Here is a 57,671-nt window from a genome sequence, read left to right as displayed (position 1 = left end):
GTTTATTCCCCCAAGTTGTTGGAGTCACCGTGACCTCGCCGCATCAGCGCGCTTCCGCTCACACGAGGCCAACCGGCAGGCCGACCGGGCGGTTCGTCTTGGGCTGCATGGAGGAACTCGTGGCAGGTCGCCTCAACCTCGATGACAGGGTCACCCCGGCAGTACACGGTGGAGCAGATCAATGGCGGCTACCAGGACAATGCTGCAGGGCAGCAACATCCGCGGCGTCATCCGTTACACCGGTAGATAGGTAGTCATCTATGACCGACCTCGTCAGCGATACTGACCCACCCCCTGTGGTCGTCGCGTCGCGGAATTCATGGCGCTGCGTGCAAACCGGCGACCGCGACGGGTGGCTGGCCCTGATGGCCGACGATGTGGTCGTCGAGGATCCCATCGGTGAGGCCTTCACGAACCCGGACGGCACCGGGGTGCGCGGGAAGGATGCAGTTGCAGCGGTCTACGACAACAACATCGGCCCGAACCAGCTCCGTGTCGTGTGTGAAGAATCGTTCCCGTCGAGCAGCCCCACCGAGATCGCCTACATCCTCGTGCTGGAAACAACGTTTCCCAACGGTTCAGCGGCAACGGTCCGCGGCGTATTCTGCTACCGCGTCGACGATGCCGGGCTGATCACCAACCTGCGGGGATACTGGAACATGGAAACCATGACGTTTTCAGCATCGATCAGGGCCGACTAAATGCGCCATCGGCTTGTACATCTTGGGGTTTTCACGTCGTGGTGAGCACGATCGAGGAGGGCGGCGCCGTGGGTCGCCGACCTGGTTGCCTATGACGCAACGATTCGCCCCGACCGTTGCGAGTCTGCGGCTGGAATCCTTCGACACGCGGCACGCCCGGATGGTCGGCGCCGCCCGTCGCCACGGCGTCGATCCCGCAGGCATGGTCCTGCCCGCCGAGGGACTGCTCACCGCGGCCGACGGCGCACGAATTCACTACCTGGAATGGCCAGGCCCCTGCGACGATGTCGCGGTGCTCTTTCTGCACGGCGGTGGACTGCACGCACACACCTTCGACGTCGTGGGCAATCTGCTGCGCAAGCACGCCCGGTGCATCGCACTAGACCAACGGGGGCACGGTGAAAGCGACTGGACTCCAGGACGATACGGCGCCGAATACTGTGCTGACGACATCGCCGCGGCTGTAGTGCAACTCAGCCTGCAACGCGTGGTGCCCGTCGGCCACTCCATGGGCGGCATCGGCGCCGTAGCGTGGGCGGCCCGCCACCCCGCCGCACTGGCGGGACTGGTGATCGTCGACGTCGGACCCGAGTTGATGGACGAAACGACCACCTCGATCAACGACTTCATCACCTCGCGGCCGTCATACCGCGGAGTTGAAGACGTGCCCAGCGACAGCCTCGCAGCCAACCTGCGCTGGGCCGACGACGGACGACTCGCCGTCAAGTACGACGACTCCCAATTCCGCCCCGGCACAACCGAACTGCCGATGGGAGATGACATGCGTGCGCTTGCCGCGCACATCCGATGTCCCACCACGCTCCTGCGCGGCGAACGCAGCAAAGTACTCTCCGACGCCGCGGCGGCAGCGTTTGCCTCCGACATACCCAACGCAACGTGGCGCCGCATACCCGATGCCGGCCACACCATCCAGTCCAGCAATCCGCGCGGCCTCGCCGACGCCGTGCTCGAATTGCTGGACAGAGTACGGTGACCGCCGTGACATATCGGGTGCCCCCCGACAATCACGTGCCGGCTCGGTCCGCCGTCCCGACTCGGCACGCGTGCCGAACTGATGGGAAGCCCCACAACAAAAAGCTTTGCGGCGCACTGGGCTGAGGTCGCCGTCACTGCCGCACTCCAGCCGCAGTGGCCAGTATGGGATGCTATCCGACCATTCTGGTGCCAATTTGGTGCTGACGCAGCGCGATTCGCTGTCGCCAGTCGTGATCGGAAATCGTGTTGTGCTCGTAGTAGGGCAGCTTGTCCGCCACGGTAGCGAGGTCGACAACCTCCAGGGTCGGGCCGTCGGCCCCGGTCAGCTCGCGCGAGACCCGCTGCCAGCGGAACTGCAGGTAGCCCTTGCGATGCCCGAGCGTCTCGGCCCAGTTGGTGACGCCGGGATTCTGATCGGCGACGACGATACGGACCTTGCCGTCCGGATCCGGTTGTGCCTGCGTGCCATTCAGCGAGGTCTGGTGGTTGATGTAGTCCAGCGAGATGTACCAGAGGCTGCCGAGCTGGAATCCGACGTAAGGCGCGTCGGTGAGCGGCATCGTGAGGATGAGCGCCTGGTCGGGCGTGATGTCGTAGTGCCCGACCGAGGAGTATTGGGTCGCCAGCCCGCCCGGGGTGAGCCGCGGCGCGGTCAGGGTGTTGACCGGCAGGGTGTCATAGAACCACTTGGGGAACTGCAGCCAGGTCTTGACGCGCTGCACGAGCTGCTTACCCGCTACTGCCCAACGCCTTTCGATCAGCTCGTTGGTCAGCGGCGGCGGCGCGGTGCCCGCGGTGTCGGTGCGGGCGATCACAAAGGTGCCCCGCTGTGCCGACCAGTCGTTGTAGACCTCGCGGATCACCAACTGCGCGTTGGTGTCCGGGGTGAACCGCCACTCGAAGGTGCCGTCGGGGGCAATGTCGAGTGCGCGGTCGTCGAACGCTGTCTCGCTGACCGGGACCACTTCGTCGGTGTATTGGCCGCCGAGCAACTGGAAGGTGACGTCGGTGGTGGTGCCGCGGGTACCGGTGACGACGTACTCGTGGCCCGCCACCACCTTGGCGCCGACGTAGACGGTGTCCGGGTTATCCAGGCCTATTTTGGTGAACGGGCCGGTGCCCGAGTGCAGGAATCGGTGGTCGCGGTCGTAGTCGAAGGACAGATGCGTGCACGCCCCAACGCAGCCCGCCAGATACTGCAGCCCCTCCAGCAGGTCGGCCTCGGTCTCGATGAAGGGAGCTTGTCGGACCAGACGTTCGGCCTCGGCAATGGCGTCCGTCAATGGCTGTGTGTACATGACCGCCTTGCATTTACGATTTTCCACGGAGCTGGCACGTGGTTGAGACTGAGATTAGAACGCGTTCTAGTTTCCGTCAACCAACACGCTGTCAGCGTCATCTCCGCGCACCCGTCTGCGATCGCCACCGGCAGGTGCTGGTGGTGTCGCTTCAGATCGGTCGGGCACTCACCGACTCCGAAACCACCTAGCACACAGGTGGTTTGGGTGCCCCCGTCGGTGCGCTGTCGGTGAACCGCGGCCGGCCTCCAACGTAGCGTCGGGTAGCGGTTCATGCTACGGGGATCTCAACGGTGAGCAGGGTGAGGATCGAGACGGGCAGCACACGAGGCTGCTCGACTTCAACGAAGGTCGCCCAGAGCGACGTCGGGGTGGTACCCGGCGAACTCGTGCAAGGTGCCGTCGCGCAGACGATTCACCCACGTCGGGTCCGCCAGTAGTGCACGGCCGATCGCGATGAGGTCGAACTCGCCATCTCGGAATTGGCGTGCCATAGTTTCGATCGAGCCCGGCAAGACCATGGAACCTGCTGTGTCGGAACCATTCTCGGTCTGTAGACCTACCGAACCGACGGCGATCACCGGTACGCCCTTGAGCTTCTTTGCCCAGCCGGCAAGACTCAACATGGACCCCGATTGAGCAAATCCCGGGACGTAGTGGCGGCGCGTCGAGGCGTGCAACACGTCGACGCCCGCCTCGACGAGAGGACTCAGCACTGCAGATAGCTGGTCCGGTGTTTCAGCGATCCGCGCGTCGTAGTGACCGGTCTTCCACTGCGAGAACCGGAAAATGATCGGGTAGTCAGGACCGACCGCGGCGCGCACGGCGGCAACCACCTCGGCAGGGAACCGGGCGCGAGCTGTCGGCGAGCCACCGTAACCGTCCACGCGGTGATTGGTTTTCTCCCAAAGGAACTCATCGAGCAAGTAGCCGTGGGCTCCATGTATCTCCACCGCATCGAAACCGACGCTGCGTGCGTTGCGTGCCGCGTCGGCGTACCACTGTGCGGCCACGACCAACTCGTCGGTGCCCAGCGCGCGGCCCTTGGGTTGGCCGTTGGTGTCGAGACCCGACGGGCTGAGGGCGCCGCTATCGTCGCCGCCCAGTCGTTCAGACCCCTGATGCCAAAGTTGCGCGGCGATGGCGCCCCCCTGGGTATGGACGGCGTCGGTGACCCTCTGCCACCCTGCCAGGGCGTCGGCCCCCGCGATGCTTGAAATCGTTGTCGGCCACCCGGCCGAGGGGTGGGGCAGGCGGATACCCTCGGTGATGATCAGACCGACACCGCCCTCGGCTCGGCGCCGATAGTAGGCGGCGACGTCGGGGCCGGGAACTCCGTTCGGCGAAGCCATCCGCGTCATCGGCGCCATCACAAAGCGGTTGGCAACGGTCAATGATCGCACTGTCAGCGGCGTGAACAACTGCTGCACAGCCTCGTTGCAAGCGTTCACGGTCGCTATCTCCTGTTGTTCGGTGCCCCAACTTACACGCCTAACCGCCGATAAGGGTTGCGTGAGGCTGTCCTGCGGAAAGTGGTTGTGCGGCGGCTATGTTCGCGTCCCGCTCCGCGCGGCTCGGGCAGCGTGTCTGCGTGCGCGATCGTCGAGCAGCGCTTCCAGCGCCTGTCGTGGGGGCCGGAAGGCGATGGCGAGGTCTTGTTCGGCGGGGGTGTTGTCGGCGGGCGGGGCGACAAGGTAGCGGATGCCGGCGGCGCTGAGCTTGGCCATGGAAGGCGGTAGCCGTCGACGGTAACGGTCGGCGAGTTTGCCGGCGCCGAGCAGCACCGCATCAGGGATGGCGATGTGTCGCACGCGGCGGCCGGTGATGCGGGTGAGTTCGGCGGCAAGCGTTTTGCCATCGACGTGGTGGCCTCCCAGGACGTAGCGACGGGGTCCGTGGCCGGGTGTGAGGAGGCGGGCGTGTGCTTCGGCGACGTCGCGGACGTCAATGATGGTCAGGCCGGTACCGCGGCCAGGGATTCCTGTGCGTGCGAAAGAGGCCATGACATCGCCGGATTCGCCGTACTGGCCGTCAGCGCCGGGACCGATGACCGTGCACGGATAGGTGATCGCGATCGGTGCACCGCGGTCCTGCAGCTCCCGAACGTAATGTTCGACGCGAGTCTTTGAGGTGGCGTACCCGTCACTACCGCCACGAAGCGGCAACTCGGCGTGCACGAGGGTGATTCCTGGATGCCAGAGTGCTGTCCAGCTGGACACGTAGACGACGGGGTCGATGCCGGCAGCGACCGCCTGCCCGATGACGTTCGTTGCGCCGGCGAGGTTGGCGTTCATCATGGGTTCGGTGTCATCAGGGTTGAAGGAGACAACGGCGGCGGCGTGGATGACCGCGTCGCATCCGGTCAGTGCCTGGCCGACGCGGTCGGCGTCAGTCATGTCGCCGATGACGACGTCGGAAGCGTCGAAGCCCAGGGCGGCTGCGATCGGAGTCAGCTTGGCGCAATCACGCACCAGAAGGCGGAGCTGATGACCGTGCTCGTGAACGGCTTTCGCCGTCCAGGCTCCGACGAACCCCGTTGCACCGGTTACTAGTACGCGCACGACCCACCTCCTACCCTCTCTAGTACTTCAGGAGGCCCCGGTCGACGGCGAGTTGAACGCCTGACATCGACCGCGAGCCGTCGGCGGCGAGAAAAGCCACCGCATCGGCGATGTCGTCGGGCGTCATGAAGTCCATCCGACTGGCGTCGCCGTCTTTGCGAAGATCCTTGAGCGGCATGGGAGCAAAGCTGTGCAGAAATGAGGGGAATTGGCCGAACATCTTCGCCATGGCGGCCGGCTCGACCATGGGGGTGTCGACCGAGTACGGATGGATGGAGTTGACGCGAATGCCGAACTCCCCCACTTCTATTGCTAGGGCGTTGGTGAGCGCGACGAGGCCGGCCTTGGATGCGGAGTAGTGGCCGTTGCCGGGAGTTGCCTTGAGCCCGGCCGTGGAACTGACGATGATGATCGACCCGCCATTGCCCGCGTCGATCATGGCCGGTACCACGGCGCGAACGGTGCGCCAGGTGCCGCTGAGGTTGACGTCGATGACGGTGTCCCAGTCGTTTTCGGACAGTTCCCACAGTCGGCCCCAGCTGAGCACACCGGCGTTGGCCACCAGAATGTCCAGCCGTCCGAAGACGGCGATGGCCTCGGCGACGATGGCCTCGAGGACGGCCAGATCTCGGATGTCGGCTTCGTGGGCGAGCACGCGTTGGCCGGTCGTTTCCACGAGGCGAGCGGTTTCGGCGAGGTCAGCCGGTATTGAGGCCGGGTAGCTGATGGTGTCGGACACCGGTGCGCAGGCGTCGACGGCGATGATGTCGGCGCCGTCGGAGGCGAGGCGGGCTGCGTGCGCGCGGCCTTGTCCGCGGGCGGCGCCGGTGATCAGGGCCACCCTGCCGGCCAGCGGCGTGTTATCAGTGGGCATGGTCGACCTCGATGTCGAATTGCTTGCAGTAGCGGACCATTCCGTCGATCTTCTGTGCGAGTGTGGTGTCAGGGCCGTGGTAGAACATCCACGGTTGAGTGATGACAGCGGTGACACCGCCGCGTTCGGTTCGGTCCATGTCGTCGGGGTTGACGGCGTCGACCAGCGCAGTATGGAATTGGAACCCGTCCAGCGACCGGCCCATGTCCTCCCGAATGCGTGCCAGCTTGGCGGCGATCTGTGTGGCCTGGTCGATGGTGAAGATGTCACCGATCCATCCGTCGTGGGCGGCGGCGCGGCGATAGGCGATGTCGGACTGACCACCGAACAGAATGGGAATCGGCGGCGGTGTGGGGGTCATCTCCAGTTTCGGTGTGTGGTAGAACTCCCCGTCGAACTGGGTCCAGCCCGGGCTCCACAACTCCCGCATGAGCGCGATCATCTCTTCGGTTCGCTTGCCCCGCTTGTCGAAGGGCGCGCCCATGAGGTCGAATTCCTCGCGACACCAACCCACTCCGAGCCCGAGTTCGAGTCGTCCACCCGACAACACGGCAGCGGTGCCGATGGTCTTGGCGGCGTTGTACGGGTCACGCAGCGGGGCGACGTAGACGGTGGTGACGAACCGCAGGTGTGTTGTGCACTGCGCCAGGGCACCGATGAGCACCCATGGATCGGGCCAGTCGGTGAAGGCTGGCCAGCGTCGCCTCCCGTCCGGCGTGTACGGATAGGGAGTGTCGAGTTCGGCGAGGTTGATCACGTGGTCGGGGATCCCGAGACCGTCGTAGCCGAGTTCATCTGCAGCCTGCGCGATGTCGATGATCTCGGTGGTATCGATGAACGCGGTGTTGATGTAGGTGTGCACGTCTGCCTAGATCCGATCCGGGGCCACGCCGCGCGGTTTCACGGTGACCGGTTCGTTGCGCATCATGGCGACCAGTTTGCGCATCGTGCCGTTGAGGCCGGCTTGGGGCAGCGTCTGCCCCCCGTCGACGATCAGACACTGTCCGGTGACATAGCTGGACAGGTCGGAGGCGAAAAACAGTGCGGCGTTAGCGATTTCCCAGCTTTGCCCGCTACGGCCGCTGGGGCTTTCGTTGAAGACGGGGTCGATCAGCTCGGGATCACTTTGAATGAACGCCGAGTTGGGGCTGTCGGCCACCCACCCGACGGCCAGCGAATTGGCGCGGATGGTCGGGCCGTAGTCGATGGCGACTTCTTTGTTGAGCACGATCTGGGCGGCCTTGGTAGCGCAGTACGTGCTTTCAGCCCAGCCGGGGTTGGTGGCCGCTACCGAGGAGATGTCGACAATGGCGCCCTTGCCGGCCGCCAGCATGTGCGGGATGACCGCACGGGTGCAGTAGAAGTGCCCTTTGAGGTTGACATCGACGGTGCGCTCGAATTCCTCATCGGTCTGGTGGTGCACGATGTTGAGGAAGCAGGCCGAGGCTTGGTTGACCAGCACGGTGATGCCGCCGAGGTGCTGGGCCGCGTCTGCGATGGCGGCCTCGACGGCGGCCTTGTCGGCGATGTCGACCACGTAGCCTTTGGCGCCGGTGGCGTCCTCAACCGCTTGGGCGCGCTTAGGTTTGATTTCCAGGAAGGCGACTTGGGCGCCGTGCTGCTGAAAGACCTCGACGCAGGCGCGTCCGACGCTGGCGCCGCCCCCGGTGATGAGCGCTTTGGCGCCTTCGAGCAGTTTCATGCGGTGTCCTCTCGGGGTCCGGCCAACTCGATCCAGTTGCCGTCGGGGTCGGTCACGAACAACCACCACCAACCGGGGATAGCAGTGAATTCGGTGAGCTCCTCGACGACCTGGTAGGGCGACTCCTTGAGCCGCTTTGCGACGTTGGCGATGTCTTTGACGAACAGGGAGATGTAGCGAAACCCTTCTTGGGTGTATCCGCCGCCGGGCACGACTCCGCTGGGCGGTGGTTGGTCGTAGGTGACCAGCTTGAGAACGTTCTTCCCGATGGCGTAGCGACGCTGGACTCCGGTGGGGAATCGCAGTTCGGTCTGCAACGCCAACCCGAGGTAATTTTCGTAGAACTCGACCATGGGTTCGAGATTGGTGGTGACGACACCGACCTCCATAGTGGGGACTAGCAGTTCTATGCTCACTGCTTCTCCTGCTCGATGAGGGTGATGGCGGCGGTCGGACACAAATCGGCGATGTCCTGGTAGTGGCTGTGTGCCGAGTCGGGTAGTGGTTGGCCGGTGCTGCGGGCTTGGGTGGTGTCGTCGTCGAAAACGAACTGGGCCGGTGCTTCGTCGAGGCACACACCGTGGCCCTGGCAGCGGTTGGGGTCGACATGCAGACGGAACATGTTGACTACCTCGACATCTCGCCGCAGTTGACCATCAAGTGTTGACCGGTAATAGCCCGCGACATCTCCGAGCAGAAAAAGGCGATGGCGTCGGCGACCTCGCCGTCTTCGGCCATGCGGCGTAACGCGAACGTTGCGGTGATCTCATCGACGATGTCCTGGCGGGTCTTTCCTTCGGACTTGGCGCGGTAATCGACAAACATCTGCACGTTCGGTCCCCACATCCAGCTGGGAACCACAGCGTTGACGCGGATGTTGTCGGGGCCCAATTCGTCAGCGAGGTAGTACATCGTGGTCAATAACGCCCCCTTGCTCGCGGCGTAGCCGGCTTGGGGCAAAGAGGGTTTGGACGCCGCCTGTGCGCCAATGAGCACCACCGACCCGCCGCCTGCGGTCTTCATCGCCGGAACCGCCGCGCGGAGCAGCCGCAACGCACCCACAACGTTGGTGTCAAACGACTTGTGCCACATGGACAATTCGCTGTCGAACAGGCCGCCGAAGGCTTCCTGGTACGCGCCGACGATCACAACGGCGTCGATCGAGCCGAAATGATCCAGGGCGGCGCCCACGAGCGCCTGACACGACTCGTCATCAGCGATGTCGGCGGGCATTGCCAAGACCCGGGTCCCGGTGGCATCCAGGGCCTGCGCGGACGCGGCGAGCCGTCCTGCCGAGTGGTCGGCGATGACGACGCGGGCGCCGGCATCGAGCAGTGCGGCAGAGACTTCGCGGCCCAGCCCGGGGCCCACGCCCACGACAACTGCGGTCTTGTCCTCAAGTAGCGCGGATTTCACTGTCGTCCTTGGTGTCCGGAAAGATTGAGCGGCGATCCCCTAAGGTGTTGCGCTTCGTCACGAGTCATGGGCTGCTCTGCGGGCGTTGCAGCCCGCTCAGCGGTGGTAGGCGACGTCGAAACGCTTGACCCCGTTGATCCAGGAGGACCGGACGGGCTGCGGCTCGCCGAGTTTCGTGACGTCGGGCATGTGGTCGGCGATCGCGTCGAACATCAGCCGCAGTTCCATGCGGGCGAGGTTGGCTCCGATGCAGAAGTGCGCGCCCGTGCCACCAAAAGCCAGATGCGGGTTAGGACTGCGCAGGATGTCGAAACCGAACGGCTCGTCGAAAACCTCGTCGTCGAAATTGGCTGAGCTGTAGAACAACCCCACCCGTTGACCTTCGGCGATGGCGGTTCCGGCGATCTCGGTGTCGCGCAGGGCGGTGCGCTGGAAGCACCGCACCGGGGTGGCCCAGCGGATGATCTCGTCCACGGCGGTGGCGGGACGTTGCTTCTTGAACAGCTCCCACTGATCGGGGTTGTCGAGGAAAGCGTTCATGCCGTGGGTGATGGCGTTGCGGGTGGTTTCGTTGCCCGCGACGGCCAGCAAAATGACAAAGAACGCGAATTCGGCATCGGTGAGCGCCTCACCGTCGGCGTTGACCTGCACCAGTCGCGTCACAATGTCCTCGCGGGGATGGGCGCGGCGGTCCTCGGCCATGGCATAGGCGTAGCCGACCAGATTGATATTGGCCGACGCGGGATCGTCGGTGGAGTCGGGATCTTCGGCGTTGAGAATGGAATTGGCCCAGTCGAAGACCTGGGCACGGTCGGCCTCGGGGACACCGATCAGGTCGGCGATCGCCTGCAGTGGGAGGTTGATCGCGACATCCTGGACAAAGTCCCCCGAGGGCTTGGCCGCCGCGGCGGTGACGATCCGTTGCGCGGCATCGCGCAGCGTGGCTTCCAGCGCGGCGATGGCACGCGGCGTGAACAGCCGCGACACCAGGGAACGCAGGCGCGTGTGCGCGGGCGGGTCGTGGTTGATCAGCAGTGCCTTGGTCAACTCGAGTTCGTCGGGCGTCATCAACGGTCCGTAGCGGATGACCGCGCCTTTGGCGTTGGTCGACCACACCTCGTGGTCGCGGGAGACCTGTTTGACGTCGCGGTGCCGCGAGATCACCCAGAACCCGTCGTCGCCGAACACCGCACTCGTCGCGGGCTGGGCGTTCCACCACACAGGGGCGGTTTTGCGCAGCACCGCGAACTCGGCAGCCGGGGTGCCGGCCAACAGCAGATCCGGATCGGTGAAGTCGGTATCAGAACTGGGCAGCGTCACGGACGGCAGATCGCTCACCGTGCTCCTCTCCTCGACCGGGGCAGCAGACATCCCCAGGGCGGCCACTGCAGTCTTTCCCTTTGTAGCATCGCGATGGTAAAAAGAGAAACATCAGTTTTCAGGTGGAGGGAGCAGCGTGACATCGCCGCGACGCAGCCGATCGCAGGAAGCCAAACGACAGGCCTACCGGCAGGTGGTGCTCGACTGCGCCGAAGAGCTGCTCGCCGCGGGCGGGATCGACGCCGCCCGTGTCGAAGACATCGCCGCAGCGGCCGGGATCGCGCCGCGTACCTTGTACTCGGTCTTCGCGAGCAAGACCCAGATCGTCGCCGAGACGGTCGAGCGGCGCCGCGTCGCGCTCATCGAGTATGCAGCGCAGCGCGCCGCCGCGGGCACGACTGCATTTGAGATGTTGCGGCTCAGCGTGCGCGGCGCATCAGAATTCTTCCTACAGCACCCGAACTACCTGAAAATGGAGCTTTTCGACAGCCGCGCCTGGGCTGACGAAAACGCGTCGACATCCATTACGTGGTATCACACGTTCGAAGCCCACACCCGGCTGTTCACCCGCGCGATCGCCGAGGGTGAGGTGCGACCGGGTGAACCGAAAGCCTTCGCCCGGGCTCTGCTGGCCATTCAGCAAAGTCAGCTGGCGCACTGGGTCAGTGAGGGAATGGCGCGTGACCGCGAAGCCGTCATCGCCGACATCGAGTCACTGCTCGTGCACGCGTTCGCGGCCCAGGTTCCCGCCGTGCACCACGAGATCGGTCATGGCTCAGCGCGCCACGCGCCTCCACCGGCGCGGTGAGCGGCGATCCACGGCAGCGGCGGTGCGGCCTATCAGCAGCACAGCGTCGTCGACCGACACCGGGCGGGTCTTTCGCCCGCTCGCCGAGATTGACGACCCTGCCGCGGTCGGAACACCATCCGCGCCGCCAATCCCTTACCAGCCATTAAGGACATGATGCTCGAACACAAGAAAGCCTTGATCATCGGCGGCGCCAACGGCATCGGGCGCGCGCTGGTCGACCTCGCCCAGAACCAGGGTGCAGCGCATATCACGGTGTTCGATGTCGATGATCAGGCCGGCGCCGCACTGCACGGCGATTCAGTGCGGTATCACCATGTCGACGTCACCGACGCCGAGGCGCTGGCCAACCAACTCCACCAATCCTGGGATGAGGCAGCCGGTTTCGATGCGGTGGCCAACTGCGCTGGCTTCACGATCCCGCGCCGAATCCGCGACACCTCGGTCGTCGAGTTTCAGGCCCATCTCGACCTGAACCTGATTCCCTCGCTGGTGTTGTTCCGCGAGCTCGGGCCACGCCTGCAAGCCCAGGGCCACGGCTCGGTGGTCACGGTGGCCTCGGTGACCGCCATCCGCCCTTTATACGGCAACGTCTCCTACGCCGCGGCCAAAGCTGGCCTGATCGCCCTGACCAAAGTTGCTGCACTCGAATACGGGCCCGAGGTCCGCTGCAACGTGGTGGCGCCGGGCATCACCTTGACCCGGCTCACCTCGTTCATCGACCAAACCCCGCAATACCGGGATCCGATCGTTACGGCACTGCCGGCGGGTCGAATCGGCCGGGCCGACGAACTCGCCGCCGCCATGGCCTTCCTGCTGTCCGACCACGCCAGCTACATCACCGGACAGCTGCAGATCGTTGACGGCGGCCTCACCGTCAGCCAGCCCGGCATGGGGCCGATGGCCCAAGCCACCCCCGACCTTCTGGCCGAGGCATACCTCGGCCCCCAACCCACCTAGGAGAGCTTGTGCATTCCACCCTGATGCAGGGCCGTACCGTCTTGGTCACCGGAGTCGGCGTCGGACTGGGCAAAGAAGTCGCCGCCGCGCACCTCGACGCAGGCGCCAACGTGGTCATCGGTGCCCGCTCGGCGGATCGGCTGGCCGTTTTCGCCAAGGAGCTCGACCCTACCGGTGAGCGCATCCTTGCCCACCGCGCCGACATCACCGACGACACCTCGTGTGAGGAATTGGTCCGCGCAGCGGTTCAGCGCTTCGGCGCCCTGCACGCCGTGGTCCAGGTCGCCGCCTATGAAGACGCCTGGGGCGGGCTGTTCGACAGCCAGCTGCCGAACTGGACTAAAGCCTTCGACACCAACGTCGTCGGTGCGCTACGGCTGCTGCGCGCTGCGGTGCCCGCCCTTAAAGACGCCGGAGGCGGCTCGATCGTGTTCATCGGCACCCAATCGTCGTTCAAACCCGCCCTGCCGCAAGCCGGGTACTCGGCGAGCAAGGGCGCGTTGTTGACCACCATGCACTACCTCGCCGACGAACTGGGCCCAGACAACATCCGCGTCAACACCGTCATCCCCGGCTGGATGTGGGGCCCCAACGTGGAGATGTTCGTCGATTACCGCGCGAAATCGGAGAAGAAAACCCGCGACGACGTCCTCGGCGAGATCACCGGCACATTCCCGCTGCGCAGGATGGCCGAAGACCGCGAGGTGGCTGACGCCACAGTGTTTTTCGCCTCCGATCTCTCCCGAGCCATCACCAATCAACATCTCATGGTCAACTGCGGCGATCTGTCGCGATGACGATCCGGGCCAACTGCCTCCGACAAACGATGCAAGCACAGCTATTTGGGTCTAAGGAGGATCACCGCCGAGTCGCTGCATGAGAGGCTCAAATCCCGCGGCGGCAGGTGCGGTAGGACATGTCTATGACCAGCGTCGACGAGCTACACGAAAAGGCCTGCGCCAGAGCCCACTTGGAGGACTTCGGGTCTGACTCCTATGTTGAGGGCCTCACTGTGCTGGTGGCGTCGCTGAGCACCGAAGCGCGTTTGAACGACGTCGGCAGGCACGTGTTGTTCGGCAAGCTGGTCAAGCTTCTTGTGCACCGTTTGCAGATCGAGGATTGGTATCGCCGGCACCCGCAGATCGAGGATGAGAAGCTGCTGGCGCCGTTGATCGGGGTCGGACTTCCCCGCACCGGGTCATCAGCGCTGAGCCACCTGCTCAACGAGGATCCGCAGGTTCGCTCACTGGCCGCCTGGATGACCATGGAACCGTGTCCGCCGCCCTCGACGGTGCCGTCACCGGATCCTCGCATCGCAGCCGCGCAGAAGTCGATCGAGCAACAACACCGGGCCGCTCCCGGACTGGCAGCGATGGTGCCGGCCTCGGCGCTCGGGCCGGCCGAGTGTGTCGAGATGTTGGCCCTGGACTTTAAATCCCACGTGTTCGGCTGCTTCGCCCACGTGCCGAGCTATCAAGACTGGCTCATGCACCACGCCGACCTGCGCAGCGCCTACCGTTATGAACGCAGAGTCCTCAAACTCCTGCAGTGGGGGTTACCGCAGCGTCCGTGGCGATTGAAGGCACCTGCGCACCTGCCCCACATCGAGGCGCTGACCCACGTGTTCGACGATGCAAGATTGGTCTGCACGCATCGCGACCCCGTCGCGGTGATGCCCTCCTGCTTCGGGCTCTACGAAGCGACGACTGCGATGTTCACCGATCATGTGGATCGGTCGCTGATCGGTAAGCAGAACATCGACACGTGGTCGCTGGGCATGCAGCGGATGATGCGCTTCCGTGACCACGGCGGTGAACAGCGCTGCTTTGACATCGATCACCGCGAGATGCAGCGTGATCCGATCGGGGTGGTCGAACGGCTCTATGACTGGCTCGGCCAGCCAGTCACCCCGCAGTTCCGCGCCGGCATGCAGCAGTGGTGGCGCGACAATGCCGCAGATCGCCAAACCGTGACCTATAAACCCCTGGAGGCCTACGGGCAGGACAAAGCAAGGGTAGAAGCCGCGTTCGCGCCCTACATCGAACGCTTCATCACCCCCTGCGGTGTTAACTCGGCGCACGGACAGACATGAACGCGCCGGCGGGTTCCCGATTTCGGCACGGCTTGTCGCCTCGCTCAGACGACGTCAGTCTCTTCTCGCCGTTGTAGGGGCCCTTGGAGCGAACGCTGGAGGAGAGCGGAGCGCAGAACTCATGATCCAACAACACCAGATCTAAGTACGATGTAAAAAGCGCTTCGCTAGCCGTCGTGGTCGGACGGGATGGGGTGGTGATGAAAGCACGTCGCGGTAGGTGTTGGCTGCGCAGCTCGGCCGCCGTAGCTCGGCCTTTCCCTGTGGCCCTTGAGGTTTCGAGAGATCGATGTCGCTAAGCAGCTCGGGGTGCGGTTTCGGTCAGAAGGCGCCATGCCCGGTGCAGTGATGGTCGCGCCGCCATCGACGGTGAGGACTTGGCCGGTGGTGAGGCTGGAGTGATCCCACAAGAACGCGATGGTCGCCGCGAGTTCGCTCGGCGGGCCGAGTCGGCCCACCGGGGTGGGCGTCGAGGATCGGGCGGCGAAATTCCGGTGTGCTGTCGATGGTTGCGCTCAGGCGGGTGGCGATAGTGCCTGGCGCGACCGCGTTGCAGCCTTTTCCTCCGGAGCCGACTTCCAGGACGGCCAGCTTTGTCAGCACGGTCACCCCGGCTTCGCCGCCCCACAGAATGCATTGCCATGCAATGGATCCACACCGGTTCACGACCCAACGGTGGCGATGGCGCTACCCCGCGGTGGCGCATCCGGGGCCCAACTCGGGAAACAGGATGTGCGACGGAATCAGGTTGAGGTCGAGATGAGCCTGAAACGTCTACCGAGGTGTCGCGGACTCGGCGCGCGATGGTGAAGCCGGCGCAGTTGACGACGCCGTGGAAAACCCACGGCCGCTCTCTCCCCCTGCGCCAGCGCAGCGGTGAACGCGTTGAAGTCGGTGACGTCGACCTGGCCGAAGTCGACGGTTCACCCCGTCAACTGGTCACCGGCGCTGCTATCCACGTCGACCACGGTGAGGCGTTGTGCGCCAGCGGTATCACCGGATCGACCAGGGCACGGCCGATGCCGTGGGCGCCGCCGATGATGAGCAGCTTCTTGCCAGCGAGTATTAGCGGCGCTTGACGTAACGCAGGAGAGCGGGTTCGCGGGGCGGGGAGATCATCGTGGTGAAGTCGTTGGCGGGCAGCGGGTCATTGGTATACCAGTCGAAGGTCTCCAGCAGGCGGGGAAGGATGATCTTCATGGTCAGCAAAGCCAGCGGCGCGCCGACGCAGCGGTGTCGTCCCGCGCCGAACGGGATCCACGCGGTCATCTGACGGTCTTCGGCGCGGTCCTTACTGTAGCGGCCGGTGTCGAATTCCTCGGGTGCGGGAAACAGCTCTGGGTCCTGGTGGGATAAGGCGGGGGCCACCGCAATGTAGTGCTGGGCCGGGATCGTCCACTTTTTGTAGGTGTATTCGGTTTCGGTGCGGCGCAACAGGAACGGGATCGGCGGGTGTATCCGCAGTGCTTCCTTGAGGAAGGCTTCGGTCTGTTCCATGCTGCGCAGTGCGTCGAAGTTCAGTTCGCCTGCGCCGCCGGTCACGGCATGGAGTTCCTTGAGCATCACCTCGACGGAATCGGGGCGGCGGGCGGCCTCTGACATCGCCCACGCCAACGATGTCGACTGGGTGTCGTGGGCAGCGAACAGCATCGACACGACCAGTGAGGTGGCCACCTCGGCGGCCGTGCCGGCCTCGTCACTGCGATGTTTGTGGGCGATGTAGTCGAGCAGATCCGGCTGTTCGGCGGGGCCGCTGCGGGCGCGTGCGGCAAGGATTTCGTTGATGATGTCGACGATGCGGGCGCGCGAGACGTCGCGGCGGAGGAAGCGTTGGATCGGCAGGTAGGGATCGCGGTATGCCACCAACGTGTTGGAGCGGTCGATGTCGCGGTAGCAGTCGACAAACTCGCGGTCGAGTTCTGCGCGGAAGCGCGGGCTGACCAACACCGCACTGGCCACATAGAGCATCAGTTCGGTGAAGAAGTCGACGACGTCGATGCTGCCCGTATCGCCCAAACGGGCGATAGCATCGCGGATTTCGGCTTCCACGGTCACCGGGTAGGTGCGCAGATACTTGGTGCGGGTGAACGGTGGCCGCATGTGCTTGTGGCGTTCCTCAGGCGAATCCGCATCGTAGGACACACCCGTTCCGAGGATGGGCTTCATCGCCACCGCTGCCGGTGACTCCGAGATCACCTCATCGGAGGCGGCGAAGAACGCGTCTTGGGCCTCAGCGCCGGAAAGCACCACGATGTCCATCCCGTGCACCAGCATCCGTCCCGCCTCGCCGGCCTCGTCGCGTACCCGCCGCAACACCGCCAGGGCATCGTCGTCCCACACGGCATGCAGGTCAGCCTGGTCGATCAGCGGTGGTAGCCCGCTCACGAGACCGACTCGAGCTTGTGTCCGGACTGACGAAACCAGCTCAAACTGTCAAACAGGTCGACGATTTCGCAGATTTTGCCGTCGCGGAAAGTCAGGAAGTGGGCGTATTGGCAGGCGTAGGGCTCGTCGTCGATCACCTGCCGGCAGGTGATCTCATAGAACGCGACCGCCTGGTCGCCCTCGACAATTACCCGGATCGGGCGCAGCTTGATGGTGTCCCACTGATACACCGACTTCGCCAGTGTCTGGATCTTCATGATGGCGTCGCGGCCGCGCACAGCCCCCAACGGGTTGCTCGGCGGCATCTGCCACACGGCGTCCTCGGTCAGCATCTCGGCGGCGTCGGGATGGATGTTGAACACCGCTTTGCCGTCGGGGGCCGGGCTGATCCACCGCTGAACCAAAGCATGAATATCGTGGTCGGACATCAGTTTCTCTTTCGTTTGGGCTCAGACACCTGGGCGTTCGCAGCGACCATCAGCGGCGTCTCCATCTCGGCGGGCATCGGCGCGCAGTGGGTCGTCCCCTCACCGACCCACTGCGCGCCCACAGCCACCACTGGTGTCGCGCAACAACCCCGGCCGTGTGACCTCCCAGGAGGTCCGAGCGCTGAGACGGTGACGCCATGGAGCACCTTTCGCCCGCGGTATTCGATTCTTTCATTTTTAACATCAAGATGCTAGAAACGAAAGAGTTAGTTGTACGGATCCGGGCGCGTGTGAGGCCGGTCATTGACGGGGGTGGCGATGAGCAGTGTGACTGCTCGTCAGTCCGCGCCGAGCACCGATCTCACCGACTCGGACTGGCTGCTCACTGACGCGACCATCACGCGGAACAATTCCGCCGCATCACACCAGTGTGGTGGGACGACCACTGTGTTCTGTATCGCTGACTCGTCGGGCAGCACCCCATCTCCTGGAGAGCATTCATGACCTACACCGAATCGTCCCGCGACGAGCTGTCCGCACTGCTGCTGGAACTGCTCCTGACTGGGCAGTCCGTCGACCGAGCAGGTATGACACCGGTCATTTCTAAGGCGGGGTTCGAAGGCATGAGGACCATCGCGATCGAGGAATGGATGGGAGCGAGCCCGGTCTACACCCGCCGTATGCGCGAAGCGCTGGGGGTGACCACCGACACCGTGGAGGACATCTTCAAGATCATCCAGCTCGACATCGGAGCCCCCGCACAGCTTTTGGACTTCCGGTTCGAACTGGAAGACCCCTATCACGGGGTGTTCCAATTGGCCTCGTGCGGTGCCCTGCTGGACCTTGAACCGATGGGTGAGCAGGCCGTGAAGCTGATGTGCCATGACATCGAGGATCCGACGTTCGATGCCACCGCAGTGGCCACCAACCCCCGCGCCCGCTTCCGCCCCATTCACCGCCCACCCCGCGTGCCTGCCGATCGGACACCGCACTGCGCGTGGTCGGTCACCGTTGAACCCGACCGCGAACCCCTGCCGCTGCCCGCCGAGACCGAACCGATCTTCAGAACCAAAGCGGCGCATGTCGCCTTGACTGACATCGACTCCCATGACGAGGGCATGAGTGACTACAGCGGCCCCTTGCTGGCTGATCTGCCTAACAACGTGTGGTCCCGCTCGGCGATGGTGCGTATCGCCGAGGAACTGGCTTTGCAGCACCATTTATTGGCGATCAGCTACTACCTGGCCTGCCAGCGCCACTACGGGCACGCCGCCGCCGAGGACATGTATCGCAAGCAGTTCGTGGGTATCGCGGGGTTTTCCTCGTTGCGGATCAAGCGGGCGCTCGGCCTGGGCGATGGCGCCCAGGCGCTCGCACACGTTCTTCAGGTCCATCCGTGCCTGAACCCGGTGCAGTACACCGGGGTCACCGTTGCGCCCCTACTCGATTCGTCCGGTGTGCGGATCGTCATCGCCCCCGACGCTCCCGCCCACAGCGACCACAGCTGGCTTACGCTGATCGACCCCGACCACCTCGACGCCATCGAAGCCATGGCCGTGGGAGTGGATGCGCATTTCCATGACCTCGACGTCACCACCGACACCGACGGCACCCTGATCGTCGACGTCCGCCGCGCCGACCAGCCGGCCAAAACCCGCAAAGAGGTCGCCATCACCTCCTACACCAACGGTGCCAGCTTCGCCTTCCAAGACCGCGGCATCCCGCTGCCCATCACCCCGATCAACCACTGAACTCACGCCCAGGAGAAGCCGCATGGCAAAACGAATCGTCTTGTGGGGCACCGGCTTCGTCGGGCGCATGGTGCTCACCGAAGCCCTCAAACACCCCGAATTCGACGTCGTGGGCGTCGGGGTCAGCAGCCCGGCGAAGGTCGGCCAAGACGCCGCCACGATCTGCGGATTGGATCAACCGACCGGCATCATCGCCACCGACGACGTCGACACACTCATCGCGCTAGAACCCGACGCACTCGTGCACTACGGGCCCACCGCCGCACACGCCGACGACAACATCGCACTCATCAGTCGCTTCCTGCACGCCGGTATCGACGTCTGCTCCACGGCCATGACGCCGTGGGTGTGGCCGGCCATGACACTGAACCCGCCCACCTGGATCGAACCCATCGAAACCGCGTGCGAAGAAGGCGGTGCTGCCTGCTTCACCACCGGCATCGACCCCGGCTTCGCCAACGACCTATTCCCCATGACGCTGATGGGCCTGTGCTCGGAAGTCAAGCTGGTTCGCGCCTCCGAACTGCTCGACTACACCAACTACGAAGGGGATTACGAGTTCGAGATGGGCATCGGGCGCGAGCCCGAATTCAGCCCGCTCCTGGAAAACCCCGACATTCTCATCATGGCTTGGGGCGCCACCGTGCCCATGATCGCCGCCGCCGCCGGTATCGAACTCGACGAGATCACCACCACGTGGGAGAAATGGACGACACCCACCGAGCGCAAGACTGTCAAAGGCGTCATCGACGCCGGCAAGGTTGCGGCCGTCCGCTTCACCATCAACGGAATCTACCAAGGCCAGACCCGCATCCAACTCGAACACGTCAACCGCATCGGTGAAGACGCCGCACCCGATTGGCCCTCAGGAAACCAGAACGATGTCTACCGCGTCGACATCGAAGGCACGCCCAGCATCTCGCAAGAAACAGCGTTCCGGTTCACCGACGGCTCCGGACGCGACGCCGCCGCAGCCGGATGCCTGTCGACAGGTCTCCGCGCACTCAACGCCGTCGCCGCCGTCAACGACCTACCCCCAGGCTGGGTCACCGCACTCGACCTGCCGCTCATACCGGGTCGTGGCACCATCCGTTGAACCGGCAAATACATGACCGCGTTGGAGGGGTAATCCGCTCGGCCGGGTTCCCGACGCGCCAATCGTTGAGAGACTTCAAGTTCGATCATCAACTCGCACTCAACGGGACATGGTCGCTCATCTGGATACGGGGCGTTCCTGGCCAAGGCGCGCAACGTGGTGCTGCTCGGCCCGCCCGGCAATGGCAACACCCACCTCGCGATCGGGTTGGCGCAAAGGCCGCACAGCCCGGGCCCGAATCGCGTTCGCCACCGCGGTGGACTGGGTCGCCCGGCTCAAGGCCGCCCACAACGCCGGGCGACTACAGGCCGAGCTAGCCAAGCTGCGCCGCATCGGACTGCTCGTCGTCCACCAGGTCGGCTACATCCCCTTCGGACAGGACGCCGCGAATCTGTTTTTCCAACTGGTCGCCAGCCGCTACGAGCAAGCCTCGCTCATCTTGACCTCCAACCTGCCCTATGCCAGCTGGGGTGACGTCTTCGGAGGTCGAGTGGTAGGCGCGGCCACGATCGACTGCATCGTCCACCACGCCGACGTCCTGACCCTCAAAGGCTCCGGCTACCGCCTCGAGGACACCGGCACCGATACCCTGCCCTTCGACAGAGCCCGACAACACGCCACGACCACGTGGCCTAGTTTTCACCGCCGCTCCCGGCCTAGTTTTCGACCGTCGTCAACAATGGCTGGGCGAGGACTCCACCCACGTCATCATCGAAATTGGCATACAGCAGCAGTGCCAGCTCCAAGCGGGACTCGTAGATGACGTGCCACTCTTCAGTCGACGACCAATACGTCACCGAGTAACGCTTATGACCGCGATACTAGCGAAAACGTCCACCACGGAGCCGCCTGAGCGAGCAGATCGCTTGTGGCAACTGTTCACTCCATGGAGAACTCGAACAACGCGTCCTTGCTCCAACCCGAACCGTCGCTTCAGCGGATCGCTGCAGTCGAACCAGAAAAGTTGCAGTCAAACATGAGAAGCTACAACGACAAAGGCTGCTACCGCGCCATATTGGCGAATCGCGACAAGTGCAACTGGTGTGCCACAGTCACCGTCTTGGTCGGGCCGTTGCGGTGTTTTGCCAGAATGAGATCTGCTTCGCCCCCACGCGGATCGTCGCGGTCGAACGCATCGGGCCGGTTCAGCAGGATGACCATGTCCGCATCTTGTTCCAAACTATTGTGAACACTGATGCCGTCGGCCACGAAATTGTGTGTGCCGTCGACGGTTCCGTCGTAAACATCCTGTTCACCTATGCTGGTGATCTCGACAACCGTGTCCCAGTAGACATCGCTGGTCGCGAATGCATGAATGTCCCGGTCTGCCAAGATGGCAGCCGCCCGGTGCAACCTTGACCGGCTGGGCGCATGCTTCCACATCGTGGACCCGCAGAACTGCGTACCCATAGCGGTGGCAAATTGTCGGTGCGTTAACTGCTTGTCGGACAGCAACTTTCGGATCTGTTGCCACACGCCGGCCGGCACGGTGTCCTGGTTCGGGTTGCGAACCATTCCGCCAATGTGGGACAGCACCTCTTGCGCGGCCACCGATTTAACGCCGTGCACACCGACGTGGCGAAGGAACCTGGCCTGGTTCTCTGCACCGTAGACGAGCAAGTGCCATGAATCGCGGTACCCCAGTTTGGGCGCCCGCTTGATCCGTGCAAAGACACCGACCCGCAGCAGCAACTGCGCCACGTCGTCGATGAGACGTCGGCTCGTCGATGCGTAATAGATTCGCCCCTGGCCCGCCTTCGCGTCCCAGCGGACAGATCCGTCGGTCGCCCACAAGTGCCGCAGGAACAGTGCCACTTGATCGTTGGGAGCGCGGAACACCGCTTCGGGTACGAACTTCTCGTAACTGCGCTTGCCAAACAGGCCAAGGTCATCCAGCCACGTAGCAATCGGGTTGCGTCGGCCGTGTGTCAAGCGCTCCGGCGCCGGCAACCGTAGCGTTGTCACCCGTGCGGCGGGGTACTCGTCCCGAACGGCGGTCACACCGAAGTGCGCGGCGGACACCGTGACCGCGACGAGGTTGGCCTCGTCCACCGACGCGTAGCGGATCGGCTGACGCTTCACGCACGATCCATCGCCGATCATGTGCGCGAGCAGGATGACCTCAGCGTCATCCATGCGCTGCGTGTCCACCGGTGCGGGTACCCGACGAGGCGCCGCGATTCGGTCGCCGATGTTGAGCTGTTCCAAGGCAGTCCACCCTTCGAGCTTCATGAAAGGGTGGTTGCCCGTCGCCTCGACCTCGCGCCCGGAGGCCAGGCGGAGCCGGAACACCTCCTTGTGCCCGCTCGGGAAGACGTTCGTCATCGGCCGCGCGACCATGCGCAGCTGGTCGTCCAGTGACCAGACCAGCGGACGCTCACCGGTGCGCATTAGCTCACCAAAGGTGACTTCGGTCCCGTTGTCGGCGCGCAGGATTCGGGTGGCGGCGGTCAGGCAGCCGGACTCGCGAAGGTCGGATAACATGGGCTTCTTGTCGGTCCGCTGCTCGGGGCCACGGTTCAGCTGGCTGATTGCCACCACCGGTACCTCGAGCTCTTTGGCCAAAAGTTTGAGATGCCTGGAGAACTCAGAGACTTCGATCTGTCGCGACTCGACCTTCTTGCCTGAGGTCATCAACTGCAGATAGTCGACGACGACTAGTTTAAGGTTGGCCTTCTGCCGCAGCCGACGCGCTTTGGCGCGGATCTCCATCATGGTCAGGTTCGGTGAGTCGTCGATATACAGCGGCGCCTCGCTGATTTCGCTCATCCGCCGCGCCAGCCGCGTCCAGTCGTCATCAGTCATCCGGCCCGAACGCATATCGCCGAGTTTGATTTTCGCTTCCGCCGACAGCAGCCGCATCACAATCTCGGACTTACTCATCTCCAACGAAAAGATGACGCTGGCCATGCGGTGCTTGATCGAGCATGACCGCATGAAATCCAAGCCGAGCGTGGAGTTGTGGGTGGGGATCATTCCAGGGCCGGCCAAGTACAGATGAGCGGCGTTATCGACTTCAATGCAACGCACCGCGACACTGGGCACACGACGTGCTGAAACAATCTGCAGCGCTGGCGCCATGACTGCGACATGACGGCCGACGGATCCGGCCGGGGCGATGGTATCCAGGCCGCTGCGCAACTGAGCCGACGTCCGGATGCCGTATCCGGTAGGCCATAGATGCTGGGCGTCGGCGACGATGCTGGTGCCGTCGGAGAACTCGATCTCGTAGCACGGGCGGCCCAGCATGACGTCAGTTGTCGCGAGGACCCGGGTTGGTGCGCCGTCGGCGTCCAGCAGTTCATCGCCGACGGCCACGTCGCCCATCGTCGTCCAGCCGGTCGGCGTGGGCAGCGGCGTGTCCAACGCGAGCGCCTTCCCCACACCCGGCCGGGCCGCGACGATGACCATCTGCCCCGGGTGCAGCCCGTTGGTGACCTCGTCCAACTCGGTGAAACCCGTCGGAACCCCACGCGAGATCCCGCCGTTCGACGCGATGGCGTCGATCTCGTCCATCGTGGGCTGCAGTAGATCCTCAAGCGGCACAAAGTCTTCCGACGTCCGCCGATCGGCGACATCGTATATCTCGGCCTGGGCGCGGTCGACGATCTCAGCAACGTCGGCACCGTCGGCCCCGGCGTAACCGTATTGCACCACCCGGGTGCCGGCCTCCACCAGACGACGCAGCAGCGCCTTCTCGGCGACGATGCCGGCGTAGTAGCCGGCATTGGCAGCCGTTGGCACCGTGGAAATCAACGTGTGCAGATACGGCGCACCGCCGATTCGGCGCAGCAGCCCACGGCGATCCAGTTCGGCGGCCACGGTCACCGCATCCGCCGGTTCCCCGCGCCCGTACAAATCCAAGATCGCGTCGTACACGTTCTGGTGAGCCGGGCGATAGAAGTCACCGGGGCGCAACCGCTCCAGCACGTCAGCGATCGCGTCCTTGCTCAGCAGCATCCCGCCCAGCACCGACTGCTCTGCGGCGAGGTCCTGCGGCGGCTGACGGCCGAAGTCTTCACTCGGCGGGGCTGAATCCATCCCCGGGTGCGGCAGGTCATCGACAACCGCCATGCGCCCTCACCTCCTCCGAATTAGCACCGAACATACATTCGATTGCCGATATCCAGAGCGTAAGTCAAGGCTCCGACACCCCGCCCTAATCTCCCGAATCGTCTGCCGCGGAGACGACGTTAAGCGTTGCTGGGAAGTACTCCAAGGGGTCACTGTTCATGAAGCTGTGCATGGAGTGTGCATACGCGTGAACACCTGTGTTGAGGGGGGTGTGGAGAACCTGTGGATTGCTGCTAACGGGTGTGGCATCACTGCTGCTGAACGCCATATAACGCCAGATAGATCGTGTGGACAACAATCTCTACGGCGTGTCGCGGCGGGTTACTGCGTCGGGCGTGTTGGCTTTCGGCCACGTTTTCACGACGTTAAGGGCCGGTTACGCGGGTAGCGTCGGACCGACCTGCAATGTGTTCGCCAGCGCGCTAGATACCCACCCTGCGCGCAAACTAATCTCACGGCCACCTGAAGGGCAGCCGGACGATCCGGCGGGGCGGCCCGATGGCCGCCACCGCTCGGTGAGGTAGTGCCGGTTAGCTTTCTGCGACGACGTCGAGCGAGAGTTCGACGTCGATCTCCGGATGCAGGTGAACCACGACCGGATGGGTGCCCACGCTCTTGATGTGCGATTTGGGCAGTCGCACGATGCGCTTGTCGAGGTTGGGGCCGCCCGCCTTCTTGATGGCGCTGACGACATCACCGGCGGTCACCGAGCCGAATAGCTTGCCGGAGTCACCCGCGGTCTTGACCGGCAGCGCCACCGACCCGAGCGCCTCGATCGCGGTCTTGATCTCGCTGGCGTGCTCACGGTCGCGCACGGTCTTGGTTTCGCGGGCCCGGCGGATTTCATCGGCCTGCTTCTGGGCGCCCCGGGAGGCGACGATCGCCAACCCGCGCGGTAGCAGGTAGTTGCGGCCGTAACCGTCCTTGACTTCAACAGTGTCGCCGACGGTACCGAGGTGGTCGACGTCAGCCGTCAGTATCAGCTTCATTGTGTATGCGTCTTTCGTTGCGGCGCAGGCGATCAGCGTGCGGAGGACGTAAAGGGCAGCAGCGCAACCTCGCGAGCGTTCTTCACCGCGGTCGCGATGTCTCGCTGGTGCTGCACGCAGTTACCGGTCACCCGGCGCGCCCGAATTTTGCCGCGCTCACTGATGTACGTGCGCAGCAACGTGGTGTCCTTGTAGTCGATCGCTTGGTCCTTCTTCGCGCAGAAGACGCACTTGCGCGCCTTGACCGGCTTCTCTGGAGCCGGGCGCCGCTTGGTGGACTTAGCCATGAGTGTCTTTCTTTCCGTTTCTGAATGGTGTTGGGAAGTTAGAAGGGCGGTTCGTCGTCACCACCGGCGAAGGAGCCCGACGCCGGGGCGCTGCCCCATGGGTCGTCACCGGAGCCGCCGCCGGCCGGCGCCGACGAACCCTGGCGAGAGCCACCGCCGCCGCCGAAGCCGCCGCCTCCGCCGCCGCTACGGCTGGCCTTGTTGACCTTGGCAGTGGCGTAGCGCAGCGACGGCCCGATTTCCTCGACTTCCACCTCGACGACGGTGCGCTTCTCGCCCTCGCGGGTTTCGAAGGACCGTTGCTTGAGTCGGCCGGTGACGATCACCCGCGAGCCACGAGTGAGGCTTTCGGCCACGTTCTCGGCGGCCTCACGCCAGATGTTGCACCGCAGGAACAGCGCCTCGCCGTCCTTCCATTCACCGCTTTGTCGGTCGTAGATGCGTGGCGTGGACGCGACGGTGAAGTTCGCCACCGCCGCACCCGAGGGCGTGAACCGTAGTTCGGGATCAGCGGTCAGGTTTCCCACGACGGTGATGGTGGTGTCACCAGCCATAATTTCCTCCTGAGTCCGCCCGATAGGGATTCGTGTCTGCGGCGAGCCTAAGCGACAGCGCTGACAATTAGTGCTTGTCGGTGCGCATCACTTTGGTGCGCAACACCGACTCGTTCAGGCTCAACTGCCGGTCGAGCTCGGAGACGGTCGCCGGGGCGGCTTTCAGGTCGATGACCACGTAAATGCCTTCGGCGTGCTTGGCGATCTCGTACGCCAGCCGGCGCCGGCCCCAGATGTCGACCTTCTCGACCGTCCCACCGTCTTTGCGGACGACGTTCAGGAACGTCTCCAGGGACGGGGCGACGGTGCGTTCGTCGAGAGTGGGGTCGAGGATGACCATGATTTCGTATGGACGCATAGGGACCTCATCACCTCCTCTGGTCTGTGCGGCCACGGGCGGTCCGTAGCAGGAGGGTCGCCTGCGTCGGCAACCGCACCAGGCTACCGGATGCGGGCCCGACCTGGAAAATCAGTCATTTGCGGGAGCGTTGAAACGCCGCGGCCCTCGCCTTGGTGGCCGCGTCGGCTTTGGCGAGCGCGCCGGAGTCGAACGGCGGCTGCGGGTCGTATTCGATCAGCAGCTGGCTGGCCTGGGCTGCCTCCCGGTCGAACAGCAGCTCCACCAACCGCAGGGCCATGTCGATGCCGCTGGAGACGCCTGCGGCGGTGATGATCCGTTCGGGTAGGTGCTCGACGACACGGTCGGGCACGTAGTGCGCGCCCAACGTGTTGAGAAGTTCAGCCGCCCCCCAGTGCGTGGTGGCGGTAAGCCCGTCGAGCAGGCCGGCGGCGGCAAGCATCAGCGCGCCGCTGCATACCGACGTGGTGAAGGTGGTGCGTGGGTGTACGGCGGTCAGCCACGCGCGGATGACCTCGTCTTCGAGCAGCACCCGGGTTCCGATGCCGCCGGGGAAGACCACCACATCTGGTGCCTGGATCTCGTCGAACGTGGCATCACAGCAGACACCGAGCATCCCGTTCTCGGTGCGGACCTCGCCCCGCCGATGGCCCAGGAACACCACCTCGACCGACGGAACCCGTTGCAGCACTTCGTAAGGCCCGATGGCGTCCAGTGCGGTGAACCGCGGGAAGAGCGGGATCGCAACCTGCATCAGGGACCCGCGGCTGCCACGGCTTCGGCGGGTACCGGTCGCCTTGCGGAAGCGGGACGCAACCAATCGGGCAGCCACCCCGCCGAGGCGTCGTCGGCCGCACGGTCGTAGATCCCACCGGCAGGATCGTCGACTCTGCCCTGCCAGCGCACCAAATCCTCGTCGGGCCGGTAGATCTGGCGAATAACCAACGCGCACAACGCGATCACCGCGATATCGCGCAGCAGCACCGTCATGGTGAACCACTGCTCTGGCAACGAACGATTGGGGTTGCCGTACAGGTAATACATTCGCGGCACCCACACCAGCGCATCGATGGTCATCCAGGCCAGCAGAATCCGTCGGTGCGGCAAGGCCAGCACCGCCAGCGGTACCAGCCACAGCGAAAACTGCGGGCTCCACACCTTGTTGGTCAACAGGAAGGCGGCCACCACCAGGAACGCCAACTGCGCCAGCCGGGGCCGCTGTGGCGCCGTGCAGGCGATGTAAGCGATTGCCGCACAGCACAATACGAACAGCACGGTGACGACGGTGTTCAAAATCACCGGCGGCTCCCAGAAGCCGAGCTTTGGATCGAATCCGCGCCAGCCGGTGAACGATTTGACGACGTTGTAGAGCGAGTCCATGTCGTCACCGCGGCGGGTGTTGAGGCGGAAGAATTCCGACCACCCCCGCGGATACAACACCATCACGGGCAGATTCACCGCCAACCAGGTGACCGCGGTGGCCAGCGTGGCGCGCGCCGCGCTGCCCAGCCGACCAGTCCGTAGTCCGAGGATCAACAACGGGCCCAGAAGCAGTGCCGGATACAGCTTCGCCGCGGCACCAAGACCTATCAGCACCCCGGCGAGCACCGGTCGGCGCCGCGCCCAGGCCAGCAAGCCGCCCATCGCGAAAGCGGTTGCCAGTGCGTCGAAATTGGTGAAGATCTGGAAGATCATGAGCGGCGAGGCGGCGACCAACGCCGCGTCCCAGATGCGTCGCCCCGCCAAGCCGGCGGTCGCCCAGACGGTGGCCAGCCAGGCCAACGACAGCCCGAACGCGGCGATGTTGAAGAACATCACCACCTCGGCGACGGCCGGCAACGGGGAGATCTTGCTCAGTGCGGTGTAAGTCTTGGCCAGCGCCATGGACACGTACTGGTACAGCCCGGTCAGCACCGGATACTCCATGTACCGCACCGCGGGCTGACCGTCGTAGCGGGTCTGCGGTGTGCCGGAGCTATCGGTCTCCAACCAGCTCGACTTGTACGGAAACTTCCCCTGGTTCAACAACTCTGCGCCATAAAGCGGGACCGTGTCGGAGTAGCACAACTCGTAGTAGGCACGCTGGTTGTCCCAGTTGGCCACCCGCTGATCACCCGGGCCGGTGCCGGTGCTTTGCAGGCACGCCGCTTTGGTCGACCAGCCCAGCGCCAGGAAGACCAGCGTGAACAGGAACATCACCCGGACCGGCGTCAGAAAGCGGGTACGGCCGATCAGCGCGTGCCGACCGACCGGGCCGCCGACGACATCGGCCAACGCGGCACCCAGAACGTCGGTGCGGCTCGGGCAATCGCGATTGTCGGCACTGCGCAAGTCAGCGGCTAACGGCCCCGGTGAGGTACTCGCTCGCTGCGTCTCGGTGCCGGTCACGGGGGCGGGTTGGGAATGTCAGACGGCGGCGGTCCGCCCGCCGGCACGGGCGGCGCAGCCGGCGGCCCGACCGGGACGGTCTGAGGCGGACCGACCGGGATGGTGACGCCCGGCGCGACTTCGACGGTCGGCTGGATGACGGTGACCGAGGGAGGCGACGGTGGGGGTGGCGGCGGCGCGGGCACACCCGCATAACCACCGATCTCGGTCGGCTTGGGGAAGGTCTCGTTCTGGGTGCCCTTCAGCGCGCCGTCCATCGTGGCCTTCCAGATGTCCGATGGCAGCCCCGATCCGTATACCGCCGCGCCAGAAGCCGTTTCGAGTGGCCTATCGCCCTGTACGGTGCCCACCCACACCGCCGTGGACAGCGATGGGGTGTAGCCGACCATCCACGCATCCTTGTTCTCGGTCGTGTCGCCGAGCTGGGTGGTGCCGGTCTTCGCCGCCGACGGGCGTCCGCCGGCCAACGCGTGCCCGCGTGAGTACGCGGCGATCGGCATCATGGCGGCGGTGACGTTGTCGGCCACCGCCTTGGGGATCCGTTGTTCCCCGGAGTTGTCCGACGTGCCGGCGTCGAAGAGCACCTGCCCCTCGGCGTTGACGACCTTCTGCACGAAATGCGGCCGGTGATAGATGCCGGATGCGGCCAAGGTGGCGTAGGCGGTAGCCATGTCGACGACTCGGGTCTGGTACTGGCCCAGCACAATTCCATTGTTGGGCGGCCCGCCGTTGCCGTCTTCGGACAGGGTGTGGGCCACACCGGGGAAGCTCTCGGCGACACCGGCTCGGTGCGCGGCATCGGCTACGGCCTGCGGTCCACCCTTGAGCTTGAGCATCAACCGGTAATACGACGTGTTGAGCGACATCTTGAGGGCCTCGGCGAGGTTGCAGGTGCCGCAACCCTCCCCCTCGACGTTGGTGATCTTGATGCCGTCGACCGTCAGCGGAGAGCTGTCCACCTGGTAGCCCAGTCCAATGCCCTGCTCGAGCGCGGCCACCAAAGCGAACACCTTGAACGACGATCCGGTCTGCAGACCCGCCTGGGCGAAGTCGAAGCCTTGGGCGTTCGAACCGCCGTAGTACGCCTTCACCGACCCGTTGTGCGGGTCGATCGACACCGCCGCGGCTCGCATGTCGGGGTTTTGTCCGTCGAGGTATTTCGCGACCGCTTTCTCAGCGGCCTGTTGTGCCTGGGGATCGATGGTGGTGGTGACTTGCAGCCCCTGGGTGTTGAGGGTCTGCTCGTCGATGTTGAACAGGTCCATCAACTCTCGGGTGACCTGACGCTCGATCAGCCCGTTGGGGCCGCTGGTCTGGTTCTCCGCGCGGGCCTGATCCGGGGAAACCGTCGGTGGAAACACCTGCGCGGCGCGGTCATTGGCGGACAGCGCCTTGGTCTCCACCATGCCGTCGAGCACCCAATTCCAACGGGCGACGGCGCCCTGCGGGTCGACGGCCGGGTCCAGCGTGGACGGGCGCCGAATCAGTGCCGCCAACAGCGCGCCCTCGGCGACCGTGAGCTGCTCGACCGGTTTGCCGAAGTAGGCCTTGGACGCCGCGGATATGCCGTAGGCACCGCGGCCGAAGTAGATGATGTTCAGATAGGCCTGCAGCACATCGTCTTTGGACCACTCCCCCGACATCTTGGTCGCGATCACCAGCTCTTTGGCCTTGCGCATCAGCCCGCTCCAGCCATGCTGGGCGGAACCGACCAGTGCGTTCTTCACGTACTGCTGGGTGATGGTGGACCCGCCCTGCAGGTCGCCGCCGAACATGTTGTTGCGCACTGCCCGCGCGAAACCGCTGAACGAGAAGCCCGGGTTGGAGTAGAAGTTGCGGTCCTCCGCGGCGATGACCGCTCGGCGGACGTGCACCGGTACCTGGTTGAGGTTGACGTCGACCCGATTACCTTCGGGCGGGACGATTTTGGCGATCTCCGAGCCGTCGCTGGCCAGAATCGTCGAGACCTGGTTGGTGCGGATGTCACCGGGCCTGGGCACGTCGACGATGAAGTAAGCCATCGTGAAGGTGACGATCGGCAACAGGATCAGCACGGCCGCGCTCAGATACAACGAGCGTCGCACCCACAACCAGTTGATCTGCTGAGACCAGCTGGGCCTCGGCCGGCGCGAGCGGTGTCCGGCCGGCCCCGGTACCGGTGGACCGGGTGGCCCGGGTGGACGCCGCCCCCTGCCCGCTCGCTGCGGCTGATCGGGGCCGTCGAGGGCGGCCTTGACCTGTTCGAGCGGATCACGCTGCAGGGGCGTAACCGCGGGACTATCCAGAGCGGCCTTGACGGCTTGGATCGGGTCGGCGTGCCGCGGCACGCGGTCGTCGGTGACCGGCGGCAAGATCGTGGTCATCCGATCGTCGGGCGGCACCGGCCGACGCGGACCGGGCAGCGGATGGCCGTCGCCGCCAGCACCGCCGGGATCCCTGTTGGCGCCCCCAGTCGCCGAGACGTCCGAGGCGTCGTGGGACGACCGGTGGCGCCGCCCCTCGTTATTCACTGGCCGTTCGGGCGCCGTTGCGCGCCGTACGTGTGCCGGTCCCCTTCGGCGGGCGCGCCGCACCGAGGACGTAGGACTTGACCAGGTGGTTCCAGCTGCAGGTCCGGCAAACCTCCACGACGTGGACGGCGAATTCGGAGAATCGGGTAGCGAGCATGACCAGTTCTTCGGCGGTGCGCGCCGAACCGGACACCGCTCCCAAGTGCTCACCGAACACCCACGACACCAGCGTGAGCTGCTCTTTGCGGCAGATGGGGCACATCACCTTGCTCGGTTTCCCGTGAAACTTCGCGGCGCGCAGGAGATAGGGATTGGCGTCACAGACCTCGGAGACGCCGGTGCGCCCGGAGTACACCTCGGCCAGCAATGAGCGCCGCCGAAGCGAATAGTCCACTACCTGTCGCTGCAGTCGCACGCTGACCAGAGTACGTCCCCGTCCCCGGCGCCGATACGCACCGACGCCGTAGTTGTGTGTGAACTCCGGTATTGGGTGCTCACGTCGGGTGAACGACTTCTACGATCGTCCCGTGGCGAAATGGTCGGGCTCAGCAACGGCTCGCGGAGCATCACCGTCGACTCGCGCGAAGGACCGCGACCGCCAGGACGCATGCCGGCTGCTCGACAACGCGCTCAACGACGGCGAGATCTCCTCCGAGGAACACCGGGAACGCGTCAGCACCGCGACCAGAGCCGTCACGCTGGGCGAGCTGCAGGACCTGGTGTCGGACCTGCAGCACTCGGAGAACACCGCCGACCAGGCACCTGCCCTCAAACCGCGGCCCAAACGCAACGGGTTCGGGGTGACGGTCGCGTCGTTCGCCGTGACGGTACTGCTGGGCATCGGCATCGGCTGGGGTTTGTACGGCAACACCAATTCGCCGCTGGACTTCACCTCCGATCCGGGAGCCAAGCCCGACGGTGTGGCGGCTGTCGTGCTGACCCCGCCCAAGCAGCTGCATTCCCTCGGTGGGCTGACCGGGCTCTTGGAACAGATGCGCAAACGGTTCGGCGACACCATGGGCTACCGGCTGGTCGTTTACCCCGACTATGCGTCGCTGGATCGGCAGGATCCCACCAACGAGCGTCGGGTTCTCGACTACAGCTATCGCGGCGGCTGGGGCGATCCGAGCAGCAACGCCAAGAGCGGCACCGACACCGTCGTCGTCGACTTGGGCAAGTTCGACGTCAAAACGGTCGTGGGCATCATGCGGGGCGCTCCGGAAACGGTGGGCATCAAGCCCTCGGACGTCAAATCGAGCTATCTGATCGTCGAACCGGCCACCGACCCGACAGCGCCGGGTTCGTTGTCGCTGACCGTCTATGTGTCCAGTGACTACGGCAGCGGCTACATCCAGCTCGCCGGCGACGGCACCATCAAACGGGTCAACTATCCGTCCTGAACGACGTGTAGGTAAGCCGTGGCTGGCTATTCCGCTGCCCTGCGACGAATACCGCACGAACAGCAGGTGGTGTTGTGACGAATATATCGAGACGATACGATGACGCGAGGCGTCGAGCCGTCGTAACTAATCGTGCAAAGGGGGTGAATCGGTGCTTGAGCTCGCCATCCTGGGGCTTCTCATCGAATCGCCCATGCACGGCTACGAGTTGCGGAAGCGGCTGACTGGCTTGCTCGGAGCGTTCCGGGCGTTTTCGTACGGTTCGTTGTATCCAGCACTGCGCCGCATGCAGAACGAAGGCTTGATCGCCGAGGATGCCGCCCCTGCCGGAACCCCCGTCCGGCGCGCCCGGCGGGTCTACCAACTGACCGACGAGGGCCGCCGGCGCTTCGGTGAGTTGGTGGCCGACACCGGGCCGCACAACTACACCGACGACGGTTTCGGAGTGCACCTCGCGTTTTTCAACCGCACTCCGGCCGAGGCACGGATGCGCATCCTCGAGGGCCGGCGCCGCCAGGTCGAGGAGCGTCGGGAAGGTCTGCGTGAAGCCGTGGCGCGGGCCAGCAATTCGTTCGACCGCTACACCCGCCAACTGCATCAGCTGGGGCTGGAATCCAGCGAGCGGGAGGTCAAGTGGCTCAACGAGCTCATCGCCGCCGAACGTGCCGAACAGATCTGATTTCTCAGCACCACGCTCAAGTCCATACACAGACGAAGTCATAAGTAAGGAGAACGCCCGATGAGTGAGCAGAACGCGCCCCAGGCGTCGAATGAGATTCGAGTCGCCATTGTCGGCGTCGGCAACTGCGCGTCCTCACTGGTTCAGGGCGTGCAGTACTACCAGGACGCCGACGCGAACAGCACCGTGCCCGGACTGATGCACGTGAAGTTCGGCCAGTACCACGTCCGGGACGTGAAGTTCGTGGCCGCCTTCGACGTCGACGCCAAGAAGGTCGGATTCGACCTTTCCGAAGCGATCTTCGCCTCGGAGAACAACACCATCAAGATCGCCGACGTGCCGCCCACCGATGTGGTGGTGCAGCGCGGCCCCACACTGGACGGCATCGGCAAGTACTACGCCGACACCATCGAGGTGTCCGACGCCGAGCCCGTCGACGTGGTCAAGGCACTCAAGGACGCCAAGGTCGACGTGCTGGTGTCCTACCTGCCGGTGGGCTCGGAAGAGGCCGACAAGTTCTACGCCCAGTGCGCGATCGACGCCGGGGTGGCGTTCGTCAACGCGCTGCCGGTGTTCATCGCCTCCGACCCGGTGTGGGCCAAGAAGTTCGCCGACGCGGGGGTGCCAATCGTCGGCGACGACATCAAGAGCCAGGTCGGCGCGACCATCACCCACCGCGTGATGGCCAAGCTGTTCGAGGACCGCGGCGTGCAACTCGACCGCACCATGCAGCTCAATGTCGGCGGCAACATGGACTTCCTCAACATGCTCGAGCGCGAGCGCCTGGAGTCCAAGAAGATCTCCAAGACCCAGGCCGTCACCAGCAACCTGCAGCGCGAGTTCAAGACCAAGGACGTTCACATCGGCCCGTCCGACCACGTCGGCTGGCTGGATGACCGCAAGTGGGCCTACGTGCGCCTGGAAGGCCGCGCCTTCGGCGACGTACCGCTGAACCTGGAGTACAAGCTCGAGGTGTGGGACTCGCCGAACTCCGCGGGCGTCATCATCGACGCGGTGCGCGCGGCCAAGATCGCCAAGGACCGCGGCATCGGCGGACCGGTCATCCCGGCCTCGGCCTACCTGATGAAGAGCCCGCCCGAGCAGCTGCCCGACGACGTCGCGCGCACGCAGCTCGAAGAGTTCATCATCGAGGGGTAGTCCCCGGCGGTCGGCCGCCGGGCCCGTCTTTCGCCGTCTGGCCGTAGTTCGTAGTGTCAGAGATCGTGACTGAGATCTCCGACGACGAACTGACCGGGCTCCCCGAATTCGCACTGCTGGCCGAGAACGCCGAACAGGCCGGGGTCTCGGGCCCGCTGCCCGCAGTCGAACGAGTGGACGCGGGCAAGATCAGCGCATTGCGCTGGGGCACCTCCGCGCCGCGGATCATCTTTCTGCACGGCGGCGGCCAGAACGCACACACCTGGGACACGGTGATCGTCGGCCTCGGTGAGCCGGCGCTGGCGGTGGATCTTCCCGGGCACGGCCATTCGGACTGGCGAGAGGACGGCGACTATTCACCCCAGCTCAACGCCGACACCTTGGCGCCCGTGCTGCGCGAACTCGCGCCGACGGCCGAGTTTGTCGTCGGCATGTCCCTGGGTGGGCTGACTGCCATCCGGTTGGCCGCGGCCGCACCGGAGTTGGTGCGCGAACTCGTTCTGATCGACGTCACCCCGTCGGCGCTGCAACGGCACTCCGAGATGACCAAGGAACAGCAAGGCACGGTGGCGTTGATGCACGGCGAGCGGGAGTTCCCCAGCTTCCAAGCGATGCTGGACCTGACCATCGCCGCCGCACCCCACCGCGAAGTGAAGGCCTTGCGCCGCGGCGTTTTTCACAACTCCCGCCGTCTGGACAACGGCAACTGGACATGGCGTTACGACGCCATCCGCACCTTCCCCGACTTCGCCGGTCTGTGGGACGACGTCGACGCGGTCTCCGCGCCCATCACCCTGATCCGCGGCGGCACCTCCGGCTTCGTCAGCGACGACGACGTCGCCGAATTGGCAAATCGCGCACCGCAATTTCGGCGCGCCCACGTCGTCGAAAACTCCGGCCACTCGGTGCAAAGCGATCAACCACGCGCCTTGATCGAGCTGCTTCGCGGCATCATCGACGCGCGCTGAAGCGGGGCGGCAAGTCTGCAGATGGCCGAAGACGATCGCCCCGGTAGGTCGGCTGGGCGGCCGCGCGACAGATCCATCGACGAACGCGTCTTGTCGGTCACGCGGGAGTTGTTGATGGAGGTGGGCTGGGACGAACTGAGCGTGCGGTTGGTCGCGGCCCGCGCCGGGGTAGGCCGCTCCAGCTTGAACCGGCGCTGGTCATCGAAGGCGGAGTTGGTGCTGCACGCCATCCTGGGTGAAACCCCTGATCTGTCACCGTTTTCCGGCACTGACCTGACCGGCTGGATCCAGTGGGTGGTGCGTGGCAGTCACGAATTGTTCAGCCGCAGCGACGTACAAGCGGCAGTGCCGGGACTGCTGCTGGCCTTGCGGGAGAACGATGAGTTGCGAAAGGCGTTGTGGGCCAGCTTCAGTGGTCCGGCTGTGCAGCTCTTCGCCGAGCGGGTCAACGCGCGCACGCGGGCTGATCGCGAGCGTGCCGATCTCGAGGCGCGGGCGACCCTGGCCATGGCGGCCGGCGCCGCGTTCTTCCTGACAACGATTGCCCGCGAAGACGACTCCGGGGCGCTGGAGCGCCGCATCGCGCAGCTACTGACGTCCGCCGTCGGGGCGTCGTATCAGCCATGACGTACGCCTGGTAGCGTTACGATGCCATTGGTATCGGAATGGCGGGAAAGGCGAATCCCATGGCGACCTACGCAGTCACTGGATCGGCGTCCGGCATGGGCCGGGCCAGCGCGCAGCGACTGCGCGCCGACGGCCACACGATGATCGGCGTGGACATTCGCGACGCCGATGTCGTCGCAGATTTGTCGACACCGACTGGTCGCGAGCGGGCCGCCGGCGAGGTGCTTGCGGTGACCGGCGGCCGACTCGACGGCGCGGTGTTGGCGGCAGGCTTGGGTCCCAGCCGCGGCGCTGGAAATTTGCGCCGCATCGCCGAGGTCAACTATTTCGGTGTGGTCGAACTCCTGACGCGGTGGCGCCCGGCGCTTGCGGCGACGGACAGCGCCAAAGTCGTTGTCCTGTCCAGCAATTCCACGACGACCATTCCTGTGGTCCCGAAGCGCACTGTGCGGGCGTTGCTGTCCGGCGATGTGGACAAGGCGCTGCGCAGCGTGCGCCCAATGGGGCCGGCCCGGCCGATCATGATGTATGCCGCATCCAAGATCGCGGTGACCCGATGGGTCCGCCGCGAGGCGATTGCACCCGAGTGGGCTGGTGCCGGCATTCGACTGAACGCCTTGGCGCCCGGTGCGGTGCTGACGCCGCTGCTGCAGGAGCAGTTGGACAGTGCAGCCCAGGGTAAAGCGGTGCGGCGCTTTCCCGTGCCGGTCGGCGGCTTCGGTGACGCCGATCAGCTTGGGCAATGGGTGTGCTTCATGTTGTCGGAAGCGGCCGACTTTCTCTGTGGCAGCGTGATTTTCGTCGATGGCGGTACAGACGCCCACTTCCGCGCCGACGACTGGCCCCGTTCGGTTCCGGCTCGCCGGCTCGTCGGCTACCTTCGATCATTCCTGCACTGAGGCGATGATCGCGGCCGCGGGATCGCGCCATGTCATGTTCAGGTCTCGCAGCGTTTTGCTGTCATCAGTCGGGGTTGCGGCGGTGAGCAACATCGCCGCTTCATAACTCAACCCGTCGGCAAGCCGGACGAACCGGCCCGCGACATCGGCAAGGCGCCCGGCCGCCAGCAATAGACCCGGAGACATCGGAATGCGACGCACCCGCTTGCCCAATCCCGCTTCTAGCGCGTCGACCATGTCGTCGAAGGAAAGCAGCCTTCCCCCGCACACGTAGCGGCGTGGGCCGCGACCAGCTTCCATCAGCCGCAGATGAACCTCGGCGACGTCTCGCACGTCGATCATTTGCATGCCGGCGCGGACCCTGGGGGCCACCCCCCACCGCACGATGGGCGCCCAACCACGCTCGGTGACACCGGGCGCCGTGCCGAACGCGGGCCCCACGACACTCGAGGGATAGGTCACCACGACCGGCGCGCCGGCGTTTTGCAGTCGTCGCGCGACGCGGTCCGCGTAGGCCTTGGTCTTGGCGTATGCGCTGCGCCCAGCGACGGTCGGCGAGTCCGGGGAGATGATGCCGTCCGGTGGCGGAAACAGCGCACTGTAGCTGCTCACCGACACCACCGGATCGAGTCCGAGTTCGATCGCTTGAGTCAACACCATCTCCGTCGCATGCGCGTTGATGTCCCACATGGCCTGGGCACGCCGCTCATCGGTACCGACGATTCCGGCCGCGTGCAAAACGGCATCCGCACCGCTCAGGAGCTGATGAATCGTCTCGCTGACCCGAACGTCACCGACGACCACGGTGACCGGACCGAGCGCGCGGAACCGATCGACGAGGGCGTCGCAATGGTCTTCGGGCGCCACCAATAGCCGCACCTGATGACCGGCATGCAGCAATGCCCGCACCGTGTGCGCGCCGAGGTACCCGGTGCCGCCCGTGACCGCGATCCGCATTGTTTCCTCCTGATCAGCACGGCGTGGTGGTATATTTCGGTGCCAATGGTATCGAAACTAGCGTTCACGTCAGCCACCCTTGGCCCGCTGACGCTGAAGAACCGCTTCGTCAAAGCGGCGACGTTCGAGGGCGTGATGCCGCGCGGTCAGGTGACCAACGCGCTCATCGACTTTCACACCGAGGTCGCCCGCGGCGGAGCGGCCATGAGCACGGTCGCCTATTGCGCCATCGCACCGGGCGGTCGAGTGCACCGCGACACCGTCGTGCTCGACCGGCAACCGATACCGCAGTTACGGCGGTTGACCGACGCGGTGCACGCCGCGGGGGCGTTGGTGTGCGCGCAACTCGGGCACGCGGGTTTGGTGGCCAACACGCTGTCCAACCGGACACCGACTCTGGCACCCTCGACCCGGTTGAGCGCACCGGCGATGGGACTGGTCCGCGGGGCCACTGCCGAGCAACTCGACCAGGTGGTCGAGGACTTCGGCGCGGCGGCGGCCAACGCGGTGCAAGCCGGCTTCGACGCGGTCGAAATCCACATGGGCCACGGCTATCTGCTCAGCTCGTTCTTCAGCCCGAACCTGAACAGACGCAACGACCGCTACGGCGGCGACACGGTGCGCCGCGCCGAACTGGCGCGCCGGGTCGCCGAACGCGTCCGCCTTGCCGTCGGCGGATCGGTCGCCGTGACCGCGAAATTCAATATGGACGACGGCGTCCGGGGCGGATTCTGGCTGACCGACAGCCTGCCCACCGCGCGATTGCTGGAGAGCGACGGCCACCTCGACGCACTGCAGTTGACCGGTGGCAGCTCGCTGCTCAATCCGATGTACTACTTCCGCGGCGAAGTACCGCTTGCGGAGTTCATCGCCTCCCAACCCCGGCCGGTCGGCGTGGGCCTGCGCGTCATCGGCCGGCGCATGTTTCGCAGCTACCCGTTCGAGGAGGCCTTCTTTCTGCCGTTGGCCCGTCAGTTCCGGGCGGCGCTGACCATGCCGCTGATGCTGCTGGGTGGGATCAACCGGCTGGACACGGTCGAAGAAGCGCTCGGCGCCGGCTTCGAGTTCGTGGCGATGGCTCGTGCGCTGCTCCGAGACCCCAACCTGGTCAACAACTTTCGAGACAACACCACCTCGGAGGGATTGTGCATCCACTGCATGAAGTGCATGCCGACCGTCTATAGCGGAACGCATTGCGTGGTCCGCGAGAAGGTGAGCGCAGCGCCGCTGGGCTGATCTGCCTACGGTGGTCGTATGACTTCCGACTTTGCCGTTCGCATCGGTGTTCAACTTCAGCCTCAGCACGCGCCCAACTACGTCAATATCCGCGACGCGGTACGCCGTTGCGAGGACATCGGCGTCGACGTCGCTTTCAACTGGGATCACTTCTTTCCGCTCTACGGTGATCCCGATGGCGCCCACTTCGAGTGCTGGACGCTGCTCGCGGCCTGGGCAGAGCAGACCGAGCGCATCGAGATCGGCGCCCTGGTGACTTGCAACTCCTACCGCAACCCCGAACTGCTGGCCGACATGGCCCGCACCGTCGACCACATCTCGGACGGTCGGCTGGTCCTAGGCATCGGCTCGGGCTGGAAGCAACGCGACTACGACGAGTACGGCTACGAGTTCGGCACCGCCGGCAGCCGCCTGGACGATTTGGCCGGCGCACTCCCCCGCATCGAGTCGCGGCTGGCCAAGCTGAACCCGGCGCCCACCCGCGACATCCCGGTGCTGATCGGCGGTGGTGGCGAACGCAAGACCTTGCGCCTGGTCGCCGAGCATGCCGACATCTGGCACAGCTTCGCCAGCGCCGACGAGTACCCGGCCAAAGCCGAGGTGCTCGCCCGCCACTGCGCCGATGTCGGCCGTGACCCGGCCAGCATCGAACGGTCGGCCGCGGTGAACGGGCAGGGCGGTTTGACGGCCAACGCCGAAGCTCTGGTCAACCTGGGCGTCACCTTGTTGACCGTCGCCTGCGACGGCCCGGACTACGACTTGAGTGCGGCGCAAGAGCTGTGCAAATGGCGCGACAGCCGTTGACACCTTCGGGTCAGCCCCCGCTTCATGCGCCAAACACCTGATCGCGACGGGCCGGACGTGAGAAACTTGCCGCGCTGATGGCCGGCTGAGAGAGATCCAGAGAAAACTGATGCCTAAGAAGTATGGGATCAAAGAAAAAGACCAGGTGGTGTCGCACATTCTGCACCTGGTGCTGACCGGAAAATTGCGCAGCGGCGATCGCGTCGACCGCAACGAGATCGCGCAGGGGCTGGGGGTGAGCCGAGTCCCCATCCAAGAGGCTCTGGTCCAGCTCGAACACGACGGCGTCGTCTCCACGCGCTATCACCGCGGGGCGTTCGTCGAACGCTTCGACGAGAGCACCGTCTTGGAGCATTACGAACTCGACGGCATGCTCAACGGCATCGCTGCCGCACGCGCCGCGGCCAACCCCACGCCGCGGATCGTGGGCGAACTCGGTGCGCTCATGCGGTCGCTACGCGCGGCCAAGGATTCGCGGAGCTTTGCCGAAATCGCCTGGGAATACCGCCGGGTGATCAACGACGAGTACGCGGGCCCCCGACTGCACGCCACTATCCGCGCCTCACAGAACCTCATCCCCCGCATGTTCTGGACGACCTACCAGAACAATCGCGAAGACATCCTGCCGTTCTACGAGGACGAGACCGCCGCAATACACCGGCGGGACCCCGAAGCCGCGCGCGCCGCCTGTGTCGGCCGCTCTTATTTGATGGCGCAGACGATGCTTGCCGAACTGTGCCGCCGTCGGGTGTTCACCGCACCCGACATCGTCGGCCCGGGCGTCCCTCCATCCGTCGCAGCCAGGTTGTCCCAAGAACGGGCTTCGATCCTGCTCTAGCCGGGCTGCCGCCGCGGAAAAGATACGGTGGCGGGTAATGATTTACAGCTCGGCGTCGCTCGCCAAAGGTGGCGCGAAACTTTTCGGCATAGTCGCGGTAATCCTGATCGTGGTAGGCCTGTCCTGCGCGGTTTGGGTGCCGGCGCCGGCTTCGGCAGACCGCAATCAATGCGCGCCACCTGGTCTGGAAAGCGCGACCGTGCTGCCCAAGGACCTCAGCGAGGGACAGGCATCCGCTCAAGACGAGGACACCCAGACGACACCCACCGTCGTGCCGTTGAGTTCGGTGAACGTCGGTGCGTTGGGCCTCGATACGCCCGGTGTGCTGTTGGTGGGCACGCTGTCGGACGCACCGCCCAACACCTGCATCAACGCCACCGGTCGCTTCACCGGTTTCGACAACGAACTGCTGCGCGCCATCGCCGACAAGCTGGGCTTGCATGTGCGCTTCGTCGGTACCGACTTCTCCGGACTGCTCGCCCAGGTCTCGTCGGGACGCTTCGATGTGGGGTCGGCATCGGTCAAGTCCACCGATGCGCGGCGTCACACCGTCGCCTTCACCAACGGCTACGACTTCGGCTACTACTCGCTGGTGGTGCCGCCCGGCTCACCGGTCAAGCAGTTCACCGATCTCGGGCCGGGGCAACGCATCGGCGTGGTGCAGGGCACCGTCGAAGACGCCTACGTCGTGGAGACCCTGCACCTGCAGCCGGTCAAGTACCCCGACTTCGCCACCGTGTACGCCAGCCTGAAGACCCACCAGATCGACGCCTGGGTGGCACCGGCCAATCAGGCGTCGGCCGCGATCCGGTCGGGTGATCCGGCGGTGATCGTCGCGAACACCTTCAGCATCGACGACTTCGTCGCCTATGCGGTCGCCAAAGACAACCAGCCGTTGGTCGATGCTCTCAACGCCGGCCTGGACGCCGTCATCGCGGACGGAACCTGGGCGCAGCTGTACAGCAAGTGGGTGCCGCGCACCCTGCCGCCGGGCTGGAAGCCGGGCTCCAAGGCGGTGGCCTATCCGAAGCTTCCGGACTTCGCCAGCATCGCCGCGCAGCATCACCGCAAGCCCGTGACGCCGGCCGCGCCCAAGTCGACACTCGAGCAGTTGCGTGACTCCTTTCTGGACTGGGACATGTACCGGCAAGCGATCCCCGCGCTGCTGACCACGGGACTGCCCAACACGTTGATCCTGACCAGCAGTGCCAGCGTCATCGGCTTGGGGCTGGGCATGGTGTTGGCGATCGCCGGAATCTCGCACCAGCGGGTGCTGCGCTGGCCGGCCCGGGTGTACACCGACATCTTCCGCGGGCTGCCTGAGGTGGTGATCATTCTGCTCATCGGTCTGGGTGTCGGGCCGTTGGTGAGTGGACTGACCAACAACAATCCCTATCCCCTGGGTATCGCCGCGCTGGGGTTGATGGCCGCTGCGTATGTCGGCGAGATCCTGCGCTCGGGAATTCAAAGCGTCGACCCGGGTCAGCTGGAAGCCTCCCGCGCGCTGGGCTTCAGTTATGCGGCGGCAATGAGATTGGTAGTGATTCCACAAGGAATCCGGCGTGTGCTGCCCGCACTGGTCAACCAGTTCATCGCGCTGTTGAAGGCTTCCGCGCTGGTGTACTTCCTGGGTCTGATTGCCAAGCAGCGGGAGCTGTTTCAGGTCGGCCGCGACCTCAACGCACAGACCGGCAACTTGTCGCCGCTGATGGCCGCCGGCCTGTGTTATCTCATATTGACAGTACCGTTAACGCATTTCGTGAACTACATCGACGCTCGGCTACGTCGCGGCCGCGCCAAGGTGGCGCCGGAGGACTCCGCCGAAATGGTCTCCTCCAGCATCGGCCAGGAGATGACGTGACCGCCGCGGTCCAGCAACGTGAGCCAGTGTCGTTGGCCGCCAGAGGAATTCATCAAATACTCGACGGCACACTGGTACTGCGCGGCGTCGACATCGATGTGCCGGCCGGCAGCACCGCAGCGATCATCGGCCCGTCCGGTTCGGGCAAGTCGACGTTGCTACGCACTCTGAATCGCTTGCACGAACCCAACAGCGGCGACATCCTCCTCGATGGCAGATCGGTGTTGCGCGACAACCCCAACGAGCTGCGCCAGCGTATCGGCATGGTGTTCCAGCACTTCAACCTCTTCCCGCATCGCAGTGTGCTGGATAACGTCACGCTGGCGCCGCGCAAACTGCGGCGGCTATCGGCCGACGCGGCGCGCGAATTGGCGTTGCATCAGCTGGATCGGGTTGGCCTGAAACACAAAGCCGGCGCCCGCCCGGCCACTCTGTCGGGCGGCCAACAGCAACGTGTCGCGATCGCGCGTGCGTTGGCCATGGCGCCGCAGGTGATGTTCTTCGACGAGGCGACGTCGGCGTTGGATCCCGAGATGGTCAAAGGCATTCTGGCGTTGATCGCCGATCTCGGTGCGGACGGCATGACAATGGTGGTAGTCACTCACGAAATGGGCTTCGCCAGATCGGCATCGGACAAAGTCGTGTTCATGGATCACGGCAAGGTCGTCGAATCCGGGCCGCCACAGCAGATATTCGAGGCGGCGGAGACCGAGCGGCTGCAGCGATTCCTGTCCCAAGTTCTTTGATGGCCAGTAACTGGCGCGAGGCGTACTCTCCCACCGCCGCTTTGTCGCGTTAGACTGCCGACTTATGGCGGACAGCGAACCTACTGCGGCCGAGGTGACGGAGCTGGCCGAGGGTTTGCATCGCGCCTTGTCCAAACTGTTCTCGATCTTGCGCCGCGGCGATCCCAATGGTGCGGTCGCCGGAGAATTGACGCTGGCGCAACTTTCGATTCTGGTCACCCTGCTCGACCGGGGCCCCATCCGGATGACGGACCTGGCCGCCCACGAACGGGTGCGCACTCCGACCACCACCGTGGCCATCCGCCGGTTGGAGAAGATCGGTCTGGTCAAGCGCTCACGTGACCCGTCGGATCTGCGTGCGGTGCTGGTGGACATCACCGCTCGGGGTCGGGCGGTGCACGCCGAATCGTTGGCCAACCGGCATGCGGCGCTGGCGGCGATGCTCAGCCAGCTTCCCGAATCCGATTTGGAGACACTGGCCAAGGCGTTGGCGCCGCTGGACCGGTTGGCTGCCGGTGAGCCGGCTGCTCACTCCCCGGGTGAATCTCCGGCACCACAGCAGGTCTGAATCCGTTTGACTGTCAACCGGATTGGTAACTGACTAGGTTATGCCTACCGCACTCATCACCGGCGCCAGCGGCGGTATCGGCTCGGCGATCGCCACGGCGCTGGCGCCGACGCACAGCCTGTTGCTGGCCGGCCGCCCGTCGGCCCGTCTTGACGCCGTTGCCGAACGCCTGGACGCCACAACGTTCCCGATGGATCTGGCCGACGCCGACAGCATCGAGTCCAGCTGCGAAGTCATCGACCAATTGGACGTATTGGTGCACAATGCCGGGTTGTCCGTTCCCGGCCGTGTCGCCGAGTCACACGTCGATGAATGGCGAGCGACGTTTGCGGTCAACGTGTTTGGTGCTGTCGCCTTGACTTTGGCGCTGTTGCCGGCGCTGCGGCAGGCCAATGGCTTGGTGGTGTTCATCAATTCCGGTTCCGGCCGCAATGTTTCGCCCGGCATGGCGTCGTACTCGGCCAGCAAGTTCGCCCTGCGGGCCTTCGCCGATTCGCTGCGCCAAGACGAACCGGCGCTGCGTGTCACCTCCATCCATCCGGGTCGTGTCGATACCGAGATGCAGCGCGATCTGGTGGCCTACGAGGGCGGCGACTACGACCCCGGGAAGTTCTTACGACCCGAGACCGTCGCCCAAGCCGTTGCCCAGGTGGTCGCCACTCCCCCGGATGGTCACGTCCACGAGGTGGTCATCCGGCACCGTTGAGGCGTCGCGTCACACAACCAGGTTGATCAACCGCCCGGGGACGACGATCACCTTGCGCGGAGTCGCACCTGCCAAGAACCCCTGGACCTTCTCGTCCGCCAGGGCGGCGGCTTTCACCGACTCGTCGTCGGCGTCCGCGGCCACCACCACCCGACTCCGTACCTTGCCGTTCACTTGCACCGGGTACTCGACCGTGTCGTCCACCAGGTATGCGGGATCGGCCTGCGGGAACGGCCCGTGCACCAGCGAGGTCGGGTGGCCCAGGCGCAGCCACAACTCCTCCGCCAGGTGCGGCGCCAGTGGCGCCAGCATCAGGACCAGCGGCTCCACCGCGGCCCTGGGGACCGCATCGCGATGCTGCTTGGTCAGGTGGTTGGTGTACTCGATGAGCTTGGCGGTCGCGGTGTTGTTGCGCAGTGCGGCATAGTCTTCGGCGACGCCAGCGATGGCGCGATGCAGCGCCCGCAGGGTGCCGGTGTCCAACTCCTGCCCGTCGACCGCGCGTGTGGCGCCGGTGTTTTCGTCGACCACCAACCGCCATACCCGCTGTAAAAAGCGGTGCGCGCCCACCACATCCTTGGTAGCCCAGGGGCGGGATGCCTCCAGCGGTCCCATCGACATCTCGTAGACACGCAGCGTGTCCGCCCCGTATTCATCACAGATCTCGTCGGGCGAGATCGAATTCTTCAGACTCTTACCGATCTTCCCGAACTCCTGGAAGACCTCGATTTCGCCGTCGGGCCCGGGGTATACGAACTTTCCGTCGCGCTCGATGACCTGCTCGGCGGGCACATAAGATCCGCGTGCGTCGGTGTAGGCGAACGCCTGAATGTAGCCCTGGTTGACCAGTCGACGATAGGGCTCTCGGGAACTGACGTACCCCAGGTCGTACAGGACCTTGTGCCAGAACCTGCAATACAGCAAGTGCAGCACCGCGTGCTCGGCGCCGCCGACGTAAAGGTCGACACCACCCGGGTCGTCCGGACCGTGCTCGGCCGGCCGGGGCCCCATCCAGTACGCTTCATTCTCCTTGCCGCAGAACCGTTCTGAATTGTGCGGGTCGGTGTAGCGCAGCTCATACCAGGAACTGCCGGCCCATTGCGGCATGACGTTGGTGTCGCGGGTGTAGGGCTTGAGCCCATCGCCGAGGTCCAACTCGACGTGCACCCAATCGGTCGCCTTGGCCAACGGCGGCGACGGCTCACTGTCGGCGTCGTCGGGATCGAACAACACGGGGGAATAGTCGGGAACATCGGGCAGCTCGACGGGCAGGGCGGCTTCGGCGAGCGCATGCGGTCGGCCATCGCTGTCGTAGACGATGGGAAACGGCTCACCCCAGTACCGTTGCCGCGCGAAAAGCCAGTCGCGCAGCCGGAACTCGATGCGGGCCCGGCCTTTGCCGTCGGCCTCTAGCCGGGCCGTGATGGCCTCCTTGGCCGCCGCGACGGTCATGCCGTTCAGGTAATCGGAGTTGACCAGCACTCCGTCGCCGGTGTAAGCCGACTCTGAAATGTCGCCGCCGGCAATCACTTCCACGACCGGTAGGCCGAACTTGCGGGCGAATTCCCAGTCCCGCTGGTCGTGACCCGGTACGGCCATAATGGCCCCCGTGCCGTAGCCGGCCAGCACATAGTCGGCGATGAAGATGGGCACCGGGTTCCCGTTGGCCGGGTTGGTGGCATAGCTGCCCAGGAAGACACCGGTCTTCTCGCGGCTCTCCTGGCGCTCCAGGTCGGATTTGGCCGAGATCGCCTTGCGGTAGGCCGCGACGGCGTCAGCGGGCGAGGCGCTGTCGTAGGTCCACGCCCGGTTGACGTCGTCCGGCCAGTCGGTGGCAACCAGCGCGTCGACCAGCTCGTGCTCGGGAGCCAACACCAAATACGTGGCGCCGAACAGGGTGTCGGGCCGTGTCGTGAACACCTCGATGTCGCGCGTGGTGTCGGCGCTGTCCGTCGCCGAGAACACCGCGCTTGCGCCCGTCGAGCGCCCGATCCAATTGCGCTGCATGGTCTTGACCTTTTCCGGCCAGTCCAGCACGTCCAGGTCGTCGAGCAGCCGGTCGGAATACGCGGTGATCCGCATCATCCACTGTCGCAGCCGCTTTCGGAACACGGGGAAATTTCCCCGGTCGCTGCGGCCGTCGGCGGTCACCTCTTCATTGGCCAGCACGGTGCCCAGTCCGGGGCACCAGTTGACCATCGAGTCCGCGCGGTAGACAAGCCGGTAGCCGTCGATGACGTCGGCCCGCTCCCCCGCCGACAGCTCGGACCAGTCCCGGCCGTCCTCCAAAGACCTTGCGCCCGAATCGAACTCGTCGATCAAGTCCGCTATCGGGCGGGCCTTGTTGGCGGCGGTGTCGAACCACGCGTTGTAGATCTGCAGAAAAATCCACTGCGTCCACTTGTAGAACTCGACATCGGTGGTGGAGAAGCTGCGCCGACTGTCGTGACCCAGGCCCAGCCGACTCAGCTGGCGCCGGAAGTTGACGATGTTGGCTTCGGTCCTGATGCGCGGATGAGTACCGGTCTGGACGGCGTACTGCTCGGCCGGAAGTCCGAATGCGTCGAAGCCCAAAGCGTGCAAGACGTTGCGCCCGATCATCCGGTGGTAGCGCGCATAGACGTCTGTGGCGATGTAGCCCAAGGGGTGCCCGACGTGCAGCCCCTCCCCGGACGGGTAGGGAAACATGTCTTGCACGAACAACTTGTCGGTAGGCACGGCCGTGCCGTCCGCCGGCGCCAGCGAGCCGACCGGGTTGGGCACGTTGAACGTTCCCAGCCGGGCCCAGTTGTCCTGCCAAGTTCGTTCCAGCCTGGCCGCCAGCTCGGCGGTGTAGCGGTGCCGCGGCGCGTCGGTGTCCGCGTCGGTGACACCAGGCGTGCTGCCCGGCGGAGCGGTCGGCGATTCGGTCACGCTCAACAGGGTATAAGGGCGGCCCGCGAGGCCCGGTGGCCGAGCCGCCGGCCACGGGATGGTCTCGGTTGCGTTGCACGCCGATCAGAGGTTCGTCCCAGGTTCATTTCAAGCCTGGTCCCGCCCTTAGGAACTTATTAGATTCGGCGTTCATGACGGGCGCTGGCGCCCGACGTTATTCGGAGGGATCGACGCACATGATTCAGATCGCCCGCAACTGGCGGGTTTTCGCGGGAGGCGTGGCCGCCGGCTTCGTCGGCGTCGTGCTGATCACCAGCGGTACGGCGTCTGCCGATCCGCTGTATCCACCCCCCGCCATCCCCGCGCCAGGCCCGTCTCAAGCCGCCGTGCCGCCGGCGCAGAACCTCACGGTTTATCCCGGTGGCGTCACCAACAGGTTCGCTCCGGCACCGGCGCAAGCTGTGCCTCCGGTACAGCTGCCGGCTCCGATTGCTTCCCCGGTTCCCGCCGCGGTTCCGGCCGCCGGTGCCGGGGCCGTCGCAGCGCCCACGCCGCCGGCCGCGACGCCCGCGGTCAGCGGCACCCTGCGGGACTACCTGCGCGCCAAAGGCGTCAAGCTCGAAGCGCAGCGCGCGCAGGGGTTCAAGGCGCTCGACATCACCTTGCCGGTGCCGCCGCGCTGGACGCAGGTGCCCGACCCCAACGTCCCGGATGCATTCGTGGTGATCGCTGACCGGGTCGGCGGCAACAGCATCTACACCTCGAACGCCCAGATCGTGGTGTACAAGCTGGTCGGCGACTTCGATCCCGCCGAAGCCATCAGCCACGGCTACGTCGACAGCCAGCAACTGCTCGGGTGGCAGACCACGAATGCCTCGATGGCGAATCTCGGCAACTTCCCGTCGTCGGTCATCGAAGGCACGTACCGCGAGAACGACATGACGCTCAACACGTCGCGGCGCCACGTCATCGCCACCGCCGGAAACGAGAAGTACCTGGTGTCGTTGTCGGTGACCACCGCCGCTTCGCAGGCGGTCTCCGATGCCCCTGCCACCGACGCCATCGTCAACGGCTTCCGGGTGACGGCGCCGGGGACCGCTCCGGCCGCTCCGGCCGCTCCGGCTCCGGCGGCACCGGCTCCCGCTCCTGCGGTTCCCGCGGCACCGGCGCCCGCGGCTGTTCCGGCACCGGCTGCCCCGCCCGCACAGACCGCCCGGTCGGGCGCGGTCGGGCTGCCCGCGCAGCCAGCCGTGCCCAGCCCGGCGACCGCGCAGCCGCCGCTGGTCACGCTGACACCCGGGCAGGGCCCGCTGATCACGATGACCCCTCAGCGCTAAGCCGATCCGGAACCAGGCCGGTGGGGAGCCCGGCGAGCGGAACCCCAAGCTGACTCGTATTGTGAGCGCATGCTTATCGCCGGCGTGCTGTGCATGTGTGCGGCAGTTGCTTCCGCCGCATTCGGGGTCTGGTCGCTAACGCAGACTCAGCCGGCCGACTCGACGTTGTTGGCGCGACGTGCCATGGCGCCGACTCAGTTGGCAGCCGCGGTGATGCTCACCGCCGGGGGAGTGGTGGCATTGGCGGCCTCGCCGCAGACCGCCCTGGTGGTGGTCATCGTCTGCATCGCCGGTGCCGTCGGAACGCTGGCCACCGGGTCCTGGCAGAGCGCGCGGTATGCGCTGCGCACCCAGGCCGCGGATGCCGCCGGATGCGGCGGCAATTGCGCGGGCTGCACACTGTCGTGCGACTGAACCGCGTCGTGCGACTGAACCGCCTAGTTGCGGCTGACGTCGATCGGGTGAGTCGCCAGTAGCGACAGCGGCAACGGTTGTCGGCGCAGTACCTGTCCCCACAGGTCGGTCCGCGGGCCGACCAGGACGTCGGAGGGCAAGCCAGACAGGACGATCCAGTCGTCGCGCTCGATTTCGCCTTCGAGTTGACCGATGGTCCAGCCGGAGTAGCCGGCGAAGATGCGCACGCCTTCGACGACCGGTGCGATCGCCTCGGGCTCGGCGTCCAGATCCACCATCACAATGCGACCGGCCACGTGCCGTAGACCGGGCACGCCGTCGGGTTCGGCCCCGACCCGCAAGGCCGCCAGACACAAGGCGGCGTCCCGTTTCACCGGGCCGCCGATGTACATCGTCTTGGGCTTGGCGGAGAGTTTGGCCCACTGCGGTAAGACGTTGTAGACCGCGGTTTCGCTGGGCCGGTTGAGCACCACTCCCAGCGTTCCCCCGTCGTTGTGCTCGACGATGTAGATGACGCTGCGGCGGAAAGTCGGTTCGAGCAGGTCGGTGTTGGCCAGCAGCAACGTACCCGCGCGAACCCGTTGCGCGGCGGGTGCGACATAGTCTTCGGGATCTTCGTGCGGCGCCACCCCAACATCATCGCACCCCCGAAGCTGAGCCCGGCATAAACAAGCGTCGTCGGTGAAGATTTGTAATGTTGTTGGGGCGGCACAGCGCGACAAGAGCCTTGCCTGCGCCCGATCGTGGAAGTGGGTTCTGTTGAATCGCAGCCGCACGCAGGCACGCGCACCCGTCGAGTTGTGGCGGTCGATACGCGAGATGCCGGACTTCTGGCGACTGATGCAGGTGCGCATGGCAAGCCAGTTCGGTGACGGCCTTTTTCAGGCGGGGTTGGCCGGCGCGCTGCTGTTCAATCCGGACCGGGCCGCTGACCCGATGGCGATCGCGCGGGCGTTCGCCGTGCTGTTCCTGCCGTATTCGCTGCTGGGTCCGTTCGCTGGGGCGCTGATGGACCGCTGGGATCGGCGTCTGGTGCTGGTGGGCGCGAACATCAGCCGCTTGGCGTTCATCGCCGTGATCGGCACGATCTTGGCCGTCGGAGCAGGTGACGTGCTGTTGTTGTGCGCGGCGCTGCTGGCCAACGGTTTGGCCCGGTTCGTCGCGTCGGGATTGTCGGCGGCGTTGCCGCACGTGGTGCCCCGCGAAAAGGTGGTCACGATGAACTCGGTGGCGACCGCCTCGGGTGCGGTCGCGGCTTTCGTCGGCGCCAATTTCATGTTGGTGCCGCGCTATTTCGGCGGCGGTGGCGACCGGGGTGCGGCGCTCGTCATCTTCGTCGCCGCGATACCGGTGTCGATCGCGCTGTTGCTGTCGTTGCGGTTCGCCCCGCGGGTGCTCGGTCCGGACGACACCAAACGCGCGATCCATGGCTCGGCCCTCTACGCGGTGCTCACCGGGTGGGTGCACGGGTTGCGCACGGTGGTTCAACGCCCAACGGTTGCGGCGGCATTGTCCGGGCTGGCCGCCCACCGCATGGTCGTCGGCATCAACTCACTGCTGATCCTGTTGTTGGTGCACCACATGCCCGATGCCGACGTGGCCGGGTTGGGCACCGCGCTGGTGTTCTTCGGGGCTACCGGCCTCGGCGCGTTCCTGGCCAACGTGTTGACCCCCGTCATCATTCGCCGCTGGGGGCGGTACGCGACGGCCAACGGCGCTCTGGTGGCCGCGGCGATCATCCAGCTCGCCGGTGCCAGCTTGCTGTTGCCGGTCATGGTGGCCTGCGGTTTCTCCCTGGGCGTGGCCGGGCAGGTGGTCAAGTTGTGCGCCGACTCGGCGATGCAGATCGACGTTGACGACGCGCTGCGCGGACACGTTTTCGCCGTGCAGGACGCCCTGTTCTGGGTTTCGTTTATCGTCGCGGTGACCGTTGGTGCGGCGCTGGTCCCCGACGACGGGCGGGCGCCGGTGTTCGTCTTGTTCGGCTCGGTCATCTATCTGATGGGGCTGTTGGTGCACAGCGTCGTCGGCCGGCGCGGCCTACCGGCCAAGTCAGGGAGGAAGTGATGGCAGGTCCCGGGGCGATAGTCGCTGACTTGCGCGCGGAGAGCGACGACCTCGACGCGCTGGTGACGCCGCTGTCCCCGGACGAATGGGCCATGCCGACACCCGCGCCCGGCTGGACCATTGCGCACCAGATCGCGCACTTGTTGTGGACCGACCGCGTCGCGCTCACCGCGGTCACCGACGAGGAGGCGTTCGGGGTGGTGCTGACCGCCGCGGCCGCCGATCCCGGCGGGTTCGTCGACGCCGGTGCCGAGGATCTGGCCGCCATGCCGCCCGGTGATCTGTTGAACGACTGGCGGATCACTCGCGAGAAGCTGCACCAGGCGCTGGTGACCGTCCCCGACGGCCGCAAGTTGCCTTGGTTCGGGCCGCCGATGAGTGCGGCATCGATGGCGACGGCGCGACTGATGGAGACCTGGGCGCACGGGTTGGATGTCGCCGATGCGCTCGGCGTCAGTCGCCCGGCCACCGAACGGCTGCGCTCGATCGCGCACCTGGGTGTGCGCACCCGTGACTACGCCTTCGCCGTCAACAATCTGACGCCACCGAACGAGCCGTTTCGCGTCGAACTGCGCGGACCCGGCGGTGATGTCTGGACGTGGGGACCAGATGATGCGTCGCAGCGGGTCACCGGCTCGGCTCTGGACTTCTGTTTCCTGGTGACGCAACGACGGGCGTTGAGCAGTCTGGATGTAACCGCCGACGGTGCGGACGCGCGGCGGTGGTTGTCTCTGGCGCAGGCATTCGCGGGGCCTCCCGGCCGCGGGCGATGAGCGGGCGCAGCCCGCGAAGAGAGCCGGGGCCCATCATCCTCAGCCCCGGCCGCGGGCGATGAACTGTCACATCAGCCACACTGGCCCCTCCTCCCAGCAGTAGCCGTGGTGCCCACCTCCGAGCGACAAATGGCGCTGTCGCTATGAGTCGGGCAAAAAGTGCATCGGTCTGGACAGAGGCTGGTGTGACAACTGTGACCAAAGCGCGGAGCGGACGGCTAGCGCGGGTCGGTGGGTTCCCCTTGGACCACAACGCGAGCCCGCGCCACCGCCGCATCCTTCTCGGATTCGGATCCGGCGCCCCGAGCGAGCATGCCGGCCGGTGACATCGGCATCGGCGCGCCGCCCATCGCGTTAGAGGCGACCGGTCCGCGCACCTCGGCGGCGTTCAGGACCCCCGCGCGCACACTGGTCGGCCGTCCGCCCGCCTCTGACTCGAAGCTGCTGGTGGGACGGGTGTAACTGGTCAATCCCGCGCCGGGGAAGCTCCCGACACTGCCCGCACCCCCACCCGAGGCCGCGCCTCCGGCAACGCTGCCCGCGGCCACGACCGGCTCGGCAGCCGCAGTCACCGTCGCCGCATTCGAGGCTCCGGCAGACCCGAACATGCCACCCATCGCCTGCATCATGCTTTGCGGCAGGCTGGTGAAGCCCTGCATCGCCTGCATCGGCGCCTGCGCCATCTCTTTCAGCGGTTCGGTCACACCTGACACCATCTGCATCGGCTGCTGCATCAGCGAACTGAGCTGGCCCGTCGCTTCCGAAGGCGCGGATGTGGTCTGCGCGGCCTGAGTCGATGCCTGCATCGCGCCGTTCATGCCCGACTGTCCCGCCGCCTGGGCGACGGCTTGCGCCGCCGCTGCGGGGGCGGCCGGCGACGCACCCATGGGCGCGACCGGCGGGGGAACGGCCAACGCCGCGACGAGCGCGCTCAGCGCACCGGAGTACGTCCAGCCGACGCTGGAGTTGTGCGGCCAGTGCTCGCCGAAATACTCACAGTCCCGCTCGACGATCGCTGGGGTGTTGATGCCCAGGAAGTTGGTGGCGTTGAGGACCGCCCACTCGTCGCGGTTGGTCTGCGAGACGAGGGAGGGAATGACCGCCGACCGAGCGACGGCAAAGGCTTCGACGGCGGCTTGAGTGACGCTGATCTTCTCGGCCGTCCAGCCCACCAACGTCTGGAGTCCGGCGTTGAGTCCCGTGGCGGTCACCATCGACGCGAGCGCGCTCACGCCTTGCCACTGCGTGGCGGTGGCCAACGTATTGACCGCCGAGAGGCCAGCCGACAGTTCCTTGTTGGCGGTTTCGGTGACCCAGACGGTGTTGTTGGCGATGACCGATGCAGGTGATCCGGCCTCGAAGATCGCGGCGACGACTTCGGGCGGACCGGTCCACCTGGGGTCGGGCATGCCGTCTCCTAGCCGCCGAGGGCGGTCGCCGCGGCGTTCAGGCCGTCGGTCGCAACTGTGGTCGCAGATGCCAGGCCTTGGGCCCCGGAAAAGCCGGCGCGTTGACCGACGTGCTCGGCGGCCGTGGCCAGGTAGGCCGCCCCGGCGGCGTTGAGTGCGGCCGCGAATTCGATCGAGTCGGTGTCGGCCGCCATGGGCAGGACGCCGGTGAGCGCCGCGGCGCCGGCCGCCGTCGTCGCCGCCATTTCCTCGCTGATGCCGGCCTCCGCAGCCGCCGACATGTCGACGGCGCCGGGCACCATCTCAAAGAAACCAGTCATATGTGCCTCCCACTTGCCTGCTCAGCTTGACATGCAAACGAGCGGTCTGAGTCTAAAATCGGCCACGCTAGCTGTCGACTCACCTTTCCTGAGCCGGGTCTCCCACCAGCACTCCTTCCATGACGCCATCGGTGGTGACCAACAGGCCCCGCCCCGGCGGCAATTGCTGGGCGCTGGTCCGGCCGAACACTTTGACGGCGGCCGGATCGTTGTCCATGAACAGGGTGGGAGCGCGCGAACCCGTCATCTTCTGCAGGAACGGATTAGTTACCGACACTCCCGCCCAGTTGCCCGGCAGGCGGGAGGCGATGACATGCAGACCGATCTCGCGGCTCCGTTCGATCAGGCTCCACAGCGGCGCCGTCGCCGCGCCCTTGCCGATTACCCCATGGGGTCGCAACTCCTGCTCATCGTCGATCAAGATGAAGTGGTGCGGGCCTTCCCATGTGCCCCGGCTCAACAGCTCTTCTTGGCTCAGCCCTGACGGCGGCAGCCGGTCGCGCAGCAGCTGCGCCAACTCACCGAGCACCGCGTCGATGTCATCGGCGGTGTAGGCGTAGGCCCGTACGTGCTCGCCCCGGATTTTGCCGATGAGTGAGGTCTTGGGATCGATGATGGTGATCTGCGCCTGCTCGGGCGTCAAGCGCTCGACAATCGTCTGGCCGATCGCGGCCAAAGTGGTTGTCTTGCCACACGATTGCCGTCCGACGATCAGCATGTTGGGCGCCACGCGGGTCGGCAGCACCGCTGGCTGCAGCGCCGTCTCACCGATCCCAAACGGAATGTTCAACGGGTCCGCGGCGTCGGCGCTGCGGGCGAAGGCAGCCATCACGTCCTGTAGTGCCACCCGTGCGGGCAATCGTGCCAACGTTTCGACGCGACCTGCGCCGGTCAGGTCTGCGATCAGCCGGCCGATCTCGCGCGTCGACACTCGGTCACCGGCCGGGCCGATCACCTCCGGGGCGCCGACTAGCAACTCATGGCCGTCCCTGGTCACCCCGAACCCGGGCCGGTCCAGGGTGTTGCGGGCGGCCTTCTTGCGCTCGAATCCCTCGCCCATCTGCGTTTCGTCGGGGTTGCTCAGTCGCAGTTGAATGCGGGCGTTGGATACGTTGACCAGTTGCTGCTTCTGACCGACGAGCCAGGCGGTGGCACTGGTCATGATGTGTACGCCGTAGGACAAACCCTGACGCGCGATGGCGATGGCCCGCTCGCCGATGGCGGCGTCCTTGTCGTACAGATCGCTGAAGTTGTCGATCACCAGGAAGACGTCACCGAACTTGTCGTCGGGGTCCGTGGGGCCCACGGCATCCGCGGTGAATCGTCGCTCTCGGAATTCGGAGATGTCGATCTGGTACTTCTTGAACGAAGCTTCCCGGGCGAGCATCAATCCTTCGATGGAGGCGATGGTTCGGGACACGCCCTCGGTGTCGGTGGGACTCACCACCGATGCCACATGCGGCAAGTCCTCGATCGGATACAGCGAGGCGCCTACGCAGAAGAAAGTGACGCGCTCGGGACGGTACATCAACGCCGCTGAGGACATCAGCGTCATCAACGTGGTCGACTTTCCCCGCTGCGCGGTGGCGACCACCATGATGTTGTCCATCTCGGCGTCGATGACGTGTACGCGCTGGGTGTGCTCTTCGGGGATGTCTACGATCCCGACCGGGAACACCAACCCGGGATTGCGCCCGTAGTCGACGTGCCACGGCCGGCCGCGCCAGCGCGCGACCAGCATGTCGATCGGTTCGCTCACTTCCAGAGGCGGCAGCCAGATTTGGTGTGGTGGCCGCGCGGTGTGTGAGACCAGCGAATCGCGGACCACGTCGACGAGTTTCTTCTTCCGGAAACCGTCGGAGTGAAACAGGAACTCATCGGGTTCCTGCGGCGCGTCCGCCACGGCCAGCGCCGCGCTGTCAGCGTCAGTCAGCGGCTGGTATTCCCAAGTGTAGGAACGCGGTTGGGAGAAACTCATGGCCACGGTCGTGTCCACGTTGACGGCACGTTTGGGCACGACGAAGGGCGCTGAGACGTAGAAGCAGCGGAATTGCTCCAGGTCGCGTGGCCCCACTTTCAGTAGGGCATAACCGTTTTCCTTCGACGGCAGATGCAGCGCCGCGTCGCTGCCGATGACATCGCGGGAGTCCTCCGCGGTCTCGGCGCGCAGCGCCACGCGGAAGGCGATGTTGCTCTTGACCTTGCTCAGCGACGACAGGTCCAGGCGCTGGCCGCCGAGGGTGAAGAAGACGTTGCAGCCGCGGCCCTCCTGCCCGATGTGGATGACCAGATCGATCCACTCGGGATGATGGATGAACAATTCGAGATACTCGTCGATGATGACCAGCAGGATCGGCACGGGCTCCAGATCCCTTCCAGCGAGCCGCATTTCCTCGTACTCGTTGGCGTCCCGCGCCCCGGCATCTTTGAAAAGCCGATAGCGACGGGCGATTTCACCGTTGATTGCCTTCCGCATACGCTCGGCCAAGTGCCGATCGTCCTTGCCGAGATTGGATAGCGAACCGGCGACATGGGGGAAGCCCTGCAGGTCCTGGGCCGCGGATTCGAATTTCATGTCGACGAAGATGACGATGAACGTCTCCGGCGAATGGGTGAGCGCGATCCCGCTACACAACGACAGGAAGTACTCGGATTTCCCTGATCCCGACGTGCCGATCACCACCGAATGGAAACCATATCCGCCAAAGTCCTTGGCCCGCAGGATCACATACTGCAGCTCGCCGCCTTGCTTGACGCCGACCGGCACCATCGCCCATTTCGGGTCGCCGCGGCCGCGGCTCTCCGCCCACAGCCGTTCGACGTCGAGTTCACGCGGGTCGCTGATGCCCAAGGCACGCAACAGCTCTCCGCCTTGACTGTCGGTTTCGGACAGTTCACCAGCGGCCATCGGAGACCAGCGCGCCAGCGCCCGGGCGTATCTGTTGGCGGTGCTGTCGGCAAGCACATCGGCCAGCGCGTAAAAGGTGTCGCGGTGCGTCAACCTGCCCTCGCGCAGCGTGAAACGCTGGCTCTCATCGGAGAATCCGACGCCGACACCGACGCGGGTCGCCAGCCGCAGCACCGTGATGCCGGCCATGCCTTTCTGGCCGGTCACGCCCTCCCACTGCTCGGGTGTGCCGACGTTGTCGTCGACAATCACCCAATGCGGACCGAGCGAGACTCCACTCGGTGACTCTATCGCCGACGGCATCGAGGTCGGGCTGGCTGCGACCGGCGGTGTCCACGGTCCACGACCTTTGCGGTGCAGCTCGGCATCGAGCGCGTCTTCCAACTCGGTGGGCGAGGTGAACACCAGTCGCCGCAGCCCGCACGCATCGAACATCTCATCGTGTTGGTTGTGCGGCAGCCACACCAACCAGGACCACGCCTCGGGGTGGCGGGTGACCACCATCAGCTTGACGTCGTTGGGGCTGTGGTAGACCGCCAGCGAGCACATGATTGCCCTTGCCAGGGCGTGCAAT

Annotated in this window: 52 protein-coding genes and 4 pseudogenes (1 of these 56 only partly in view); 28 read left to right on the top strand and 28 right to left on the bottom strand. The window is 65.3% G+C overall.

Annotated elements, in window-relative coordinates:
• Window positions 1-122: 122 nt before the first annotated feature.
• The 3 genes and pseudogenes from I2456_RS29075 to I2456_RS00565 all read left to right on the top strand — a co-directional run.
• Window positions 123-250, top strand: a pseudogene (locus tag I2456_RS29075) (alcohol dehydrogenase); the annotation flags it as partial.
• Between the two features lie 10 nt (window positions 251-260).
• Window positions 261-701 carry a nuclear transport factor 2 family protein gene (locus I2456_RS00570; RefSeq protein ID WP_085074380.1) on the top strand — a complete coding sequence of 147 codons (441 nt, stop codon included), beginning with the start codon at window positions 261-263 and terminating at the stop codon, window positions 699-701.
• Window positions 702-792: 91 nt separating this feature from the next.
• Window positions 793-1,695: an alpha/beta fold hydrolase gene (locus tag I2456_RS00565; RefSeq protein WP_085074381.1), complete on the top strand. Its 903-nt coding sequence runs from the start codon at window positions 793-795 to the stop codon at window positions 1,693-1,695.
• A 172-nt stretch (window positions 1,696-1,867) separates the two neighbouring features.
• Here the strand turns inward: I2456_RS00565 and I2456_RS00560 are convergent, their stop codons facing one another.
• The 10 genes from I2456_RS00560 to I2456_RS00515 form a co-directional block, all read right to left on the bottom strand.
• On the bottom strand, window positions 1,868-2,995 hold the full coding sequence (locus I2456_RS00560) for a hypothetical protein (protein WP_085074382.1): 1,128 nt from the start codon (window positions 2,993-2,995) through the stop codon (window positions 1,868-1,870).
• A gap of 341 nt (window positions 2,996-3,336) precedes the next feature.
• The gene (locus I2456_RS00555) at window positions 3,337-4,389 is read right to left on the bottom strand and encodes an oxidoreductase (protein ID WP_241007826.1); all 1,053 of its coding nucleotides are present in this window, start codon (window positions 4,387-4,389) and stop codon (window positions 3,337-3,339) included.
• 153 nt (window positions 4,390-4,542) lie between these two features.
• A complete protein-coding gene (locus tag I2456_RS00550) occupies window positions 4,543-5,556 on the bottom strand; it encodes an NAD-dependent epimerase/dehydratase family protein (RefSeq protein ID WP_085074383.1) in 1,014 nt (337 codons plus the stop codon).
• A gap of 19 nt (window positions 5,557-5,575) precedes the next feature.
• Window positions 5,576-6,430 carry a mycofactocin-coupled SDR family oxidoreductase gene (locus I2456_RS00545; protein WP_085074384.1) on the bottom strand — a complete coding sequence of 285 codons (855 nt, stop codon included), beginning with the start codon at window positions 6,428-6,430 and terminating at the stop codon, window positions 5,576-5,578.
• Window positions 6,420-7,292: a TIGR03619 family F420-dependent LLM class oxidoreductase gene (locus tag I2456_RS00540; protein ID WP_085074385.1), complete on the bottom strand. Its 873-nt coding sequence runs from the start codon at window positions 7,290-7,292 to the stop codon at window positions 6,420-6,422. Before I2456_RS00540 ends, I2456_RS00545 begins: the two co-directional genes overlap by 11 nt.
• A gap of 6 nt (window positions 7,293-7,298) precedes the next feature.
• A complete protein-coding gene (locus I2456_RS00535; protein ID WP_085074386.1) occupies window positions 7,299-8,132 on the bottom strand; it encodes an SDR family NAD(P)-dependent oxidoreductase in 834 nt (277 codons plus the stop codon).
• Window positions 8,129-8,548 carry a VOC family protein gene (locus tag I2456_RS00530; protein ID WP_241007825.1) on the bottom strand — a complete coding sequence of 140 codons (420 nt, stop codon included), beginning with the start codon at window positions 8,546-8,548 and terminating at the stop codon, window positions 8,129-8,131. The genes I2456_RS00535 and I2456_RS00530 overlap by 4 nt, the downstream gene beginning before the upstream one ends.
• Window positions 8,545-8,754 carry a ferredoxin gene (locus I2456_RS00525; protein ID WP_085074388.1) on the bottom strand — a complete coding sequence of 70 codons (210 nt, stop codon included), beginning with the start codon at window positions 8,752-8,754 and terminating at the stop codon, window positions 8,545-8,547. Before I2456_RS00525 ends, I2456_RS00530 begins: the two co-directional genes overlap by 4 nt.
• A gap of 5 nt (window positions 8,755-8,759) precedes the next feature.
• Window positions 8,760-9,548 (bottom strand): SDR family oxidoreductase, encoded by a 789-nt coding sequence (locus I2456_RS00520; protein ID WP_085074389.1) that lies wholly within the window; start codon window positions 9,546-9,548, stop codon window positions 8,760-8,762.
• A gap of 96 nt (window positions 9,549-9,644) precedes the next feature.
• The gene (locus tag I2456_RS00515) at window positions 9,645-10,919 is read right to left on the bottom strand and encodes a cytochrome P450 (protein WP_085074435.1); all 1,275 of its coding nucleotides are present in this window, start codon (window positions 10,917-10,919) and stop codon (window positions 9,645-9,647) included.
• A gap of 85 nt (window positions 10,920-11,004) precedes the next feature.
• On the opposite strand from I2456_RS00515, the gene I2456_RS00510 reads away from it, so the two are divergent.
• From I2456_RS00510 to I2456_RS00495, 4 genes are all read left to right on the top strand, one after another.
• On the top strand, window positions 11,005-11,676 hold the full coding sequence (locus tag I2456_RS00510) for a TetR/AcrR family transcriptional regulator (protein ID WP_085074390.1): 672 nt from the start codon (window positions 11,005-11,007) through the stop codon (window positions 11,674-11,676).
• 156 nt (window positions 11,677-11,832) lie between these two features.
• Window positions 11,833-12,636: an SDR family NAD(P)-dependent oxidoreductase gene (locus I2456_RS00505; RefSeq protein ID WP_163703881.1), complete on the top strand. Its 804-nt coding sequence runs from the start codon at window positions 11,833-11,835 to the stop codon at window positions 12,634-12,636.
• Window positions 12,637-12,644: 8 nt separating this feature from the next.
• Window positions 12,645-13,433, top strand: a complete 789-nt coding sequence (locus I2456_RS00500; RefSeq protein WP_241007823.1) for an SDR family oxidoreductase — start codon at window positions 12,645-12,647, stop codon at window positions 13,431-13,433.
• Window positions 13,434-13,558: 125 nt separating this feature from the next.
• Window positions 13,559-14,728: a sulfotransferase family protein gene (locus tag I2456_RS00495; RefSeq protein ID WP_085074392.1), complete on the top strand. Its 1,170-nt coding sequence runs from the start codon at window positions 13,559-13,561 to the stop codon at window positions 14,726-14,728.
• A gap of 167 nt (window positions 14,729-14,895) precedes the next feature.
• Here I2456_RS00495 and I2456_RS29000 read toward each other — a convergent pair whose 3' ends face one another.
• A complete protein-coding gene (locus I2456_RS29000; protein ID WP_085074393.1) occupies window positions 14,896-15,186 on the bottom strand; it encodes a hypothetical protein in 291 nt (96 codons plus the stop codon).
• Between the two features lie 324 nt (window positions 15,187-15,510).
• Between I2456_RS29000 and I2456_RS00485 the strand changes: the two genes are divergently transcribed.
• Window positions 15,511-15,807, top strand: coding sequence for a hypothetical protein (locus tag I2456_RS00485; RefSeq protein ID WP_139823178.1), 297 nt, complete (start codon window positions 15,511-15,513; stop codon window positions 15,805-15,807).
• Here I2456_RS00485 and I2456_RS00480 read toward each other — a convergent pair.
• Complete coding sequence (locus tag I2456_RS00480; protein ID WP_085074395.1) at window positions 15,794-17,113, bottom strand: cytochrome P450; 1,320 nt, start codon at window positions 17,111-17,113, stop codon at window positions 15,794-15,796. The two genes, I2456_RS00485 and I2456_RS00480, sit on opposite strands and share 14 nt — an antisense overlap.
• Window positions 17,110-17,541: a nuclear transport factor 2 family protein gene (locus tag I2456_RS00475; RefSeq protein ID WP_085074396.1), complete on the bottom strand. Its 432-nt coding sequence runs from the start codon at window positions 17,539-17,541 to the stop codon at window positions 17,110-17,112. Before I2456_RS00475 ends, I2456_RS00480 begins: the two co-directional genes overlap by 4 nt.
• A gap of 500 nt (window positions 17,542-18,041) precedes the next feature.
• Here I2456_RS00475 and I2456_RS00470 point away from each other — a divergent pair, with 500 nt between their 5' ends.
• The 3 genes and pseudogenes from I2456_RS00470 (at window position 18,042) to I2456_RS00460 (ending at window position 21,151) form a co-directional block, all read left to right on the top strand.
• The gene (locus I2456_RS00470) at window positions 18,042-19,292 is read left to right on the top strand and encodes a hypothetical protein (RefSeq protein WP_085074397.1); all 1,251 of its coding nucleotides are present in this window, start codon (window positions 18,042-18,044) and stop codon (window positions 19,290-19,292) included.
• A 22-nt stretch (window positions 19,293-19,314) separates the two neighbouring features.
• A complete protein-coding gene (locus I2456_RS00465) occupies window positions 19,315-20,388 on the top strand; it encodes an NAD(P)H-dependent amine dehydrogenase family protein (protein ID WP_085074398.1) in 1,074 nt (357 codons plus the stop codon).
• Window positions 20,389-20,544: 156 nt separating this feature from the next.
• Window positions 20,545-21,151, top strand: a pseudogene (locus I2456_RS00460) (ATP-binding protein).
• A gap of 239 nt (window positions 21,152-21,390) precedes the next feature.
• Here I2456_RS00460 and I2456_RS00455 read toward each other — a convergent pair.
• The 9 genes and pseudogenes from I2456_RS00455 to I2456_RS00415 all read right to left on the bottom strand — a co-directional run bounded on the left by I2456_RS00455 (window position 21,391) and on the right by I2456_RS00415 (window position 31,963).
• Complete coding sequence (locus I2456_RS00455; RefSeq protein WP_085074399.1) at window positions 21,391-24,462, bottom strand: replicative DNA helicase; 3,072 nt, start codon at window positions 24,460-24,462, stop codon at window positions 21,391-21,393.
• A 530-nt stretch (window positions 24,463-24,992) separates the two neighbouring features.
• Window positions 24,993-25,451, bottom strand: a complete 459-nt coding sequence (gene rplI, locus I2456_RS00450; protein WP_068024178.1) for a 50S ribosomal protein L9 — start codon at window positions 25,449-25,451, stop codon at window positions 24,993-24,995.
• A gap of 32 nt (window positions 25,452-25,483) precedes the next feature.
• The gene (gene rpsR / locus I2456_RS00445; protein ID WP_068024176.1) at window positions 25,484-25,738 is read right to left on the bottom strand and encodes a 30S ribosomal protein S18; all 255 of its coding nucleotides are present in this window, start codon (window positions 25,736-25,738) and stop codon (window positions 25,484-25,486) included.
• Between the two features lie 38 nt (window positions 25,739-25,776).
• The gene (locus tag I2456_RS00440) at window positions 25,777-26,292 is read right to left on the bottom strand and encodes a single-stranded DNA-binding protein (RefSeq protein ID WP_085074400.1); all 516 of its coding nucleotides are present in this window, start codon (window positions 26,290-26,292) and stop codon (window positions 25,777-25,779) included.
• A gap of 67 nt (window positions 26,293-26,359) precedes the next feature.
• Entirely contained in the window at window positions 26,360-26,650 is a 291-nt protein-coding gene (gene rpsF / locus I2456_RS00435; protein WP_067415006.1) for a 30S ribosomal protein S6, read from the bottom strand.
• 115 nt (window positions 26,651-26,765) lie between these two features.
• A complete protein-coding gene (locus I2456_RS00430) occupies window positions 26,766-27,404 on the bottom strand; it encodes a DJ-1/PfpI family protein (RefSeq protein ID WP_085074401.1) in 639 nt (212 codons plus the stop codon).
• Window positions 27,367-29,038, bottom strand: a pseudogene (locus I2456_RS00425) (glycosyltransferase family 87 protein); the annotation flags it as partial. The pseudogene I2456_RS00425 and the gene I2456_RS00430, both read right to left, overlap by 38 nt.
• Window positions 29,035-31,548 (bottom strand): transglycosylase domain-containing protein, encoded by a 2,514-nt coding sequence (locus I2456_RS00420; RefSeq protein WP_371869939.1) that lies wholly within the window; start codon window positions 31,546-31,548, stop codon window positions 29,035-29,037. The pseudogene I2456_RS00425 and the gene I2456_RS00420, both read right to left, overlap by 4 nt.
• Complete coding sequence (locus tag I2456_RS00415) at window positions 31,541-31,963, bottom strand: DUF5318 family protein (protein WP_068024160.1); 423 nt, start codon at window positions 31,961-31,963, stop codon at window positions 31,541-31,543. The genes I2456_RS00420 and I2456_RS00415 overlap by 8 nt, the downstream gene beginning before the upstream one ends.
• Before the next feature lie 112 nt (window positions 31,964-32,075).
• On the opposite strand from I2456_RS00415, the gene I2456_RS00410 reads away from it, so the two are divergent.
• From I2456_RS00410 to I2456_RS00385, 6 genes are all read left to right on the top strand, one after another.
• Window positions 32,076-32,948 (top strand): DUF1707 SHOCT-like domain-containing protein, encoded by an 873-nt coding sequence (locus tag I2456_RS00410; protein WP_068158422.1) that lies wholly within the window; start codon window positions 32,076-32,078, stop codon window positions 32,946-32,948.
• A gap of 151 nt (window positions 32,949-33,099) precedes the next feature.
• Window positions 33,100-33,627 (top strand): PadR family transcriptional regulator, encoded by a 528-nt coding sequence (locus tag I2456_RS00405; RefSeq protein WP_068024157.1) that lies wholly within the window; start codon window positions 33,100-33,102, stop codon window positions 33,625-33,627.
• Between the two features lie 60 nt (window positions 33,628-33,687).
• The gene (locus I2456_RS00400) at window positions 33,688-34,785 is read left to right on the top strand and encodes an inositol-3-phosphate synthase (RefSeq protein WP_068158291.1); all 1,098 of its coding nucleotides are present in this window, start codon (window positions 33,688-33,690) and stop codon (window positions 34,783-34,785) included.
• Window positions 34,786-34,850: 65 nt separating this feature from the next.
• Complete coding sequence (locus I2456_RS00395) at window positions 34,851-35,753, top strand: alpha/beta fold hydrolase (protein WP_085074438.1); 903 nt, start codon at window positions 34,851-34,853, stop codon at window positions 35,751-35,753.
• Between the two features lie 21 nt (window positions 35,754-35,774).
• Window positions 35,775-36,380, top strand: coding sequence for a TetR/AcrR family transcriptional regulator (locus tag I2456_RS00390; RefSeq protein WP_085074403.1), 606 nt, complete (start codon window positions 35,775-35,777; stop codon window positions 36,378-36,380).
• Between the two features lie 59 nt (window positions 36,381-36,439).
• Window positions 36,440-37,279, top strand: coding sequence for an SDR family oxidoreductase (locus I2456_RS00385; protein ID WP_085074404.1), 840 nt, complete (start codon window positions 36,440-36,442; stop codon window positions 37,277-37,279).
• On the opposite strand, the gene I2456_RS00380 is transcribed toward I2456_RS00385, so the two are convergent.
• Window positions 37,265-38,236, bottom strand: coding sequence for an NAD-dependent epimerase/dehydratase family protein (locus I2456_RS00380; RefSeq protein WP_085074405.1), 972 nt, complete (start codon window positions 38,234-38,236; stop codon window positions 37,265-37,267). The two genes, I2456_RS00385 and I2456_RS00380, sit on opposite strands and share 15 nt — an antisense overlap.
• Before the next feature lie 45 nt (window positions 38,237-38,281).
• Between I2456_RS00380 and I2456_RS00375 the strand changes: the two genes are divergently transcribed.
• The 7 genes from I2456_RS00375 (at window position 38,282) to I2456_RS00345 (ending at window position 44,995) form a co-directional block, all read left to right on the top strand.
• Complete coding sequence (locus I2456_RS00375) at window positions 38,282-39,472, top strand: NADH:flavin oxidoreductase (RefSeq protein ID WP_085074439.1); 1,191 nt, start codon at window positions 38,282-38,284, stop codon at window positions 39,470-39,472.
• 18 nt (window positions 39,473-39,490) lie between these two features.
• Window positions 39,491-40,276, top strand: a complete 786-nt coding sequence (locus I2456_RS00370; protein ID WP_085074406.1) for an LLM class F420-dependent oxidoreductase — start codon at window positions 39,491-39,493, stop codon at window positions 40,274-40,276.
• 109 nt (window positions 40,277-40,385) lie between these two features.
• Window positions 40,386-41,114 carry a GntR family transcriptional regulator gene (locus I2456_RS00365; RefSeq protein ID WP_085074407.1) on the top strand — a complete coding sequence of 243 codons (729 nt, stop codon included), beginning with the start codon at window positions 40,386-40,388 and terminating at the stop codon, window positions 41,112-41,114.
• Window positions 41,115-41,151: 37 nt separating this feature from the next.
• Window positions 41,152-42,975 (top strand): ABC transporter substrate-binding protein/permease, encoded by a 1,824-nt coding sequence (locus I2456_RS00360; RefSeq protein WP_085074408.1) that lies wholly within the window; start codon window positions 41,152-41,154, stop codon window positions 42,973-42,975.
• The gene (locus I2456_RS00355; RefSeq protein WP_085074409.1) at window positions 42,972-43,721 is read left to right on the top strand and encodes an amino acid ABC transporter ATP-binding protein; all 750 of its coding nucleotides are present in this window, start codon (window positions 42,972-42,974) and stop codon (window positions 43,719-43,721) included. Before I2456_RS00360 ends, I2456_RS00355 begins: the two co-directional genes overlap by 4 nt.
• 64 nt (window positions 43,722-43,785) lie before the next feature.
• Complete coding sequence (locus tag I2456_RS00350) at window positions 43,786-44,289, top strand: MarR family winged helix-turn-helix transcriptional regulator (RefSeq protein ID WP_068024124.1); 504 nt, start codon at window positions 43,786-43,788, stop codon at window positions 44,287-44,289.
• 40 nt (window positions 44,290-44,329) lie between these two features.
• Complete coding sequence (locus I2456_RS00345; protein WP_068024121.1) at window positions 44,330-44,995, top strand: SDR family oxidoreductase; 666 nt, start codon at window positions 44,330-44,332, stop codon at window positions 44,993-44,995.
• 9 nt (window positions 44,996-45,004) lie between these two features.
• On the opposite strand, the gene leuS is transcribed toward I2456_RS00345, so the two are convergent.
• Window positions 45,005-47,908, bottom strand: coding sequence for a leucine--tRNA ligase (gene leuS, locus I2456_RS00340; RefSeq protein ID WP_085074410.1), 2,904 nt, complete (start codon window positions 47,906-47,908; stop codon window positions 45,005-45,007).
• A 197-nt stretch (window positions 47,909-48,105) separates the two neighbouring features.
• Between leuS and I2456_RS00335 the strand changes: the two genes are divergently transcribed.
• Complete coding sequence (locus I2456_RS00335; RefSeq protein WP_085074411.1) at window positions 48,106-49,206, top strand: LpqN/LpqT family lipoprotein; 1,101 nt, start codon at window positions 48,106-48,108, stop codon at window positions 49,204-49,206.
• Window positions 49,207-49,275: 69 nt separating this feature from the next.
• Window positions 49,276-49,620 carry a hypothetical protein gene (locus tag I2456_RS00330; RefSeq protein ID WP_085074412.1) on the top strand — a complete coding sequence of 115 codons (345 nt, stop codon included), beginning with the start codon at window positions 49,276-49,278 and terminating at the stop codon, window positions 49,618-49,620.
• A 23-nt stretch (window positions 49,621-49,643) separates the two neighbouring features.
• Here I2456_RS00330 and I2456_RS00325 read toward each other — a convergent pair whose 3' ends face one another.
• Complete coding sequence (locus I2456_RS00325) at window positions 49,644-50,249, bottom strand: YqgE/AlgH family protein (protein WP_068024109.1); 606 nt, start codon at window positions 50,247-50,249, stop codon at window positions 49,644-49,646.
• A 102-nt stretch (window positions 50,250-50,351) separates the two neighbouring features.
• On the opposite strand from I2456_RS00325, the pseudogene I2456_RS00320 reads away from it, so the two are divergent.
• Window positions 50,352-51,687: pseudogene (locus I2456_RS00320) on the top strand (MFS transporter).
• The gene (locus tag I2456_RS00315) at window positions 51,687-52,460 is read left to right on the top strand and encodes a TIGR03084 family metal-binding protein (RefSeq protein ID WP_085074440.1); all 774 of its coding nucleotides are present in this window, start codon (window positions 51,687-51,689) and stop codon (window positions 52,458-52,460) included. Before I2456_RS00320 ends, I2456_RS00315 begins: the two are co-directional and overlap by 1 nt.
• Window positions 52,461-52,678: 218 nt before the next feature.
• Here the strand turns inward: I2456_RS00315 and I2456_RS00310 are convergent, their stop codons facing one another.
• From I2456_RS00310 to eccCa, 3 genes are all read right to left on the bottom strand, one after another.
• The gene (locus I2456_RS00310; protein WP_085074414.1) at window positions 52,679-53,869 is read right to left on the bottom strand and encodes a PPE domain-containing protein; all 1,191 of its coding nucleotides are present in this window, start codon (window positions 53,867-53,869) and stop codon (window positions 52,679-52,681) included.
• A gap of 8 nt (window positions 53,870-53,877) precedes the next feature.
• Window positions 53,878-54,189, bottom strand: a complete 312-nt coding sequence (locus I2456_RS00305) for a PE domain-containing protein (RefSeq protein ID WP_241007822.1) — start codon at window positions 54,187-54,189, stop codon at window positions 53,878-53,880.
• A gap of 79 nt (window positions 54,190-54,268) precedes the next feature.
• Window positions 54,269-57,671: the 3' portion of a type VII secretion protein EccCa gene (gene eccCa / locus I2456_RS00300; RefSeq protein WP_085074415.1), read on the bottom strand. 686 nt of this gene lie beyond the right edge of the window; the window shows 3,403 of its 4,089 coding nt (coding positions 687-4,089); its start codon lies beyond the right edge, outside the window; the stop codon is at window positions 54,269-54,271.

Origin of the sequence: Mycobacterium kubicae (assembly GCF_015689175.1) — a bacterium.
GTDB classification, from domain to species: Bacteria; Actinomycetota; Actinomycetes; order Mycobacteriales; family Mycobacteriaceae; genus Mycobacterium; species Mycobacterium kubicae.
This window is presented reverse-complemented; position numbering and strand designations above follow the sequence as displayed.

What these genes read in the sequence shown, in the direction of transcription:
- I2456_RS00345 (WP_068024121.1), top strand. Translation starts at nt 44,330, where the DNA reads ATGCCTACCGCACTCATCACCGGCGCCAGCGGCGGTATCGGCTCGGCG.
- I2456_RS00335 (WP_085074411.1), top strand. Translation starts at nt 48,106, where the DNA reads ATGATTCAGATCGCCCGCAACTGGCGGGTTTTCGCGGGAGGCGTGGCC.
- I2456_RS00400 (WP_068158291.1), top strand. Translation starts at nt 33,688, where the DNA reads ATGAGTGAGCAGAACGCGCCCCAGGCGTCGAATGAGATTCGAGTCGCC.
- I2456_RS00565 (WP_085074381.1), top strand. Translation starts at nt 793, where the DNA reads ATGACGCAACGATTCGCCCCGACCGTTGCGAGTCTGCGGCTGGAATCC.
- I2456_RS00370 (WP_085074406.1), top strand. Translation starts at nt 39,491, where the DNA reads ATGACTTCCGACTTTGCCGTTCGCATCGGTGTTCAACTTCAGCCTCAG.
- I2456_RS00385 (WP_085074404.1), top strand. Translation starts at nt 36,440, where the DNA reads ATGGCGACCTACGCAGTCACTGGATCGGCGTCCGGCATGGGCCGGGCC.
- rpsR (WP_068024176.1), bottom strand. Translation starts at nt 25,738, where the DNA reads ATGGCTAAGTCCACCAAGCGGCGCCCGGCTCCAGAGAAGCCGGTCAAG.
- I2456_RS00430 (WP_085074401.1), bottom strand. Translation starts at nt 27,404, where the DNA reads ATGCAGGTTGCGATCCCGCTCTTCCCGCGGTTCACCGCACTGGACGCC.
- rpsF (WP_067415006.1), bottom strand. Translation starts at nt 26,650, where the DNA reads ATGCGTCCATACGAAATCATGGTCATCCTCGACCCCACTCTCGACGAA.
- I2456_RS00475 (WP_085074396.1), bottom strand. Translation starts at nt 17,541, where the DNA reads ATGTCCGACCACGATATTCATGCTTTGGTTCAGCGGTGGATCAGCCCG.
- I2456_RS00330 (WP_085074412.1), top strand. Translation starts at nt 49,276, where the DNA reads ATGCTTATCGCCGGCGTGCTGTGCATGTGTGCGGCAGTTGCTTCCGCC.
- I2456_RS00505 (WP_163703881.1), top strand. Translation starts at nt 11,833, where the DNA reads ATGCTCGAACACAAGAAAGCCTTGATCATCGGCGGCGCCAACGGCATC.
- I2456_RS00570 (WP_085074380.1), top strand. Translation starts at nt 261, where the DNA reads ATGACCGACCTCGTCAGCGATACTGACCCACCCCCTGTGGTCGTCGCG.
- I2456_RS00525 (WP_085074388.1), bottom strand. Translation starts at nt 8,754, where the DNA reads ATGTTCCGTCTGCATGTCGACCCCAACCGCTGCCAGGGCCACGGTGTG.
- I2456_RS00535 (WP_085074386.1), bottom strand. Translation starts at nt 8,132, where the DNA reads ATGAAACTGCTCGAAGGCGCCAAAGCGCTCATCACCGGGGGCGGCGCC.
- I2456_RS00315 (WP_085074440.1), top strand. Translation starts at nt 51,687, where the DNA reads ATGGCAGGTCCCGGGGCGATAGTCGCTGACTTGCGCGCGGAGAGCGAC.
- I2456_RS00380 (WP_085074405.1), bottom strand. Translation starts at nt 38,236, where the DNA reads ATGCGGATCGCGGTCACGGGCGGCACCGGGTACCTCGGCGCGCACACG.
- I2456_RS00440 (WP_085074400.1), bottom strand. Translation starts at nt 26,292, where the DNA reads ATGGCTGGTGACACCACCATCACCGTCGTGGGAAACCTGACCGCTGAT.
- I2456_RS00350 (WP_068024124.1), top strand. Translation starts at nt 43,786, where the DNA reads ATGGCGGACAGCGAACCTACTGCGGCCGAGGTGACGGAGCTGGCCGAG.
- I2456_RS00515 (WP_085074435.1), bottom strand. Translation starts at nt 10,919, where the DNA reads ATGTCTGCTGCCCCGGTCGAGGAGAGGAGCACGGTGAGCGATCTGCCG.
- I2456_RS00560 (WP_085074382.1), bottom strand. Translation starts at nt 2,995, where the DNA reads ATGTACACACAGCCATTGACGGACGCCATTGCCGAGGCCGAACGTCTG.
- I2456_RS00365 (WP_085074407.1), top strand. Translation starts at nt 40,386, where the DNA reads ATGCCTAAGAAGTATGGGATCAAAGAAAAAGACCAGGTGGTGTCGCAC.
- I2456_RS00305 (WP_241007822.1), bottom strand. Translation starts at nt 54,189, where the DNA reads ATGACTGGTTTCTTTGAGATGGTGCCCGGCGCCGTCGACATGTCGGCG.
- I2456_RS00465 (WP_085074398.1), top strand. Translation starts at nt 19,315, where the DNA reads ATGGCAAAACGAATCGTCTTGTGGGGCACCGGCTTCGTCGGGCGCATG.
- rplI (WP_068024178.1), bottom strand. Translation starts at nt 25,451, where the DNA reads ATGAAGCTGATACTGACGGCTGACGTCGACCACCTCGGTACCGTCGGC.
- I2456_RS00390 (WP_085074403.1), top strand. Translation starts at nt 35,775, where the DNA reads ATGGCCGAAGACGATCGCCCCGGTAGGTCGGCTGGGCGGCCGCGCGAC.
- I2456_RS00310 (WP_085074414.1), bottom strand. Translation starts at nt 53,869, where the DNA reads ATGCCCGACCCCAGGTGGACCGGTCCGCCCGAAGTCGTCGCCGCGATC.
- I2456_RS00375 (WP_085074439.1), top strand. Translation starts at nt 38,282, where the DNA reads ATGGTATCGAAACTAGCGTTCACGTCAGCCACCCTTGGCCCGCTGACG.
- I2456_RS00545 (WP_085074384.1), bottom strand. Translation starts at nt 6,430, where the DNA reads ATGCCCACTGATAACACGCCGCTGGCCGGCAGGGTGGCCCTGATCACC.
- I2456_RS00455 (WP_085074399.1), bottom strand. Translation starts at nt 24,462, where the DNA reads ATGGCGGTTGTCGATGACCTGCCGCACCCGGGGATGGATTCAGCCCCG.
- I2456_RS00360 (WP_085074408.1), top strand. Translation starts at nt 41,152, where the DNA reads ATGATTTACAGCTCGGCGTCGCTCGCCAAAGGTGGCGCGAAACTTTTC.
- I2456_RS00470 (WP_085074397.1), top strand. Translation starts at nt 18,042, where the DNA reads ATGACCTACACCGAATCGTCCCGCGACGAGCTGTCCGCACTGCTGCTG.
- I2456_RS00495 (WP_085074392.1), top strand. Translation starts at nt 13,559, where the DNA reads ATGACCAGCGTCGACGAGCTACACGAAAAGGCCTGCGCCAGAGCCCAC.